The sequence below is a fragment of the Aeromonas sp. 600479 genome, from assembly GCF_049175515.1.
Taxonomy (GTDB): domain Bacteria; phylum Pseudomonadota; class Gammaproteobacteria; order Enterobacterales; family Aeromonadaceae; genus Aeromonas; species Aeromonas veronii_A.
Window position 1 is genome coordinate 345,347 of the sequence record NZ_JAAKVF010000001.1, and the last position, 57,671, is coordinate 403,017.

The window sequence follows — 57,671 nt, forward strand, 5'->3', positions numbered from 1 at the left end:
CATTCGTGATTACATGGATGACACATATCCTATTGAGCTTGATTTTAATGTAGAAGCTGGCTCAACCCCTAGTACAAATATACATGCATTGATTGGCAGGAATGGCTCAGGAAAAACTACCATTCTTAATGGAATGATTGATGCGATAATAAATAAGCAGGACAGTCTTCATCATTTTATTGATAATTTACGACGAAATAAAAGAATATATTCTGACTATTTCAGCAGCCTAATATCAGTTTCATTTAGTGCATTTGACCCTTTCTCTCCACCTAAAGAGCAACCAGACCCAAGCAAAGGAACATGTTATTTTTACATTGGACTCAAGGACCAAAAAAAACCTGATAAACTTCTAACTCTTGCAGAGTTGAGGAGTGATTTTGTCAAATCACTTATTGATTGCTATCGATTAAGTAAGAAGAGAAAGCTGTGGTTCAATGCCATTGAACAATTAGAAACAGATATAAATTTTGAGTCAATGTATTTGTCAGATTTATATGCGGTATTTTTTACCCTAAAGAAATCTCTGAATAACCGCAAACAAGTTGACTCTATCGAATTTAGAGAGCAGTTTCATGACAAAATAATGAACACACTAGAGCATCTAAGTTCTGGTCATGCCATTGTTCTTTTTACTATAACGAAAATAATTTCAAAAATTGAAGAAAAAACGCTTATCATACTCGATGAACCTGAAGGCCATCTCCATCCACCATTACTATCAGCATTTATTCGAACTTTAAGTGAATTACTTTTCGAACAAAATGGTGTGGCAATAATAGCAACTCATTCACCTGTTGTTCTTCAAGAAATACCCAGCACATGCGTATGGAATATTAACCGTGTTGAAGACATTATTGAACCATACCGCCTTGAAATAGAGACGTTTGGGGAAAATGTTGGCGTATTAACTAAAGAGGTTTTTGGTTTAGAAGTCAACAATTCTGGCTATCACTGATTGTTATCTAAATCAGTTTCTCAGAATATGAGCTATCAAGATATACTGACACAGTATAACAATCAACTAGGTATGGAGGCACGATCTGTTTTAAAGTCTATGATAATAAATAAAAGCAAGGCGATTAAAAGATGAAAAAGCTTTCTGAGCCACCATACTGTTTTAAAGATGTTTTAAACAAATGTCTCGATGGCATGAGACGAGAAAAAGATAAGACTGATCTTTTAAAAGCCACAAAGACCCTCATACCTATGGAGAGTCAATATCGTGAGTCTGGAAAAGAAGGAAGTTTATTTGAATTTCCTACATTTGATGACCTTGACATAGATACATCTATAAATCCAGAACTTAACAGGGAAAGACTTGCATATTTATATGCAGGAAATTTAAGGAGCATGAAAAAACCTGCTAGAGAGGTATATAACAAAATAATTTCTTCAGCAAGAAAGCAACGCTGTCCATTTTGTGGAGGACTTGGCACACCAAAAAATATTGATCACTTTTTACCGATAGCTCATTTCCCACAACTGTCTGTGTTACCATTAAATTTAATTCCATCTTGTCGAGATTGCAACATGGGGGAGAAGGGTGATGGTTACGCCACAGAGCATGGTGAGCAGATCCTTCATCCTTATTTAGATAAGGATATTTTTTATACTCGGCAATGGGTTTTTGCCCAGTATTTAATTAGTGATATTTCAGACCCTATAGAGCCCGCAGCAATCATATATATCGCAGCACCTCCACTCGACGGATGGTCCTTAGTAGATGCACAGCGAGCAATTAAGCACTTCTCTGATTTCGATTTGGCTAGCCGATACAGTGATAGAGCTAGTGACCATTTACCAGAGATTATAAGTCAAAGAAACAGCTTCTATAATGATAATAGAACGCTTTTGACTAGGGATGAATTAGAAAAAGAATTTGTAAAAACATTCTTAACACCTGTCATAAATAGTGATTTATTTGAGAACCACTGGAAGAAGGTTATGTATAGATGTTTATCTAAATCACGCTCCTTTTTACAGGGGATAACTGTTGATGTATACACTACGACTTGAAATTGATCCTCTTCAAGTACAGTTTATACATCCACTATGCTACTTACAAATAAGCAGAACACTACAATCTCCCCCCTCATTGAGGGGGACATTCCTAAACGCTTTATATCCTGCTTTATTTCTCCAACAAAATTAGGCCTTACCATTGATAGATTTGTGCTGAAAAACAGCCTATATCCAGCTATGAAGCTACACATTGCTACGTCCACTAAGTCCTCGCAATACCAACTGCCGCCCCTCTGGCGTCAGTGACCCCATCAGACTTAGCACCAGCTGGTTGATGGTCTTTGCTGAGGGGCTTAGGGTATGGGCGAACGACAGTGTGGCCACCCAGCTGTGGCCACACTCAGCGTCGGTGCACTGACAATAGAGATCCGAGACATCATCGCTCAGTCGGTTGGTCTTGGTAATGCGGCCCCGCTGGCCACACACTTTGCAATAAACCCGTATTACGCCCCCTTTTCTATCCAAATCAACAGCCTATCTTGCCACAGCAAACACTGTTTGTTTATACAGTTGAACCGATATTCTCCCGAAAATCGGCCCGCAGGGAGACGGGAGTCCCGCACTGTTGATGGCATCCTGGATAAGCTCACAGAGCAGCAGCACCTCGTTGCGGGCATAAGTGGCATCGTACTTCTCGGGATCCCCGAGCCCTCCCCCGCCATTGGTCGGAATAATGCCGGCCAGCGCCGCCGGAAAGCGGTGGCTGGTCAATACATCCTGGGCGGTGATCCCTTTGATCGCCGCGAACTCGTCCTTGGTGGCGATATCCCCCACCGGAATCAACTTGATGCCATCAGGCTTGCCGTCCGGGATGTTGACGAACATGGAGCGGAAGTTCCCCACCCCCTTGCTGCTCGCAATCATCTCCTTCATCTCCTCCTCGGTGTCATCGTCCATGTTCGGGTCGGTGGCATAGAAGATGAAGCCCATGTGGGCGCCGTTGAGGAAGTATTTGCGCCGAAACAGTGTGGCGTCCTGATTGAGCAGCGCCGACTGCAGGCAACCCAGATAATCGGGCATGCCGTAGATCGCTCGTGCAGCTCGCAGTCAGAGCGGATTGCGGCGCGGCCCGAAGGGCAGTCGCCAGCGAAACAGGCTGTTAAGGGTGGCCCGCCACTGATTGGGTCGCCCCAGGATCTGCTTTTGCAGCCGGGTCTCCTCTTTGAGCATCGCCTCGTCACTGCGGGCCCAGGCCTGGCTGTAGAGCTGCTTGATCCCCGCCAGTGCATCCGGCGACTTGGTGATAAGGGTGCGGGCAAACTCTCGCGCCTCCACCAGCGGATCGGCGCAGACCCGGCTCACCATCCCTAGAGCTTTGGCCTCGATGGCATCGAGCTCGCGCCCGCTCATGGCCAGCTCCATGGCTGTATCCAGCCCCATCAGGTTACGCATGGTGACGCTACCGCTCATGTCGGGGATGATCCCCCACTTGATTTCCATCACCGAGAAGCGGCAATCGGGGGTGCTGAAGCGAAAATCGGCGCCGAGCGCAATCTGCAAGCCACCGCCAAAACAGACTCCCTGGGTCACTGCAATCACCGGCACCGGCAGCTGGTGCCAACCATAGGCAACACGCTGGGCCAGATTGGTCGCCTCGTCCGCCTCGCGCTTGAGAATATCGAGCGCCGCCACTGGCTGCTTGAGCATGGACTTCACATCCAGCCCGGCGCAGAAGGCCCGCCCCTCGCCGTGCAGGATCACCGCCCGCAGCCCCTTGTGCCGGGCGAGCTGCGTCAGCGTCTCGTCGATGGCACTGAACATGGTGCGGTCCAGCGCATTGAGTTTGTCCCCCCGCGTCAGCATCACTTCGGCAATCCCGTCGTGGATCTCGCACTTGACCCTTGGTTTTTCCATCTTCCTTGTCCTCTCCTTGATCCCTGAAACTGACTCACTGGTCATACCACCACGTTATCAGAGTGTGAACAGGCGGTACAGCTGAGACTAAAGTCGGCTGGTCGCCTCCCCCTCCCTTTGTCACACTGGGAGCTGCATGAGTGCCGCAAGCCAGCAGAGGACGCTGTCATGTCAACCCTGTTCAATTTTGCCAGACCACCGTTCGACCGACTGGATGAGGAGGCGCGCGAGCGGCTCTCCCGCCACCTCTCGCTCTGCTATTTTCGGGCCGGGGATCTGCTGCTCAAGGAGGGGGACGAGCCTCCCGGCCTCTATCTCATTATCAAGGGGGCGGTGGAAGAGTCGGCCCCTCACCACCAGTTTGGTGATTACGGGGTCGATGACCTGTTCGATGTGCGCGCCCAGTTTGACGGCCGCTGCCGCCACCGCTTCACCGCGCTGGAAGATAGCCTCTGCCAACTCATTCCTCGCCACACATTTCTGACGCTCTGTGAGCAGGATCCGCAGTTTGCCAGCTACTTCACCGCCAATCTGGCCGAGCGCCAACGCCAGCAGGAACAACGCGAACAACTGGGGCAGAAGAATCTGGCGGAGTTTATCCTGACACGCATCGAACCGGGCCACCTGCAGGCACCGCTTATCGTCGACAGCAAGTTGTCACTGCTGGCGGCGACCGAAGCCATGGTGAGCAAGGGGACCGATTGCCTGCTCTACCCGGCCCACGATGGCTCCCTCACGCTGGCAACCCGCAAGACCTTGCTCCATGCCCTGACCCTCAAGGGATTGCCGCTGACGGCCCCCCTCTCGGTGCTGACCCCCACGCCGCTCATCGGTCTGCCGCTGGAGAGCTATCTGTTTGATGCCCTGCTGCTGATGACCCGCCATCGCATCAAGCGACTGGTGGTGTGGCGCGGCAACGAAGTGGCGGGCATCTTGCAACTGACCCAGGTGCTGGGGCTCTTCTCGACCCACTCCCACGTGCTGACGTTGCGCATCGCCCGTGCCGACAGCCTGCCGGCGCTGGAGGCGGTGGCCCGCGAACAGCAACAATTGACCCGCTCGCTGTTTGCCCAGGGGATCCACACCGCCTTTTTGATGAAGCTCATCGCCACCATCAACGAGCAGCTGATCGCCAAAACCTTTGCGCTGGTGATCCCCCCCGAGGTGCAGGATAAGGTCTGCCTGCTGATGCTGGGTTCGGAGGGGCGCGGCGAGCAGATCCTCAAAACCGATCAGGACAACGCCCTGATCCTGCCAGAAGGGCTGGCATGGCCCACCCAGGCAGCCGATCTGGCCGAATTTAGCGCCCTGCTGGAGCGCCTCGGCTACCCGCTGTGCCCCGGGCTGGTGATGGTGAACAATCCGGCCTGGGTGAAAACAGGTAGCGAGTGGCAAAGCGCCATTGCCAGTGCCTGCACCACGGCAAAAGAGGATGAGCTGCTCTGGCTCGCCACCCTGGCCGATGCTCACCCCATCGCGGGGGATCGACAGCTCCATCTGCCGGTTGCCAGAGCGCTGCGCGAGCAGTTGGCGGACAGGCGGGATCTGCTGGCAGAGATGGTGCGACCGGCGGTGGCCTTTCACGCCCCGCTCACCCTCTTTGGCCGGCTTGAGCAGCGTCCCGAAGGGCTTGATCTCAAGCGGGGCGGCCTGTTCCCGCTGGTGCACGGTATCCGCATGTTGGCCCTTGAGGCAGGCATTCTGGAGACTTCAACCCTGGGGCGTATCGACGCACTGGTGGCCGCCGATCGGCTCAGTGCCGACTATGGCAGCAATCTGGCAGAGGCGTTTCGGCTCTTTATCCGGCTGAGGCTGCGCAGCCAGCTCAAGGGGGGCAATAGTCGGGTGCAGACAAGCGAGCTGAGCCACAGCGAGCGGGATCTGTTGCGTCAGGCGCTGCATCAGGTGAAGAAATTCCAGCAGTGGCTCACCTTGCACTTTCGTCTGAGACAATAGTCATGTTGAGCCGCGCTCGACGCTACTGGTATGGCCGCACGTTCCGAACGGGCGAGTTCGCGCCGCTCTTTGCCACCCCACCGAAAGATGAACAGGTCGCCCTCGATTTCGAGACCACCAGTCTCGATCCCGAGCAGGCCGAGATCGTCTCCATCGGGGCGGTGCGCATTCAGGGCAACCGGCTGCTGACCGGCGAGGCCCTCGCCATCAAAGTACAGCCACCGGCCAGCCTGACCAGCCAATCTGTGGTGATCCACGGTCTGCGCCATCAGGATCTGCAACAGGGGATGGAGCTGGAAGCCGCGCTGCGCCTGCTGCTTCACTTTATCGGCCCCCGTGAACTGGTGGGCTATCACGTAGCCTACGATCTGCGTATTCTCAATCTCGCCTGCCAGAAATTGTGGGGATTGACCCTGCCCCAGCGAGGGATCGAGGTGAGCCAGCTCTATCACGACCACCTCTATCGCCGCTATCCCGATGCGGCTATTGACCTCCATTTGAGTGCCATCTGCAGCCACCTTGAACTCCCATCCCTGCCCGCCCACGATGCCCTTGCCGATGCCACCACGGCCGCGCTTATCTACCTGCGCCTGACCTGCGGCTCGCCGCTCACTTATCCCAAAGTCTAATTGTCGAGAAATAACATTTAATTCACATTTTGCTTACATGAGCAGATTGCCTGCTCGTCGAGGTTACCCCATCCACCGCTGACACTCATGTCATGGAGAACTGCAATGGAACAGCAAAGCTATCTGAGGATCCAGCAAGATCCCAACTTCCAGGAGCTGGTCGCCAAGCGCCAGCGTTTTGCCTGGGCCCTCTCGGCTCTGATGCTGGGACTCTACCTGGCGTTTATTCTGCTCATCGCCTTTGCCCCCGGTTGGCTGGGCACCCCCTTGAGCGAAGGGTCGACCATTACTCGCGGCATTCCTGTCGGGGTAGGATTGATCCTCTCCTCCTTCGTGTTGACCGGCGTCTATGTCTTTCGCGCCAACGGCGAGTTTGATGAACTGAACCAGAAGATCCTCAAAGGGGTGCAATCATGAAAGGCAAGTTGCTGCTGTTGACCTCACTGGCCTCCTCTCCCCTGCTGGCGGCCGATGCAATCTCTGGCGCCGTGGAGCGTCAGCCCCTTAATGTCGCCGCCATCGTGATGTTTCTGGTGTTTGTGGCCGCTACCCTGTTCATCACCTACTGGGCCTCCAAGCGCAACCGCTCGGCTTCCGACTACTATGCGGCCGGTGGCCGTATCACCGGCTTCCAGAACGGTCTGGCCATCGCCGGTGACTATATGTCCGCCGCCTCCTTCCTCGGGATCTCCGCGCTGGTCTACACCTCCGGCTATGACGGCCTCATCTACTCCATCGGCTTTCTGGTGGGCTGGCCCATCATTCTGTTCCTGATCGCCGAACGGCTGCGCAATCTCGGCAAATACACCTTCGCCGATGTCGCCTCATATCGTCTCAAACAGACTGAAGTGCGCACCCTCTCCGCCTGCGGTTCGCTGGTGGTAGTCGCCCTCTACCTGATCGCCCAGATGGTCGGTGCCGGCAAACTGATCGAGCTGCTGTTTGGCCTGCAATACCATGTGGCCGTGGTGCTGGTTGGTATCCTGATGGTGCTCTACGTGCTGTTTGGCGGCATGCTGGCCACCACCTGGGTGCAGATCATCAAGGCAGTGATGCTGCTCTCCGGTGCTAGCTTCATGGCCATCATGGTCATGAAATCGGTCAACTTCGACATCGGCGCCCTGTTTAGTGAAGCGGTCAAAGTGCACGAGAAAGGCTCCGCCATCATGAGCCCGGGCGGGCTGGTCTCCGACCCCATCTCCGCCATCTCGCTCGGTCTGGCATTGATGTTCGGTACCGCCGGCCTGCCCCATATCCTGATGCGCTTCTTCACCGTGAGCGATGCCAAAGAGGCGCGTAAATCGGTGTTCTACGCCACTGGCTTTATCGGTTACTTCTACATTCTCACCTTCATCATCGGTTTTGGCGCCATCCTGCTGGTAAGCACCAATCCGGCCTTCAAGGATGCCACCGGCGCCCTGTTGGGCGGCACCAACATGGCAGCCGTCCACTTGGCTGATGCAGTGGGTGGAAGTCTGTTCCTCGGCTTCATCTCTGCCGTGGCATTTGCCACTATTTTGGCGGTAGTTGCCGGATTGACCCTGGCCGGTGCCTCTGCGGTCTCCCATGACCTCTATGCCAGCGTGTTGAAGAAGGGCAAGGCCAACGAGACCGATGAACTGCGCGTCTCCAAGATGACGACTCTGGTGCTCGGTGTGGTTGCCATTGGTCTGGGGATCCTGTTCGAGAAGCAGAACATCGCCTTCATGGTCGGTCTGGCCTTCTCCATCGCCGCCAGCTGCAACTTCCCGGTGCTGTTCCTCTCCATGTTCTGGTCACGCCTGACCACCCGTGGCGCCGTCTACGGTGGCTGGCTGGGACTGGCGAGCGCAGTGACCCTGATGATCCTGGGTCCGACCGTGTGGGTGAAAGTGCTGGGCCATGCCCAGGCCATCTTCCCCTACGAGTACCCTGCCCTCTTCTCCATGGGGTTGGCCTTCATCGGGATCTGGTTCTTCTCCATCACCGACAGCTCCCAGAACGCCGCCGACGAGCATGCCAAGTTCCTGCCGCAGTTCGTTCGCTCCCAAACCGGGCTGGGGGCCTCTGGCGCTACCTCCCACTAACAGTTCAAATTCATCCTTCCAAGCCGGCTTCGCGCCGGCTTTTTTTATTGCCCATCAATCGGCTGCATGCCCCGCTTGCCCCGATCAAGATCACACTTCTCGCTAAAACTTTCGGGGGATCTGTGCCATAATGCGCGCCATTTGACAGACCAATCGGGACACATACCTTGTTAAGTAGCAACAACATCACCATGCAGTTCGGCGCCAAGCCGCTGTTTGAGAACATCAACGTCAAGTTTGGCGGCGGCAACCGCTATGGCCTTATCGGCGCCAACGGCTGTGGCAAGTCCACCTTTATGAAGATCCTCGGTGGTGATCTGGAGCCCACTGGCGGTAATGTGAGCCTGGATGTCAACGAGCGCATCGGTAAGCTGCGTCAGGATCAGTTCGCCTACGAAGATATGCGCGTACTGGACGTGGTCATGATGGGTCACACCGAGCTGTGGGCGGCTATCGCCGAGCGCGATGCCATCTACGCCAACCTCGAAGCCACCGACGAAGACTATATGAAGGCCGCCGAGCTGGAAGGTCTGGTTGCCGAGTATGACGGCTACACCGCCGAAGCGCGCGCAGGCGAGCTGCTGCTGGGTGTCGGCATTCCCCTTGAGCAGCACAACGGCCCAATGAGCGAAGTGGCCCCAGGCTGGAAACTGCGGGTGCTGCTGGCACAGGCCCTCTTCTCCAACCCTGACATCCTGCTGCTGGACGAACCGACCAACAACCTGGATATCAACACCATTCGCTGGCTGGAGCAGGTGCTCAACGAACGTGAAAGCACCATGATCATCATCTCTCACGACCGTCACTTCCTGAACTCCGTCTGTACCCACATGGCGGATCTGGACTACGGCGAGCTGCGCGTCTACCCGGGCAACTACGACGACTACATGCTTGCCGCCACCCAGGCGCGCGAGCGTCTGCTGGCCGACAACGCCAAGAAGAAGGCCCAGATCGCCGATCTGCAATCCTTCGTCTCCCGTTTCAGCGCCAACGCCTCCAAGTCCCGTCAGGCGACCTCCCGTCTCAAGCAGATCGACAAGATCAAGATTGAGGACGTCAAGGTCTCCAGCCGCCAGAACCCCTTCATCCGCTTCGAGCAGGACAAAAAGCTCTATCGCAACATCCTGGAAGTGGAAGGTGTATCCAAGGGTTATGGCGACGGTCCCCTGTTCAAGGGCCTCAACATGATGATGGAAGTGGGCGAGAAGGTCGCCATTCTGGGTACCAACGGTATCGGTAAATCCACTCTGATCAAGACCCTGGTCGGCGCACTGGCACCGGATACCGGCACCATCAAGTGGTCCGAGAACGCCCAGATCGGTTACTACGCTCAGGATCACGCCGAAGACTTCGACACTGATCTCAACGTGTTCGACTGGATGGCCCAGTGGAAACAGGAGAACGAAGACGAGCAGGCTGTACGCTCCATACTGGGCCGTCTGCTCTTCTCTCAGGACGACATCAAGAAGCCGGTCAAGGTGCTCTCCGGTGGTGAACAGGGTCGCATGCTGTTCGGCAAGCTGATGATGCAGCGCCCCAATATCCTGATCATGGATGAGCCGACCAACCACCTGGACATGGAATCCATCGAATCCTTGAACATGGCACTGGAGCTCTACCAGGGGACCCTGATCTTCGTCTCCCACGACCGCGAGTTCGTCTCCTCTCTGGCGACCCGTATCCTGGAACTGACCGAAGATGGTATCCGCGACTTCGGCGGCACCTACGAGGATTACCTGCGCACTCAGGGTGTGGTGTAACCCCCGCCCTGCAAGCTCGCTATGAAAAACCGGCACTTATTGTGCCGGTTTTTTTATATCTCATGTTTATGGCGACTGATATGGCTTACGGCTGCGCAGCGATCACTGGGAGCAGGGCTTGATTATTCCCCTCGCCCACAGATAAAAAAACGGCTCCATCAAGGAGCCGTTTTCAATGGATTGCGCAGTGCCGATTACTCGACGGTCGCTTCCACACTGGTGAAGTACTCGATCTTGGCTGTTTTGCGCAACTCGTCGATCAGCGACTTGTAATCCACCTGAGCTTTGCCCTGACCCAGCTGAGCTTGCAGCATGGCAGCCATACCGGATGCGGCGGCAGGGACGTTGACCTTGTCCAGCGCAACTACAACGCGGTCACCATTGGTCTCGGCAACCAGAGCCACGCTCGGCTTGCCGTCGACCGGATGAGGCAGTGTGAACGCCTGGGCAATCAGGTTCTGATCCAGCTCGCGATCGAAGCGGGCAACCCCTTTGTGGGTCTCCACTTTCAGACCGAGTGCAGTCAGATCGGCGGTGATGCTCTCACCGACTTTCAGCTTGTCCAGCAGGCCCTGGGCCTTGCCACGGGCTACTTCGCTAGCCTTGTCATGCTTGATGGCGGCAATCACCTGCTCTTTCACCTCGGCCAGCGGCTTGACCGCTTTGGGCTTGTGACCAGTGATGTGCAGCACCAGCGCCTTGCCGTCAGCCAGCTCGATCACGTCGGAGTTGGTGTTGTCATCGCGCAGCTGTTCGGAAAACGCCACGGAGAGCACCTTGGGATCGTTCAGCGGAGCCGGAGCAGTCGCCTGGGTGAAGAAATCGGAAGATTGAACCTTCATCCCCATGGCATCAGCGGTCAGATCCAGCGAGTCCGGGTTTTCGAAGCTGTTGTCAGCCATCTTCTGCTGCTCGGCGAAGAACTTCTCCTTGGCCTTGTCAGCTTGCAGACGAGTGATGGTCTCTTCTTTCACATCGGCAAACGGCTTGGTCTGGGCTGCTTCAACCCCCAGCAGCTTGATGATGTGGAAACCGAACGGGCTCTTCACTACGGTGGAGAGATCACCAGCCTTGTTCAGGGCAAAGGCCGCCTTCTCGAAAGCCGGATCCATCACCCCTTTCTCGAACCAGTCCAGCTCGCCGCCTTTTTTGGCAGAGAAGGTATCGGAGGAGTCAGCCTTGGCCAATGCAGCAAAATCATCTCCAGCTTTGGCTTTGGCCAATACGGCCTCGGCCTTCTGCTCAGCCGCTTTCTCATCCTTGCCAAACGGGATCAGAATATGAGCCACGTGGCGACGCTCGGCACGCTGGAACAGATCCTGGTGCTGATCGTAGTAATCCTGGGCATCCTGCTCGGTGACCTTGATATCTTTGGTGAGGTTGGCGGCGTCCAGCAGCAGATAGTCGACCTTGACCTGCTCGTCGTTCATGAAACGGGCACCATTGGTCTTGTAGTACTGCTCCAGCTCGTTGTCGGAGACCTGAACGTCAGCCATGTAGTTGGCGGCAGCCAGACGAACCAGGCGCAGATCGCGAGTCTGGTTGTAGAGCTTGTCGAGCTGCTCCGCTTCACCCTTGAGAGAGAATTCGGTGCCCAGCAGGGCGCTCATCAGCTGTTGACGCACCATATCCTGACGCAGGGAGTCACGGAACATTTCGGGAGTCATACCAGCACGACGGATCAACTGAAGATAGCGGTCATTGTTGAACTTGCCGTTCTCAGCAAACTCCGGCATCGCTACGATGGCCTGCTTGATCTGTTCATCGCTGATGCGCAGACCCAGTTCACGGGCCTTGCTGTCCAGCAGCGCCTGATCGATCAGCCGATCCAGCACGCCACGGCGGAACTGTTTCATGTAATCGGGGTTCGCGGCCAGCTGGCTGAATGCCTCTCCCATCTGGGATTCCATGCGGGCGCGCTCGTTACGGTAGGCATTTTCCAGTGCCGCAGCACTGATCTCGGTGCCATTGACGGTGGCGGGGGCGGTACGGGCCGGGCCGTTCAGGTAACTACCTACACCAGCCAAGGCAAAGGAGAGGATGATCAGGCCCAAGATAACCTTGGCTACCTTGCCCTGCGCCCCTTCGCGTAGTTTATCCAACATCATGTTTGTACTTATGCTCCCGAACTCGATGGGCGTAAACAATAAAAAGGCGCACCGATTGCGATGCGCCTTGGTCAATCAGTATGAGAGAAGACTCTCTAACTTGTCTGGTCTGCGACCAAGGACGGTAGCCGACGGATATCAGCGACCGACTTAGTTAACAGCGTCTTTCAGGGCCTTACCGGCTTTGAAGGCAGGAACTTTACCAGCAGCGATTTCGATGGTCGCGCCAGTCTGCGGGTTACGGCCTGAACGGGCAGCACGCTCGCGTACAGCGAAAGTACCAAAACCGACCAGAGCAACCTGGTCACCCTCTTTCAGCGCTTCACCAACAGCATCAATGAAGGCATCCAATGCACGGCCAGCGGCAGCTTTGGAGATATCGGCACCGTCTGCAATCTTGTCAATCAGTTGAGATTTATTCACTCTTATATTCCCCTTTTATCGAACACCGCTGCGGCGCTGATTTCCTTGGCCACAACAAGTGGAGGTTTTATAGCAAGCCTCCTGATCAGTTGCAAGTGACAACCTGGCGCAAACCCGCGCCACACAACGCATTGCGACTCATCACGAGTACCCGATCGGTGGTCAAGGCTACTTCCGTTATCGGGCGCATGCAAGCCTTAACCACCCGCCGAATGCGCCAAATTTGCGGCGCATCAACATTTACACGACAGAAACGCGCTCAAACCCCTGCGGATTGTCCTGCAACGCCAATTCCAGCACCTCGTCAATCCAGCGAACAGGATAAATTTCAAGGTCTTGTTTGACGTTTGCCGGGATCTCCTCAAGGTCACGCTCGTTCTCTTTCGGAATAAGCACTCGCTTGATGCCGCCACGGTGGGCTGCCAGCAACTTCTCCTTCAGACCACCAATGGGTAGTACTTCGCCGCGCAAGGTGATCTCTCCTGTCATCGCCACATCAGCACGAACCGGATTACCGGTCAAGCTGGAGACCAGTGCGGTACACATGGCGATACCGGCGCTCGGACCATCTTTCGGGGTGGCCCCTTCCGGCACGTGCACGTGGATATCACGCTTCTCGTAGAAGTCGGCGTTGATGCGCAGCTTCTCGGCACGGGTGCGCACCACCGTCATCGCCGCTTGAATGGACTCCTGCATCACTTCACCGAGGGAACCGGTATAAGTGAGCTTGCCCTTGCCCGGCATGTTGGTGGTCTCGATGGTGAGCAGATCGCCCCCCACTTCGGTCCACGCCAGACCACACACCTGACCCACCTGATTCTGGTCGGTGGCCTTGCCGTAATCGAAACGCTGCACCCCGAGGAACTCCTTGAGGTTCTCCTGATTGACCTGAACATGCTTGATGCTCTTGTCCAGCAGGATGCGTTTGACCGCCTTGCGACAAATCTTGGAGATCTCGCGCTCCAGACTCCGCACCCCCGCCTCGCGGGTGTAGTAGCGGATCACCCCGACCAGGGCAGAATCTTCGATGGTGATCTCGGACTCTTTCAGGCCGTTGCGCTGGATCTGCTTGGCAACCAGATGCTGCTTGGCAATGTTGAGCTTCTCATCTTCGGTGTAACCGGAGAGACGGATCACTTCCATCCGGTCCAGCAACGGGCCCGGGATGTTCATGGAGTTGGAGGTGGCCACGAACATCACGTCCGACAGGTCATAATCCACTTCCAGGTAGTGATCGTTGAAGCTGTTGTTCTGTTCCGGATCCAGCACTTCCAGCAAGGCGGATGCGGGATCGCCGCGCATGTCCGAGCTCATCTTGTCGATCTCGTCGAGCAGGAACAGCGGGTTCTTCACACCGACTTTCGCCATCTTCTGGATGAGTTTGCCAGGCATGGAACCGATATAGGTACGGCGGTGACCGCGGATCTCCGCTTCGTCACGCACCCCACCGAGGGCCATCCGCACATATTTGCGGCCCGTCGCCTTGGCGATAGATTGGCCAAGGGAGGTCTTGCCCACACCGGGAGGCCCAACCAGACAGAGGATGGGGCCCTTGAGCTTGTTCACCCGTGCCTGTACCGCCAGATATTCAAGGATGCGATCCTTGACCTTCTCCAGGCCATAGTGATCGGCATCCAGCACCTCTTGCGCCTTGCCAAGGTCTTTCTTGACCTTGGAGCGCGCTTTCCACGGCACCTGAACCATCCAGTCCACATAGCTGCGCACCACGGTAGCCTCGGCGGACATGGGTGACATCATTTTCAACTTGGCAAGCTCGGCCTGCGCCTTTTCACGGGCATCTTCCGGCATGCCAGCCTCTTCAATCTTGCGATTGAGGGCTTCAAACTCATCCGGGCTATCTTCCAGCTCACCCAGCTCTTTCTGGATGGCCTTCATCTGCTCGTTGAGGTAATACTCGCGCTGGCTCTTTTCCATCTGCTTCTTGACGCGAGTACGGATGCGCTTCTCGACCTGCAGCAGGTCAATTTCCGACTCCATCATCGCCATCAGGAATTCGATACGCTCGGAGACAGAGACAATCTCCAGCACCTTCTGCTTGTCTTCCAGCTTGAGCGGCATGTGGGCCGCCATGGTGTCAGCCAGACGCGCAGCATCGTCGATCGCCGAGATCGAGGTCAGTACCTCGGGCGGGATCTTCTTGTTGAGCTTGATATAGCCTTCAAACTGGCCGATGGCGGAGCGAACCAGCACTTCCTGATCCTTCTCCTCAATGGCTTGGGAGGGGATGTACTGGGCCTCGCAGACAAAGAAATCCTTGTCGTCGATCATCCGCTCCAGGCGAGCACGCTGCCCCCCCTCTACCAGCACCTTGACGGTGCCATCCGGCAGTTTGAGCATCTGCAGAATATTGGCCACTGTCCCGACGGAGAAGATCTCCTCCACCGTCGGCTCGTCGGTTGACGCATCCTTCTGGGCCACCAGCAGAACTTTCTTGTCCTGCTCCATGGCCGCTTCCAGACAGCGAATGGATTTTTCCCGCCCCACAAAGAGTGGAATGACCATGTGGGGGTAAACCACCACGTCACGAAGAGGCAGGACGGGAATCTCGATGCGTTCTGAACGCTCTAGGTTCATATATGTCCTCTCGGCTTGTTATACCGTTGGCAAAGCGCTTGGCTGAGTATATGGGGGCGCAGAGATGAGATTCAATCGCCGAAACCGCAAAAAGCATGAAAGGGGCAAAAAGCCCCTTCCATTTGATTAAAAATCAGACATTTACTCTGATGCAGCAGCCTGGGTCTCGGGATTTTCGTAGATCATCAAGGGCGCAGAGTCCCCTTTGATCACGGTCTCGTCGATCACCACCTTGCTGACCCCTTCCAGAGAAGGCAGGTCATACATGGTATCCAGCAGCACGGCTTCCACGATGGAACGCAGACCACGAGCACCGGTTTTACGCTCCATCGCCTTGCGGGCTATGGCGTTGAGTGCGTCGTCACGGAACTCGAGCTCAACCCCTTCCAGATCGAACAACGCAGCGTACTGTTTGGTCAGCGCGTTTTTTGGCTCTTTCAGGATCTGGATAAGGGCAGCCTCGTCCAGTTCGGTCAGGGTCGCGACCACCGGCAGACGGCCGATAAACTCGGGGATCAGACCATACTTGATCAGATCTTCCGGCTCTACCTTGGCGAAGGTCTCGCTCAGGGTGGCCTTGGCATCCTTGGATTTTACCTCGGCGCCAAAACCGATACCGGTCCCCTTCACGGAACGCTGCTCGATCACCTTGTCCAGACCGGCAAAGGCACCACCACAGATGAACAGGATCTTGGAGGTATCAACCTGCAAAAACTCCTGCTGCGGGTGCTTGCGACCACCTTGCGGCGGCACGGAAGCAATGGTCCCTTCGATCAGCTTGAGCAGTGCCTGCTGTACCCCTTCCCCGGAGACATCGCGGGTGATGGAGGGATTGTCCGACTTGCGGGAGATCTTGTCGATCTCGTCGATGTAGACGATGCCACGCTGGGCCTTTTCTACGTCGTAGTCGCACTTTTGCAGCAGCTTCTGGATGATGTTCTCCACGTCCTCGCCCACGTAACCTGCTTCGGTCAGGGTGGTCGCATCGGCCATGGTGAACGGCACATCCAGCAGGCGAGCCAGAGTCTCGGCCAGCAGGGTCTTGCCGCTGCCGGTCGGGCCAATCAGCAGGATGTTGGATTTGCCAAGCTCCACACCACTGTTTTCGCCGCTGTTGCGCAGACGCTTGTAGTGGTTGTAGACGGCAACGGCCAACACCTTCTTGGCATACTCCTGCCCGATCACATAGTCATCGAGATGAGCGCGGATCTGATGAGGGGTCGGCAGCTCGTTACCATCGCGCTTGGGCGAGATCTCGCGGATCTCTTCGCGGATGATGTCGTTGCACAGCTCGACACACTCATCGCATATGTAGACGGAAGGGCCAGCGATCAGCTTGCGCACTTCATGCTGGCTTTTGCCGCAAAAAGAGCAGTAGAGCAGCTTATCACCCTCACCCTTGCGTTTCTCTGTCATTCAGCAACCTCGTTTTATCAATAGAGGATGGATCGGCCTGTTGAGTTTACAACAGACCGGGACACCCTGCTCAGCTACGCTGGCTCAGGACACCATCTACCAGACCATAGGCCACGGCCTGCTCGGCGGACATGAAGTTGTCACGATCGGTGTCACGCTCGATGGTAGCCATGTCCTGACCGGTGTGGAACGCCAGGCGCTCGTTCAGGGTATTTTTAATCTTCAGGATCTCCTGGGCGTGGATCTGGATATCAGATGCCTGACCCTGGAAGCCACCCAGTGGCTGGTGGATCATCACGCGGGCGTTAGGCAGGCAGAAACGCTTGCCCTTGGCGCCACCAGCCAGCAGGAAGGCCCCCATGGAGCAGGCCTGCCCCATGCAGACGGTGCTGACATCCGGCTTGATGAACTGCATGGTGTCATAGATGGACATGCCCGCAGTCACCGAACCACCCGGCGAGTTGATGTAGATATAGATGTCCTTGTCCGGATTCTCGGACTCGAGGAACAGCAGTTGGGCAACCACCAGATTGGCCATGTGATCTTCAACCTGACCGGTCAGGAAGATCACCCGCTCTTTCAGCAGACGGGAGTAAATATCGTAGGAACGTTCACCCTTGGCAGTCTGTTCGACCACGATGGGGACCAGCGCATTGCTGGGAGAATCGGTCATATCGTTATAGTTCTTGTACATAAGGCATTGTCCCTAAAATAAAATGGCCCGAGTGGAGATCACACGAGCCATTATACTTAACAGTCTTGACCTTAAGTCAAATGTTCTTAGGCAGCGGCGCCAGACTTGTTGATCACTTCGTCAAATGCAACTTCTTTTTCGGTCACTTGCGCTTTGGACAGGATCAGGTCGATGGCTTGATCTTCTACTGCCAGGTTACGAACGCCGTTCAGCATCTGTTCGTTCTTCTGGTAGTACTCGATCACTTCCTTCGGATCTTCGTAGGCAGTCGCCATGGACTCGATGATGCTGTTTACACGGGCATCGTCAGCCTTGATCTCGTTGGTGCGGATCACGTCACCCAGCAGCAGGCCTACGCGTACACGACGCTCGGCTTGAGCCTGGAACAGTTCAGCCGGCAGCTCGGGAGCGTTGCCGCCCTGGAAACCACCGAAGCGCTGCAGAGCCTGCTGACGCAGTGCGTCGATCTCTTGAGCAACAGCTGCTTTCGGCAGGTCGATTTGGTTGGCTTCAACCAGACCGTTCAGAACCTGCTCTTTCACGCTGTTTTTCAGGGCTTGAGCCAGTTCGCGTTCCATGTTCTTGCGCACTTCGGCTTTCAGCTCTTCAACAGAACCGCTTTCGATACCGAAACGCTTCACGAACTCTTCGGTCAGCTCAGGCAGGATCTGCTCTTCAACCTTGATCAGCTTGGAAGCGAACTTGGCCTCTTTGCCTTTCAGGTTTTCAGCGTGGTAGTCAGCCGGGAAGGTCACTTCGATGGTGAACTCGTCGCCCGCTTTCTTGCCCAGGATGGCGTCTTCGAAGCCCGGGATCATACGGCCAGCGCCCAGGACCAGGTTGAAGCCTTCAGCTTTGCCGCCGTCGAACTCTTCACCGTCGATGGAACCGACGAAGTCCATGGTCACACGCATGCCATTGGCAGCAGCAACATCGGCATCAGCCCAAGTAGCGTGCTGCTTGCGCAGGGTGTCGATCATGTTGGCCAGATCTTCATCCTTCACGGTCGCAACCGGCTTCTCGACCTTGATGGTCTCAAGACCTGCAACTTCGAACTCCGGATACACTTCAAAAGTGGCGGTGAATTCGAAATCCTGACCCTCTTTGATCTCTTTCGGATCCATGGTCGGGGCACCGGCCGGGCTCAGTTTGTTTTCGATGATGGCTTTGATGAAGTTGCTCTGCATCATTTCATCAGCAACGCGGGCGTGAGCCATGGCGCCGAACATCTTCTTGATGATGGCAACCGGAGCCTTGCCAGGACGGAAACCGTCGATGCGACGAGTTTTGGCCAGGCCATTCAATTCTTTACGCACAGCGGCGTCTACGGTAGCAGCCGGTACAGTGATGGTAAGACGGCGTTCCAGACCCTGGGTTGTCTCTACAGAAACTTGCATTCTTCTACCTCGTTCAACTCAGCACTGTGTGCTGACCCTTTATTGCCCCTGGGCAAAGCCCGGAGTCTTCCTGTTTATAAAGACAACGATATGTCTTTGTGATGAGAAAATATGACGCGGCATTATAGCGGCGCACTTTGGTCGAGTCGAGCCACACATCCCCCACATTGAGCGGCGTGCAAGCACAATTCGTGCAAAACTGCCCTTTATATGGGGAGAGAGGACCTCTAGTTCAACCATCCAGTGAGGATAATTTTGCGTTTGCTCACCTTTTTTCATCCGAACGCCGCTTTATTACCCATTTTTCGCCGATAAACAGGTCACCGTTGCGGACGACGACTCAATTTGACCAGCCAAATGGCGATTGGGCCAATCAACCATTGCGTCCCTACCCCTCCCTCGTTATGGTGGCAACCAAATTGATGATCTGGAGTCACTCACATGGCCTTTTTCCGCTTCTTGTTCAATCTGCTCTGGTTTGTACTGGGAGGTGTCTTTATGGGCCTGGCCTGGTGGCTGGCCGGTCTTATCTGCTTTATCTCGCTGATCGGCATTCCCTGGGGACGAGCCTGCTTCGTGATCGGCACCTTTACCTTCTTCCCGTTTGGCAAGCAGGCTGTCAACCGCAAAACCATGACCGGCCAGAGCGATATCGGCACCGGCACTCTGGGGCTGATTGGCAACATCCTCTGGTTCGTGCTGATCGGTGTCTGGCTGGCCATAGGCCACATCGCTTCCGCACTGGCCTGCTTCGTGACCATTATCGGTATTCCGTTCGGTATCCAGCACCTCAAGCTGGCGCTGATCAGCCTAGCGCCCATTGGCCAGATGATTGTGACCAATCAGGAGGCTGAATCGGGCCGCTATATCCGCTAACTGCGGGAAATGCGCGGGCAGACGCTGCCCAACAACGAAAAAAAGGGCAGACTAGGGTCTGCCCTTTTCTATTCTCTTTTGTTGAGGCAATCATGTTACCCAGTCACTTTTTCGCCAATCTCGCCCGCATGAAACTCATCTATCGCTGGCCCCTGATGCGCAACATCCAGCCGGAAAACATTTCCGAGCACAGCCTGCAGGTGGCTATGGTGGCCCATGCCCTCGGCATCATCAAAAACCGGCTGTTTGGCGGCAGCGTGAATGCCGACCGCGCCGCCGTGATGGCCCTCTATCACGACAGCAGTGAGGTGCTGACCGGCGATCTGCCCACCCCGGTCAAATACTTCAATCCCGAGATCGCCCGCGAGTACAAGAAGATAGAACTGGCCGCCGAACAGCGGCTGCTTGGCATGCTGCCGCCGGAACTGGTAGAGGATTTTCGCCCGCTGCTCGATTCGGCAGCCCAAGATGGCGAGCTGGCCAGGCTGGTCAAGGATGCCGATACCCTCTGCGCCTATACCAAGTGCCTCGAAGAGATTAATGCTGGCAATAGGGAGTTTGAACCGGCTCGCAAACGCCTCGAAGCCATGCTGGAAGCGCGGATGAGCGATGAGATGCGCTACTTTATCGACACCTTCGTGGCCAGCTTCTCCCTGCCGCTCGATGAGCTGAACGCACACTAAGACAAGTCACTCGAGCTGAAAACAGAAGGGCCCGCCGGTTTGCACCGGCGGGCCCTTCGTTCTTTATCGTCTGATCAGATGTGGCGCATCAGTGACCCAGCTCGCGGGAGGGTACCAGACCGCTCGCCCGCCAGGCGGGATAGAGGGTCGCCACCAGACTCATCAGAATGGCGGCGCCCGTCACGATAAGCAGATCCTGCATATGCAACTCGGTCGGCAAGAAGTCGATAAAGTAGATATCCGGATTGAGGAAGCGGTGACCGATGAGCTTCTCGATAACCCCCAAGATCTGGGTCAGCTTGCTGGAGAGCAGCCCGCCCAGCAGGGCGCCGAGCAGGGCACCGGCCACGCCGTTGACCATCCCCTGAATGACGAAGGTAAGCCGGATCTGGCCAGGGCTCGCCCCCATGGTTTTCAGGATGGCGATTTCGCTGCGCTTCTCGTTCACCGCCATCACCAGGGTGGAGACAATGTTGAAGCAGGCGACGGCCACAACCATCAGCATCACCACATACATGACGGTACGCACCATCTGGATGTCCTGATAGAGGTAGCCCTGGCTGTTCATCCAGCTACGGATATAGACGTGATGGGGGAACTGCTGCGCGGCGGCAATCGTAATATTTTGTGCATTAAGCACATCGCTCACCCGCAGGCTGAAGCCCTCCACATCGCTGCCCATGCCGGTGATCGCTTGCGCATCGGCCAGATGCATAAAGCCGAGCAGGCCGTCGAGCTGCCCGCCGATCTCCAGCAGCCCCACCACGGTCAGGGCTTCGCGGCGGGGATTCTTGATCCCGGCCTGATCGCCCCCTTGCGGCAGCAGCAGGGCAACAGAATCCCCCACCTTGACGCCCAGTTTGTCGGCGATGGTCTTGCCAAGGATCACCCCACGTTCACCCGGTTGCAGCTCACGCAGACCACGGCCCGTCATGTATTTGCCTGCATCCGACAGATTGGCTTCCAGATCTGGCAGCACGGCGCGCAGTTGTACCCCCTTGAGGGCGGAGCCATGCTCCAGCAGGCCATTGAGGCGAATGACCGGGGCGGCCGCCTCAACGCCCGGCTGGGCCAGCAGGTAGTCACGCAGACGTGGCCAGTCCGGCAGCGGCCGCTCGACGGCGTCCAGCTCACCTTGCGGCACGACCGAGAGCACCCGATCTTTTAGCTCCCGCTCGAAACCGTTCATGGCGGAGAGGCCCAGGATCAGCGCCATCACCCCGAGGGCGATACCGATCAGGGAAGAGGCAGAGATAAAGGCGATAAACCCGTTGCGACGGCGGGAGCGGCTGTAACGCAGGCCCAGAAAGAGGGGCAGCGGTTTGAACATCAGGCAACCTCCGCCATCACGCCGCTCACCAGGGTCACCCGGCGATGGAGCTTGGCCGCCAGGCTCAAGTCGTGGGTCACCACCACAAAGGCGGTACCCAGTTCACGATTCAGTTCACACAGCAATTCGTACACCGCGGTGGCACTGGCGTGATCCAGGTTACCGGTCGGCTCGTCCGCCAGCACCAGACTTGGTTCGTTGACCAGCGCACGGGCAATCGCCACCCGCTGGCGCTCGCCACCGGAGAGCTCGGACGGTCTGTGGTTGAGACGGTGGGAAAGCCCCACCCGTCCCAGCATCTTGGTTGCCTTTTCGGTGGCAACCGCCACCGACTCACCGGCGATCAGCAGCGGCATGGCCGCATTTTCCAGCGCACTGAACTCGGAGAGCAGGTGGTGAAACTGGTAGACAAAGCCCAGCTCGCGGTTGCGAAAACGGGCCTGGGTGCGGCTGTCCCAGTGGTGGATATCCTCACCCTTGAACAGCACGGCGCCGCTGGAGGGGTTGTCGAGGGCCCCCATCAAATGCAGCAGAGTAGTCTTGCCGGAGCCCGAGCTCCCCACCACCGCCAGCATTTCACCGGGCGCGACGCAGAGATCAATCCCCTTGAGCACCTGAGTCTCCAGCTCCCCCTCTTTATAGACATGATTGAGTGCCTGGCAGCGCAGCAGAGGTTCACGGGATACGGCTTCATTCATAACAGGGGCTCCACTTACGCCAGTGACCACAGAGGCACCAGTAACAACGCCGGTACTCGCACCGGAGGTAACAACAGAAGATGTATTATTCACGGCATTACTCATAACGCAGCGCCTCGGCCGGTTTAACCCGCGCAGCGCGGGCCGCCGGATAGAGGGTGGCACTGAAGCTCAGCAGCACGGCGCCCAGCAAGATGGTGATGACCTGAGCAGGCTCGACAATGACCGGTAGACCGCTGCCCCCCGCCGCCATATAGAGGTTGAGCCCCACCGCATTGAGCAGGGGGTTGAGACCCAAGGAGAGCGCAAGGCCCGCCAGTCCGCCAAACAGGGCGCCAATCACCCCGCTGGAGGCGCCGAGCACCATGAAAATTTTAACGATCCCCGATTCACTCATACCCATAGTGCGCAGGATGGCCACTTCGCCCTCCTTGTCCGTCACCACCATCACCAGCGCGGAGAGGATGTTGAAGGTGGCGACGGCGATGATCAGCACCAGCATCAGCCCCATCATCCGCTTTTCCATGGCGACCGCCTGGAACAGCTCGCCCCGCTCGCGGCGCCAATCCTGCCAGACCAATCCGTCGGGCAACGGCGTCTTGATCACCTCATCGGCCGCAAAGGGATCATCGAGCCAGAGGCGAATGCCACCGACGGTTTCTGGCGGCAGACGCAGCAGCCGCTGGGCATCCCCCAGCGCGATCAACGCAATCTGGTTATCCACATCGGCGCCGACCCCGAAGATGCCGGAGACGGTAAAGAGGCGCTGGGCCGGTACCCGACCAAACGGGGTGAAGCGGGTCCCTTCAGTCAGGATCAGACGAACCTGATCGCCGATGGAGACATTGAGGCGGCGTGCCACTCCCTGCCCCAGCACGATGCGGTAGTGGCCGGCCTGCAGGGTATCGAGGCGCCCCCCCAGCATCTGGCTGTGAAGGATGTCATCCTTGGGCCACTTAGCAGGGTCGATCCCCTGCACGCTCACCCCGGTCAGCTGGCCGGGGCTTTGCAGCATCCCTTCGCTGTCGAGCATGGGAGCCGAGGCAACCACATGGGGTAAGTTGGCCAGATCCGGCAAGCCTTGCGGGTCTGCATCAATACGGCCAGCCTGGTTGGTCACCACCACATGGGGGATCACCCCGAGGATGCGCCCTTTGAGCTGCCCTTCGAAACCGTTCATCACCGAAATGACCACCATCAGGGCGGCAACCCCGATGGCGATGCCAAAGGTAGAGAACAGGGAGATAAATGAGACGAAGCGATTGCTGCGCTTCGAGCCTGCATAACGCAGGCCGATGGCCAGCGAAAGGGGCTGAAAAAGTCCGGTCTTCAAGGATATGTACGTTGCCAACAAAATAAGATACCGGATAATAAAGGGAAACCGTCCATGACAACAAGGGATAGCCTCCATGCAGGAACAGTTCTTCAGCGTCACTCATGCCACGCCGGTCAATGTGATCCCCATGCCGGCCGACTTCCACCTCCCCTCGCTGGAGGAGCTGGACGCTGAGCTGCCGGAGCCCTTTCGGATCTCTTCGGCCATTACCTCCATCGATCTGGTGACCACCCGCCTGCTGCGCAACCAGAACGAGTCGATGCACGATCTGATCGAGATCGTTAATCAGCAGTCCCGCAAGATCGACATGATCATGGGCTATGTACTCTCCCTGCAGGACCATCCGGAGCAGCGCTTTCACACCCTGCGCTTCGGGGCTGGCCAGCTCACCTACCTCCACCCCTATCATGATCACGGGGATGCACCGCACCTGCACCAGATCGTCCGCCTCAAGATTTTCCTGCGGGAAGAGGCGGCCGCCATCTACTGCTATGGCCAGGTCAAACAGCTCGACGGCGGTGAACATGGCACCCATGTGCAGCTCGACTATGTGCGGATCCGCGAAGATGACCGTGAACTGCTGGTTCGTGCCAGCCTCCACGTGCAATCGAAACAGCTCAAGCTGCGCGCCCAAGAGCGTCAGCGCTAACCAGAGCGAACGTCAGCGATAGATAACGTCAACGTTAAAAGAATCGAACCATGCCAATGACACTCCCCGCCTTGCCCGCCAAAGCGGGCCAAAAGATCACGCTCGGCCAGCTGGTCGGCAGCAGCCTCTCGCTGATTGCAGCCCGTCTCACCAGTGAAGCCAAGGGGCCGGTACTGCTTATCACCGCCGATACCCCGAGCGCCCTGCGCCTGGAGCAGGAGCTTCAGTACTTGCTGGCAGGCAAGCAGCCAGCCGCTCAATCCGTTCCCGTATTGCTGTTCCCCGATTGGGAGACCCTGCCCTACGACACCTTCTCTCCCCATCAGGACATCATCTCCCAGCGGCTCGAGACTCTCTACAAGCTACCGCAGATGAGCAAGGGGGTGCTGATTGTCCCCATCTCCACCCTGATGTTGCGCTGCGCCCCCCGGGTCTATCTCGACAAATACAGCCTGATGGTGAAGGCCGGCCAACGCCTCAATCTGCAACAGTTGCGCGGGCGGCTGGCCGAGGCGGGTTACGTGGCGGTGGATCAGGTGCTGGAACATGGCGAATTTGCCGCCCGCGGCTCCCTGCTCGATCTCTTCCCCATGGGCAGTAGCAGCCCCTATCGCATCGACTTCTTCGACGATGAAGTGGACTCCATCCGCCCGTTCGATCCCGAAACCCAGCGCTCCAGCGAACCGGTCAAGACGGTCAGCCTGCTGCCCGCCCGGGAATACCCTACCGACGAGGCGGCCATCGAACTGTTTCGCGGCCAGTTCCGCGAGCAGTTCGAGCTGTCGCGGGCCGAGGGTTCCGTCTATCAGGAGGTGAGCAAGGGGCGCTGGCCCGCCGGCATCGAGTATTATCTGCCGCTCTTTTTCAACCAGACCGCCAGCCTGTTTGACTACCTGCCGGAAGAGACCCTGCTGCTCACTGTGGGGGATATCTACCCCGCCGCCCAGCGTTTCTGGAACGATATCGGCCAGCGCTATGAAGACAGACGCTGGGACAACACTCGCCCCCTGCTACCCCCGGCCCAGCTCTATCTGCCGGTGGAGCAGCTCTTTGCCTCTCTGGGCCAATATGGTGCGGTGCGGCTGCAAGAGTCCGCTACCGCCGGTGATGCTGGTCAGCACGATCTGCCCATCTCCGCGCTGCCCGACCTGCAACTCGATCACAGCAAAGAGCAACCCCTGCTGGCGCTCAACCAGTTCCTCCAAGGTTTTGCCGGGCGCACCCTGTTTGCGGTGGAATCCGAAGGACGGCGGGAGGTACTCGGCGATCTGCTGGCGCGTATCTCACTGCAACCCAAGGAGTTCCCCTCTCTCGACGCCTTTATGGCGAGCCCGGATCGCCACGGCCTGCTGGTTGCACCGCTTGAGCGTGGCTTCCTGTGGCAGGAGGTCGGTCAGGATCCACTGGCGCTGATCACCGAGACCGAACTGCTGGGCGGCAAGGTGCGCAGCAAGCGGGCGCGGGAGAAGAGCAAGAACCTGAGCTCCGATGCGGTGATCAGAAACCTGGGCGAGCTGACCCAGGGTCAGCCAGTGGTCCATCTGGATCACGGGGTCGGCCGCTATCTGGGGCTCGAAACCATCGATGCCGGTGGCCTGCCCACCGAGTTTTTGACCCTCGAATATGCCGGCGGCGACAAGCTGTTCGTGCCGGTTACCAGTTTGCACCTTATCAGCCGCTACACCGGTTCTGATAACCCGCCCAGCCACAAGCTCGGCGGTGAAGCCTGGAGCAAGGCGCGGCGCAAGGCGGCGGAGAAGGTGCGCGACGTGGCAGCCGAGCTGCTGGATGTCTACGCTCATCGCGCCGCTCGCGCCGGTTTTGCCTTCAAGCACGACAAAGAGGCCTATCGCCAGTTTGCCGCCAGCTTCCCGTTCGAGGAGACCGACGATCAGCTCAACGCTATCAATGCAGTGCTGGGGGACATGTGTCAGGCCAAGAGCATGGATAGACTGGTGTGCGGCGACGTCGGTTTCGGCAAGACCGAAGTGGCGATGCGGGCAGCGTTTGTGGCTGTACACGGCGGCAAGCAGGTTGCCGTGCTGGTGCCCACCACCCTGCTGGCGCAACAGCACTACGACAACTTCCGCGACCGCTTCGCCAACTGGCCGGTGCGGGTCGAGGTGCTGAGCCGCTTCCGCTCCGCTAAAGAGCAGAGCGCAGTGATGAAGGAATTGGCCGAAGGCAAGGTGGACATCATCATCGGCACCCACAAGCTGCTCGGCTCCGAACTCACCTTCAAGGATCTGGGGCTGCTCATCGTCGATGAGGAGCACAGATTCGGGGTACGCCAGAAGGAGAAGATCAAGGCGCTGCGGGCCGATGTGGATATCCTCACCCTCACCGCCACTCCTATTCCACGCACCCTCAATATGGCAATGTCCGGCATGCGGGATCTCTCCATCATCGCCACGCCGCCCGCCAAGCGACTCGCCATCAAGACCTTCGTGCGCCAGCACGAACCGGCGGTGGTGCGCGAGGCTGTGCTGCGGGAACTCAAGCGCGGCGGTCAGGTTTACTACCTGCACAATGACGTGGAGAGCATCGAGAAGTGCGCCGCCGATCTTGCCGAATTAGTGCCCGAGGCCCGCATCGGCATCGCCCACGGCCAGATGCGCGAGCGCGAGCTTGAGCGGATCATGTCCGACTTCTACCACCAGCGCTTTAACCTGCTGGTCTGCACCACCATTATCGAAACCGGCATCGACGTGCCGAGCGCCAACACCATCATCATGGATCGGGCGGATCATCTCGGACTGGCCCAACTGCACCAGCTACGGGGCCGGGTTGGCCGCTCCCACCATCAGGCCTACGCCTATCTGCTCACCCCCCATCCCAAGCTGATGACCAAGGATGCGGCCAAGCGGCTTGAGGCGATCGCCTCGCTTGAAGATCTCGGCGCCGGTTTTGCGCTGGCGACCCACGACCTGGAGATCCGTGGTGCAGGCGAACTACTCGGCGACGATCAGAGCGGCCAGATTGAATCAGTCGGCTTCACCCTCTACATGGAGATGCTGGAGCAGGCGGTCGAGGCGCTGAAAAATGGCAAAGAGCCGTCGCTCGAGCAGCTGATGAGCCAGCACACCGAGGTGGAGCTGCGCCTGCCTGCGCTGCTGCCGGATGACTATATTCCGGACGTCAACATGCGCCTCTCCATGTACAAGCGGATCGCCAGTGCGGCGGACGAGCAGGAGCTGCGCGAGCTGAAAGTGGAGCTGATCGACCGTTTCGGCCTCTTGCCGGAGGCGACCAAAACCCTGCTGGAGCTGGCTGCCTTCCGCCAGCGGGCCACCGCCCTTGGCATTCGCCGGGTGGAGATGAGCGAGCGCGGCGGCTATCTCGACTTCACCCAGGAGACCAAGGTTAATCCGGCCTATCTGGTCAAGCTGCTCTCCAGCCAGCCCCGGGTCTACAAGATGGACGGGCCGACCCGGCTGCGTTTCCAGGTGCCGACCCAGGATCGTGCGATGCGCCTGAAACTGGTCGATGGTTTGCTGGCTGATCTGGCCAACAACAGCCTGTGAATCTCTGCAACGCTGGCGTCGACCCAGACAGATAACGCCAACTAAAACGGGAGCCAAATCGGCTCCCGTTTTTGATTTGCTATCTGACTACTGCGTACGTTCAGTTCTGATTGGCCGGATCCTCATGGGCAGAGAACTCGCGCATAAAGGCCTCGGCGCGCTCCACCATTTTGGTCGAGCCAACGAAGTAAGGGGTACGCTGGTGCAGCGCGGTGGGCTGGATATCCATGATCCGGCCAAAGCCATCGGAGGCCTTGCCACCGGCCTGTTCCACCAGAAACGCCATCGGGTTGCACTCATAGAGCAAGCGCAGCTTGCCATTCGGCGAGTTGGTGCCGGACGGATAGATGTAGATGCCGCCCTTGAGCAGGTTGCGATGGAAATCGGAAACCAGGGATCCGATATAGCGGGAGGTGTAGGGTCTGTGGGTCGCCTCATCGCGCTCCTGACAATATTTCAGGTACTTCTTCACCCCGTCCGGGAACTTGATGTAGTTGCCCTCATTGATGGAATAGATCTTGCCCTCTTCCGGGATGCGGATGTTCTCGTGAGAGAGGCAGAAGCAACCGATGGAAGGATCGTAGGTAAAGCCGTTGACGCCAAAGCCGGTGGTGTAGACCAGCATGGTGGAGGAGCCGTAAACCACATAACCGGCGGCGACCTGACGGTTGCCCGGTTGGAGGAAGTCCTCCAGCGTCACCGGCGATCCCTGCGGGCTCAATCGGCGGTAGATGGAGAAGATGGTCCCGACCGAGACGTTGACGTCGATATTGGAAGATCCATCGAGGGGGTCGATCAGCACCACATACTTGGAGTTTTTGGAGAGTGGTGAGTCAAAGGCCACGAAGTCCTCTTCCTCTTCCGAAGCCATACCACACACTTCGCCACGAGCTTCCAGTGCTGCCTTGAAACGTTCATTGGCGTAGACATCCAGCTTCTGCTGCACCTCACCCTGTACGTTTTCAGCGCCCATGGAGCCGATGATGTCAGCCAGCCCCGCCTTGTTTATCTCCCTGTTCACCACCTTGGCAGCGAGACGAATCGAGCTGAGCAACGAGGTCAACTCGCCGGTCGCAGTAGGATAATCTGCCTGCTTTTTGACGATGAACTCGCCCATGGTGATCATGTTTCGCATTTTTGGTCCTTTAAGATCATTTCCGTTGGCATTGAAAACGTTTGCAAGCATCGACAAAAAAAGCCGATCCTCGGCCGCTTTGTTTTGTAACCTAATGTAACGTCTGTTTTTTATTTTTGCAGCGAATTAAGCAGCCTGATAAATAGCCAATTTCCCCTTGCCCGATGATCATTCATGCTTTTTGCACGGTGTCATTCGATTACTTGCACCCCCTTAATTCGTGGTAATAACCTGCAGCAAGCCATAAGCTGACTGACCTTGAACCATTAAAAATGGAGTCTGATGGGCCTGTGCAGGCCTCAGCCATTGCCTCTTGAGATCCAATCGCCAATCCAGCACACTGATTTCGCTTTGGAAGCAAATAAAACTCAAGGATTATCAATGAACAAGACTCTCATTGCCGGCATGGTAGCCGGACTGTTTGCCCTTCCCGCCTGGGCTGCCCAAGTGCCTGCCGGTACCAAGCTGCTGCCAGATGCCCAACAAATCTATGTGACCAATATCGGCACCGAGCCCACTACCATCGACCCCCAGCTGGTGGAAGAGAGTGCCGGTAGCGAGATCGTCAACGATCTGTTTGAAGGGCTCTATGTACTGGATGGCAAGGGTAAACCCCAACCCGCAGGCGCTCTAAGCTACGACATCGACAACACCGGTACTGTATACACCTTCAAGCTGAGGCCGGAGGCCAAATGGTCAAACGGAGAGCCGGTCACTGCCGCAGATTATGTCTATGGCTGGCAACGGGCGGCCGACCCCAAGACCGCCTCCAACTACGCCTGGTTTATCGAATTGATGGGTATCACCAATGCCGGTGAGGTGATCCAGGGCAAGAAGAGCCCGGATACGCTGGGTGTCAAGGCACTGGATGACCATACTCTGCAGGTCACCCTTAACACTCCGGTCCCCTTCTTCCTGAAGATGCTGGCTCACTACACCACCTTCCCGGCCCCCAGAGCCACCATCGAAAAATTCGGCAAGGAGTGGGTCAAACCGGGCAACATCGTCTCCAACGGCGCCTTTGTGCTCAAGGAGTGGACCCCCAACGAGCGGCTGAGTGCCGAGCGCAATACCCACTACTGGGACAACCAGCACACCGTCCTGAACAAGGTGGTCTATCTGGAGATCGTCTCCGAAACCGCCGCTTACAACCGCTACCGCACCGGCGAGCTGCACTACACCACCTACCCACTGGAGCAGTACAAGCACATCAAGAGCCAGAGCCCTCAAGATCTGGTCAGCGCTCCCATGCTCGCCACCTATTACTATGTGTTCAATGTGAACCGTAAACCGTTCGATGATCCCAAGGTTCGCAAGGCGCTCTCGCTGGCCATCGATCGGGAAACCATTACCGACAAGATCCTGGGACAGGGACAGCTACCCGCCTTCAGCCTGACCCCACCGAGTGTCGATGGCTTCGATTTGAAAAAACCGGCCAGCCAGCAGCAGAGCAAAGAGGAGCGGATCAAGCAGGCCAACGCCCTGTTGGTCGAAGCGGGTTATGGCCCGGACAAACCGCTCAGCGTGGATATCCTCTACAACACCAACGAGAGCCATAAAAAGATCGCGCTGGCTGTCTCCTCCATGTGGAAACACAACCTGGGGGTCACCGCCACCCTCAACAACATGGAGTGGAAAACCATGGTCTCGGCACTGAACGAGGGGGATTTCGGGGTGAGTCGCTACTCCTGGAACGGGGACTATAACGATGCCTCCACCTTCCTCGATATCCTGACCTCCAGCAGCAGTGCCAACAGCGGCAAGTGGTTCAACAAGGAGTACGATGCCCTGCTGGCCAAGGCTCACGACTCGCAGGATGCAGCCGAGCGCAATCAGCTCTACCAGCAGGCAGAAGCACTGATCGAGGCTGACGCCCCTATCGCGCCGCTCTACTTCTACGTCAAATCGCGACTGCTCAAGCCGTTCGTCAAGGGTTATCCCTATGAGAGCCCGCAAGACATCGTCTATAGCCGGGACCTCTATCTGGTCGCCCAGTAACCGGTCTGGCACTACCTGATCATAAAAAAAGCGCCTGCATTGCTGCAGGCGCTTTTTCATTGGCGGCCAGCGGGCCATTGGGCCCACTTACGCGTTCGCGCAAGCTTACTCTTCGGGACAGGGCGCCAACGCCCCCCGGCGACTCCCCGCCACCACCGGACGCACCAGCAGCTGTGCCAGCAAAACACCCAGCAGAGTCAGACCGCCCCCGATCAGGTGATAGCTGGTCAGCCGCTCGCCCAGCAGGGTGATGGCAAGGCCAGCCGTCATCACCGGCAGCAGGTTCATAAAAATGGCGGTACGGTTGGCGCCGAGCAGGGTGATCCCCTGCATCCAGAGCCAGGGACAGAGTGCCGAGGCAGGGATCCCCGCATAGAAGATCAGCCAGAGCGCCCGCCCCTCGGGCAGCTGACCATCCACCAGCAGAAAGAAGGGGGTCAGGATCACCACACTGCAGAGCACCTGACCATAGAGCAGCGACCAGTTGTCGAGCCCCAGCTCCCACTTCTTGAGCAGCACGCTATAGAGGGCATAAGTACCCGCCGAGAGCAGCATGTAGACCGAGCCGATATGAATACCCTGGGTAAACAGCCGGGTAGGATCCCCCTGCCCCAGCAAGATAGACAAGCCGAGGATCGAGAGCAGCGCCCCCAGCACGGCACCCCAAGTGGGCAGCTCGCGCAGCAGCCAGATGCTAAGCAACACCGTCAACAGTGGCGTCAGCCCCATCATCAACCCCATCTCGGTGGCCCCCATGGTTTGCGCCGCGTAGTAACCAAAGGTCTGGTTGAGCACCATGCCCAGCAGCGCCAGCATGGCGATCTGCCAAAGACCAGCACACAGGCGAGCGCGTACACGCCATACCCGACGGGCCAGAAACGGGCTTAATACCAAGGCAGCCACCACCCAACGTGACCAGGCCAAGGCCGCGGGGGACAACATGCCGACCGCCAGTTTGCTGACGATGCCATTGCCAGCCCAGATGGCAATGCAGGAGAAGGGAAACAGAATGGCAAGGGGCATGAAACGATCCAGACCGAAGAGACAACAGCGGGCCAGTATAGGGAGCGACGGAAAATAAACAAAGGTGCGGAGCTGACCAGGCATCGCGCGAAAGCCAGTCGCCAGAAACAAATATGCCCGCAAAGGTGCGGGCATATCAGTGCAGAAACAGGTTCAGAAGCGCATCACGCGGCATCCATGTGCAATCTTGAGATCAGCTCGTTGACCTCGGTGACTGTCTGGCGGTGGGGAATATCCGCCGGATTTGGCATCAGCAACAAACCGGATTGGAAATCAAACCGCCCCCGACCATGAATGTAAATCCGACCTTTAAAGAAGGTTTTGACATGCTTTGCCACCATCAGTGGCAGGTACTTCTTGAACACTCTCATCGTTTGCAACCTCTTGCAGTTGTATCCGTATGACAGCAGCTTCTGCGAATTAATTCCGAAAAACATTTATAAAAATCCGGAAAACTCGCCCATCTCTTCCCAAAAAATTCAATCTATAACTTTTTATTAACTTTTAGCCTATTGTATGCGGCCCTTCGAGCCAGAGCAAGGCTCCTTTGCCATCATGCCACTCGATACAGGCAATCCCCGAAGTGGCGAACATGGGTGCTCCTGCGGCCGGGCAGAGGCTTTGCACCAGATAACCCACCAGAGGCAGATGGCTGACCATCAGGATCTGGTCATGTTGCTCAGCCAGAGTAGTGAGGTAGCTGGCCACGAAAGCGGGATCACCATAGGGAGTAATGTCGCCACTCTCTTCAACGGCTGCGGCGTCAGGTAACTCACTGCATATAGCTTGCCAGGTCTGGCGTGCCCGCAGATAGTTGCTGTGAATCACCCGATCCAGCGGGCCAATCAGCTGAGGCGCCAGCCAGCGAGCCATCTGGATAGACTCTTCAATACCCTGCTCGGTCAATGGACGCTGTTCATCTGTTTTCGCATTCATGCCAGCCTGGCCATGACGCATGATATAGATCTTCATTACAACCTCGCCCAAAGGGCCTGTTTTGATAGCCGGGGGATCTTACCCCGCTACGGGTGTGGAAACAATTGCGCTACCTCTCAGAAAAGGGTTTGCCTGACGGGATAGCGGGGTCGATAATCATGTTTAAATTCAAATAAATCCAACGTGAGTCACACGCCAATGAGCCCATATGCCAGTCCCAATGACCATCGGCAATACCATTTTCTGGAGCTGGCTAACCGGCTCAGGGTCTTGTTGATTTGTGATCCCGACACCGACAAATCCGCCGCCTCGCTAGCGGTCAATACCGGCCATTTTGACGATCCCGCCGACCGGCAGGGAATGGCCCATTTTCTGGAGCACATGCTGTTTCTCGGCACCTGCACCTACCCCAAGCCTGGTGAGTACCAGCAATTTATGAGCCGTCATGGCGGCAGCAACAACGCCTGGACCGGCACCGAGTTCACCAACTTCTTCTTCGAGATCGACAACGGCTTCTTCGAAGCGGGGCTGGATCGCTTCTCCCAGTTTTTTATCTGCCCCACCTTTGATCCGGAGTGGGTGGACAAGGAGCGCAACGCGGTCGACTCCGAGTATCGCCTCAAGCTGCAGGACGACATGCGCCGCAGCTATCAGGTGCATAAAGAGACAGTCAACCCGGCGCACCCCTTCTCCAAGTTCTCGGTGGGCAACCTCGATACCCTGGCCGATCTGCCGGGACGGGATCTGCGCTCCGACCTTATCCGTTTTTACGAAAGCCACTACAGCGCGGATCGCATGGCACTGGTGATGATCTCGCCGGAATCCATCGATACCCAGTTGCAGTGGTGCTGTCGCTACTTTGCTCCCATTTTGAATCACAATTTGGGAACCCCGACCCTCACCATGCCGCTCTACCGGCTCGACGATCTCGGCGTGCGCATCCACATCAATCCGGTCAAGGAGACCCGCAAGCTGTCGCTCAGCTTCCCCTTGCCTAATGTGGACGAGTTTTACGACAAAAAGCCCCTCACCTTCCTGAGCCATCTGATTGGCTACGAGGGGGATGGCAGCCTGCTCTCCCTGCTCAAGGCGAAAGGCTGGGTCAACCAGCTCTCGGCGGGCGGTGGCATCAGTGGCGCCAACTTCAAGGATTTTGGCGTCAACTTCGGCCTCACCCCTCTGGGCCTTGAGCATGTGGACGACATCCTCGCCGCCCTGTTTGGCTATCTGAAACTGATCGGCCGCGAAGGGCTGCAGAGCTGGCGCTATGACGAAAAACGGACCGTGCTCGAATCGGCGTTCCGCTTTCAGGAGCGCGGCCGCCCCCTCGATACAGTGTCGGGGCTGGTGCTCAACCTCTTTAGCTACAAACCTGAGGATCTGCTCTACGGCGACTACATGATGCGCGAATATGACGAGGGGCTGATCCGCCGCTTCCTCGCCAAGCTCACCCCGCACAACCTGCGTATCACCATCACTGCGCCGGAAGTGGCAACCGATCGGCTGGCCCGCTGGTATCAGACCCCCTACAGCGTGGAAACCATTACCGAGGCCGAGAAAATTCGCTGGCAGCAGAGCGAGCCGGATCCGGCGCTGGCGCTGCCCAAACCCAACCCCTTTATCAGCAGCCGACTCGATCCGCGTACGCCAGAGCTTACGGCCGACATGCCCGCCTGCCTTATCGATCGCCCCGGTTTTCGCCTCTGGCACCTCCATGAGCACCTGTTCAGCGTGCCCAAGGGCAATCTCTACATCTCCATCGACAGCGAACATGCGGTCAAAAATCCGCGCAATATCGCCATGGCGCGCCTTGCCGTGGAGCTGTTGGCAGACCACCTCAACGCCCTCACCTATCCGGCGGAGCTGGCGGGGCTGGGCTACCAGATCTATGCCCATCAGGGGGGCTTTACCATCAACCTGAGCGGTTTTGCCGACAAGCAGCCGCTGTTGCTCGACATGATCCTCGGCAACCGCACGCTGGGGTATCCGGATCCGGGCCGCTTCGCCGAGATCAAAGAGCAGCTCATCCGCAACTGGGACAACCAGTCCAAGGCGCGCCCCATCTCCCAGCTCTTTAACCAGCTCACCAGTTTGCTGCAACCGAACAACCCGCCGTTCGAGCAGTTGCTGCGCCACCTGCGCACCGTCGAGCTGGAGGAGATGCCCGGCTTCGTGGCCCAGCTGTTTGGCGAGGTGCATGTCGAGGCGCTGGTACACGGCGACTGGACTGCCGCCGAAGCGCTGGAGCTGGCCGCCCTGATGGAGCGCCACCTGAGCGATATCAATGGCACCAGCAGCAAGCCGAGCGGCGAGACCCGTCGTCCGCTCATCTCCATTCAGGACAGGGGCACCCTTATTCGCGAGCAGGGTTGCGATCACGAAGACTCGGCACTGCTGGTCTACTACCAGTCCCGTACCACCCGGGCGCGGGATCTCGCCTGCTTTACCCTGGCGAACCACATCATGTCCTCTACTTTCTTCCACGAGCTGCGCACCCGCCAGCAACTGGGGTATGTGGTGGGTGCCGGCAACCTGCCCCTCAATCGCCATCCGGGGCTGATCTTCTATATCCAGTCGCCGGTGGCGGGGCCGCAGATCCTGCTCGATGCGGTGGAGGAGTTTATCGACCTCTTCCCGCTGGCCATGCTCGAATTTACCGAGCAGCAGTGGCAAGAGAGCAAGGCGGGGCTGCAAGCCCAGCTGAGCGAGCGGGATGCCAACCTGCGCAGTCGCGGCCAGCGGTTGTGGGTCAGTATTGGCAACAAGGACCTGGGGTTCGATCAGCGGGAACGGGTCTGCGATGAGGTGGGCAAGTTGAGCCGCGCCGATCTGGTGCGCTTTATCACCCAGCTGCGCTCGCGCACCTCCGATCGGCTGATCCTCTGCAGCTATGGTCAGGGGCACGAACATGACGAGCGGATCACCGGCCAGTTTATCGATGATCCACGGGCATTTCGGCTCAATGCCGCCACCTTCGAGGCCTGATCAGGCCTCGACATCCTCCATTTTCCTGCCCGCGGCAAATCACAGACAATAAAAAGCCGACCCATCAGGGTCGGCTGGAAAAACCATAACAATTGCGACCAAAGCCGCCAAAAGTGAACATGAGCGTGAAAATCAGACACTGAGTTGCTGATCAGCAAGCGGGAAAGACCCGATACTCGCTTTGCAATGCCAACAGTGATTGAGAAACAGCCTCATATTAGGCACTCCCCCCGCCAATCACGTTGATCTACGTCAAAGGAGGTAGCGAAGAGCGCATAGCCCGATGATTTGTCGGCGCAGATCACCCTTTGCTCGCCCGTTAGCTGCCCGTTAACCCCGGCGAACCAGCCGGTAGGCTACCTCATCGAAGTAGGAGAGCTGGCCCGACAACACCCGCGGGTGATCCACCTCGGCGGCGCGCCCCAGCACCTCGATACGAAAATCGCGCTCAAACAGGGCTCGCACCTCCATCTCACCCACCGAGAAGGGGGGCTGACTCTGCTGCTCCGGCTGATATTCAAGGGTCACCAGCAGGATCTGGCCGCCGGTCTCGACCAGCGAACTGATCAGGGCTGCATACTGGCGGCGCATCGCGGTCGGCAGGGCGATCAGCGCCGCGCGATCATAGACCAGCCGGTAACAGCGACCCAGACTGGAGGCGGCGAAAAAATCCCCCTGAAAAATGCGCAGGCTGTCCACCTGATGACACTGATAAGGGCCTACTTCGCTCACGGTCGCGGCGAGCTGGTTTTCACTGAAGAACTGGCTGACGGCAAGGCTCGATAGCTCGAAACCGTCGACCGGATGGCCCTGAGCGCTCAGCCAGAGCATGTCACGGGACTTGCCGCACAGGGGAACCAGCACCGGCTCGTCCGCTTGCTGGGCTGACCACCAGGATTGCAGCCAGTGGTTGAAGTCCGCCTGATGAAAGCCAATCCGGTTCTCTTCCCAACGCTGATGCCAAAACGCAGCTTCCATCGTTATTACCCTTCTGTACTAAAGATGCCTCAATATCACAACTTAACCGGCACCGCGCAACCCTCTGCCCTCCCCTTTTTGCCGCGCAGCCTCGGCGTGTTATCGGGAGAATGGCGGGACGTCACCTTGCCGTGCGCCTCGCTGTCGCAATGAGCGCTATTGGCTGCGTTTATAACGTGCCTGCCAACGTCAATTAGATCACGACAGCGTGGCGCGAGCGGCCGCCAGCTGACGCTCGATATAAGCAAAATCGGGGCGTTCGGCGGGGAGTTCCGAGAGGCAGGCCGCTTTGAGCTGATGCAACCCATCAAGCAGTGAGTCTTGCGTATCGCAATGGGCCAGCAGCTCCTCCAGCAGGCAACCAAAGGCGCGCACTTCCAGTCGCTCAAGGCCCATGGCCCGCTCGCGGTCGCAGCGGTCATATAAGGAAGCGGCGCCAAAATCCCCCAGCAGGGCGCGAGCCGGCGCGTCAGAACCGCGGGCAAACAGAATATTGTGGCCGTAGAGATCCCCGTGCATGATGCCCGCGCGATGCAGATGGCCCTCCACCGAGGCGATGCCGTGGGCCATCGCCAGCGCATCCGGCACACTCAGATGCAGCCCCTCTGGATAGACATCCCGGGTGCAGGAGTCCAGGCTCGGCGGCCCGGCCAGATTGACAAAGGCCGGGTCGATCAGCTCCATCACCAGCGCCGGAATACCGGAGGGGTGATCAGCCACCTTGCCTATCACCTTGATAAGGTTGGGATGAGTGCCCGCCGCCAGCGATGCCGCCATCTCGCAGCGGGGCAACCCGTCGCTGGTCACCGCCCCCTTGAACAGCTTGACCGCCACCTGACTGGCATCGGCTCCGCCGCTCGCCTGAGTCACTTCATCAGCAGGATTACCCACAAGGGTGGCGCGATGGATAACGCCGGATGCTCCCTGCCCCAGCAGCTCGCCCAGCGCCAGCGTATCCCAGGCAAGGGGAGCGACATGGGCATCATCGATGGCCCGCGCCTCCGCCCCTTCGCTAAAGGGGTTGCCGGAGTAGGCGAGCCATGCAAGGCGCGGCAGCGAGAGCAGCCACTCGGGGAAGCGTTCGATGCGGTTGGCGGCGATGCGCAGCAGCTCCAGATTGCGGCAGTTGGCAAGACTTGCCGGCAACTCGCGCAGGCGGTTGCCCGCCAGCATCAGCTTTTGCAGGGCGTCGCACTGGCCCAACTCATCGGGCAACTGTTCAATTGCGTTATCGGTCAGGATCAGCCAGCGCAAACCGGCGGGCAGCGCCTTGGCCGACACGGTGGCAATCTGGTTATCCTTAAAGCCCACCATGGTCAGCGCCGGGCAGCGTCCCAGCACCTCGGGCAGCTCGGTAAAGCGGTTCTCGGAGCAGAAGATAATGCGCAGTTTGCCAAACCCGGCCAGCTCGTCGGGGAGCGCGCTTAGCTGGTTGCCGGTGAGATCCAGCACCTCCAGCGTCTCTTTCAGGCTCAAAATCTCGGAGGGGAAAACCGCAAGGTTTTCAGAGAGCTTCAAATGGCGGGCACCGCACAATTCACCCGCGCGCAGCTGTTCCAGAGTATGCATAACCGTTTCTCAATCCTGATGATCTGCCTGATGACGTAGCCAGCCATCAGCGCGCGCCGAACCCGGGTCCGGCGATTTTAAAGGGGGGCATTATAAAGAATCAGAGGGGCAGATCACCCCTTGTAGCTTGAAAGTATGCGGCTTATACGATCGCCAAGACAGCGACATCTATTGCACGTTGGCAGCGCTTTGCTCACGGCCTGCTTGCAATGCCGCTGTAGCATGACCTGAATGCACAGCGTAACGAATCCTTATTTCCGTCCGCACCCCAGCGATTGAATAAATACCAGCGTACGACGATTAAACTGTTCCGGCTGCTCCACATTGCAGACATGGCCGCACCGCTGGATCACCGCCAACGAGGAGCTGGCATCGATGGCCACCTGTTCGCGCACCGGTGCCAGAAACATATGATCCTCCTCCCCCATCACATAGAGGGTGGGAATGGGCAGGGAGCGTTCGCGAAAATAGCGCATCAGCGGGTTGACCTCGGTGGCGAGGCGGAACCAGCGCTTGAACTCTTTCTGGCAGAGCTTGCGGGCCTCGCGCACAAAGAGGTTGCGCGACTCCTGATGGTGCTGGCGCGGCATGATGATGAAGGCAAACAGCCGGTAGAGCCACATATAGGGCAGGAAGTGCTGGCCGAGTCGGCCCAGCTGCACCAGCACCCGCGATCGGATATCGAGCCGCAGGATGGCGCCCCCCAGTACCATGCTCTTGACCCGCTCCGGGCAGAGCTCGGCCAGATGGCGAATCAGGATGGTACCAAGGGAGATGCCGACAAAGTGGGCGCGGCGGATATCGAGATGATCGAGCAGCCGAACGATATCTTCGGTCACTTCCCGAAAGCTGTAGTGGCCCTTGACCACCTGTTGCAGCTGGTGGGACTGGCCGTGGCCGCGCAAGTCCAGCAGCAGCACATTGAAGTGCTCGCGATAGGCGCGCAGCTGCTTGAACCAGATGGAGGAGCTGCCACCGGCGCCGTGGACAAACACCACCCAATCCCGCTCGGGACCCAGTTCGAAAGTCTTGTGATACAACATCCAATAGGCTCCCTTGGTGATGGGGGGTATACTCGGCTGGCGCATATTAACAGAACAGGCCCGCCGATAGATATGCGCCTGACATGACCCGGATCACCCCTTGCGCGAGAACCCACCATGGATTTGACCCGTTTGCGCCACTTTCTGCTCTCCCTGCCGGGCACCACCGAAGATACACCGTTTGGCCCGGAGATCCTGGTCTACCGCATCGCGGGCAAGATGTTCGCGCTGGTGGATTGGCAGGCCGAGCCGCTTACCATCAACCTCAAGTGCGAGCCCGAGCTGGCGTTGCTGCTGCGCGAGATCCACCCCGAGGTCAAACCGGGCTGGCATATGAACAAACAACACTGGAACACAGTGACCCTGAACAGCACCTTGCCGGATGATCTCTGGCAAGGCTGGGTGCTCCACTCCTATGAGCGGGTTGTCGCGGGTTTGCCCAAAGCCAAACGGCCACAGGCGCCGCGCACCCTCTCCCCCACTGACGACCCAACCTTATGACGCCAGCACTGCGTATTATCCCCCTTGACGAGACACATATCCCCGCCCTCGTGACCCTGTTTGAGCAGGCGGTGCGACGCAGCGGCCCCGAGCACTACAGCGCAGAACAGGTGGAGCAGTGGGCCCTCGGTTCACAGCATCCGGGCTTTGTCGGCCAGCTGCGTGAACACCACGGCTGGGTGGCAGAGCAGGCAAATGTGCCCCTCGGTTTTGTCACTCTGAGCTCCGATGGCCACCTCAGTCTGCTCTATGTGAGCGCCGACCATCAGCGCCAGGGACTGGGCAATCTGTTACTCACCACGGCGCTCGCGGGAGCCAGAGGGCTCGGTCTGACGCTCATCACCACCGAGGCCAGCGCCTTCAGTTATGAGCTATTTTTACGACATGGCTTTACGTTGACCGGGCTGGAGTGCGTGGAGCGGGGCGGAGTCAGTTTTACTCGCCATCGCCTGCACTGCAGCTTGCCAAGCTAGAGCAAGCCACTAAAATACGCTCAATTTTCGTATTGTTACTGTATTGAGGCAGCAACCATGGTGGTAGAAAGTGAAGGCTATATCTCGCTGATCGAGTATCTGGTGGAGAGTTTGGGATTGTTTGAATCCCAACAGCAGAGCGATGGTGAAGAGACCATCGAAGACCTGGTCAGTGGCCGTGTTGCCAGCAACCTGATGGCCATTTGCGAACAAAACCCCCAGCTCGATCCCAAGGTGCGTTTCGCCATCATGCAGGAGGCCGACGCCGTGGTCGCCGATCTGGAAGAGGTGCTCTCTGCTGTCTGGCTGCGCGCCCCGACCCCGGAACAAAAAACCTTCCTCATCGAATTTATCGATCTCATCAAGAACCTGTTCGACAGCGCGATCGCCTGACCGATCGCCCCTCCCGAGCGAAAACAAGCAGATATGAAAAGGGCCGCCTTGGTGGGCAGCCCTGCTTGCTATCATTTTCAACCCGCCAGTGCGTTCATTCATCAGGCGGTTATCAAGGCAAGAAATGTGTCTGGACTTTGCATCCGATCCCTGGACGCTACCTAGTTAGTCCCGACTGGTCGCAATAAGTTCCCTCCTCCGACCATTTATTTTCACTTTTATTAAGAAATCGACTACAAACCTGTTCAGCGGTTCAGGCTTGGCGGCAAACAGACTCCAATGCCACCCAATCCGCAGTAGCCATCCGGATTTTTCTCCAGATATTGCTGATGGTAATCCTCGGCGTAGTAGAAGGGCGCCAGCGGCAGAATGCGGGTGGTAATGGCACGACTGTCGCCGCTTGCCGCCATCGCCTGCTGATAGGCCGCCATGCTCTGCTGGGCAATGATCTGCTGGCTCTCATCGCCATAGAAGATCACCGAGCGATACTGGGTACCAATGTCCCCGCCCTGACGCATCCCCTGCGCCGGATCGTGCTGCTCCCAGAACAGTCTGAGCAGATCGCCGTAGCTGATCACCGCCGGATCAAACACCACCTGCACCGTCTCGGCATGACCGGTCAGGCCGCTGCACACCTCTTTGTAGGTGGGGTTCTGGGTCACACCGCCCTGATAACCGGCCGCGGTGGAATAGACGCCCGGCTGCTGCCAGAACAGGCGCTCCACGCCCCAGAAACAGCCCATACCAAACCAGGCGATCTCCATGTTCTCGGGCCAGGGACCCTGGGTCGGGTTGCCATTCACCGCATGCTGCTGACCAATCACCATCGCTTCGCGTCGTCCCGGCAGGGCATCTGCCGGTGAAATAATCTGTTCCATGAATTCTGTCCTTGTATAAAACCCTGTGAAATCACACAGCTGACGAAAAGGAGCATCGAAGATAGCAGTTTATCGCGCTGGATCAACCGGCGGGCCCCTCCCCGCTCGCCCCAACAGCCATCTGCGCTTCCAACCATCCTTTCCCGATCTGCACGGCCAAGCCGCCCCTCGTAGAGACCAGAAACGGCCAAAATCAATATTTAGTCTTGATTTGTGAATTAATTTTCATATATTGAGCCAATCGCTGTTTTTTTATGGAAGAAATATCAAGTGCGTGAACGCGAACCCAGTCTGGTCAATGCCTTCCGGCAATCCACCCCCTATGTCAATGTGCATCGGGGTGCCACCTTTGTGCTGATGATGGGGGGAGAAGCCATCTGCCACCCCAACTTCGCCAATATCGTCAGCGATATCGCCCTGCTGCAGACACTGGGCATACGCCTGGTGCTGGTGTTTGGTTCACGTCCGCAAAACGATGAGGCGCTGGCCCGCGCCGGTATCGAGGCCCAGTATCACAAGCGGATCCGGGTCACCGATGACGAGAGTTTCACCATCATCAAACAGGTGTGTGGCGGCCTGCAATATGACATCACCGCCCAGCTCTCCATGGGGCTCGCGAACACCCCCATGCAGGGGGCGCGGATCAGTGTGGTGAGCGGCAACTTCGTCACTGCCCAGCCACTGGGGGTGGATGATGGCATCGACTTTTGCCACAGCGGCCGGGTGCGCCGCATCGACGTGGAGGGGATCACCCGCCAGCTCGATCAGAAGAGTCTGGTGCTCATCTCCCCCATCGGCTGCTCGGTCACCGGCGAGAGCTTTAACCTGAGCTCCGAAGAGGTGGCCCGCCGGGTGGCGGTCGATCTCAAGGCAGACAAGCTCATCTGCTTTAGCAGCACCCAGGGGGTGATGGACAGGCGCGGCGAAGCCATCTCCGAGCTCTTCCCCGAGCAGGCCGAAGAGCTGCTGGTGGAGCTGGAGCAGGCAGGGGAAGAGATGTCCGGCACAGCACGCTATCTGCGCGCGGCCATTGCCTCCTGCCGCGGCGGGGTGCCCCGCTCCCATCTGGTGAGCTATCAGGATGATGGCGCCATGCTGCAGGAGCTGTTCAGCCGTGACGGCCTCGGCACCCAGATAGTTCGGGAAAGCGCCGAACAGGCCCGCGCCGCCACCATCGAGGATATCGGCGGCATTCTGGATCTGATCCGCCCGCTGGAGGAGGAAGGGATTCTGGTGCGCCGCTCCCGCGAGCAGCTGGAGATGGAGATCGACAAGTTCACCATCATTGAGCGCGATGGCCTCATCATCGGCTGCGCGGCCCTCTACTGCTTTATGGAAGAGGCGATGGCGGAGATGGCCTGCGTCGCCATACACCCCGACTACCGCAACTCCAACCGGGGGGATCAGTTAGTGGCCAAGGTGGCCGAGCGGGCCAAGCGGCTCGGCATCCGCCGCCTGTTCGTGCTTACCACCCGCTCCATCCACTGGTTCCGGGAGCGGGGCTTTGATCCGCTGGAAGTGGAAGATCTGCCGGTGGCGCGCCAGCGTCTCTACAACTGGCAGCGCCGTTCCAAGGTTTTGTCAAAGACCATTGCCTAAGTCATTGATCCTGCGTTGAGTTAGCTGACAATTTGAACTTTTTCACAAACTCGATTGACAGTGCAATCCAACGCAGGGTATTTCTAAATGCACTCCACCACCCTGGTGGAGCCAGAAGAGGAGCGCTGCCCAGGCAGCCCAAGGGAGGACGCCAGCGTCCGGTGAACTTGGGTCAGGGGGAGCAGCGCCGAGACGAGTGAGGAGACTGGTAACCTCAACGTCGGCTGCGGGGGCTGAATCCCCCGGGTTGTCATCGGTAGTGATCATCCCCCACCGCGCCCTGTCAGGGGCGGTACGGGATGGGCTCTGCAGGTGGAGTGCTTCTGGCCGGGATAGCTTCGTTCATTCCTGCCATTTTCAGCCTCCTCCTCTCTTTTTTGCCCGATGGAACCGGAATCTTAAAATAAGACAGGAGTAAGCAATGAGCCCGATCAATGTCGCCAAGTTTGGCGGAACCAGTGTCGCCAACTTCCCGGCCATGAATCACTGCGCCGATATCGTGCTGGCCAATCCCGCCACGCGGGTGGTGGTACTGAGCGCCAGCGCCGGTGTCACCAACCTGCTGGTCGCTCTGGCACAAGGTGAGCTGGACGAAGCGGGCCGCGACGAGCAGCTGGCCAAGCTGTCCGACATTCAACAGGCAATTCTGGCCGACCTTGGCCACCCCGCCGAAGTGACGGCGCTGATCCACGATCAACTCGGCGAGATCCGCACCATGTCGCAGCAGGCCAGCCAGCAGACCGATGCCGAACTGGCTGATCGCCTCATCGCCTGTGGCGAGCTGATGTCTACCCGTCTCTTTACCGAACTGCTGCGCCAGCGCGGCGTCAAGGCCCACTGGCAGGATGTGCGCCAGCTGATGCGCACCGACAGCCGCTTTGGCAAGGCCACCGTCGATCTGGCCACCACCCGTACCCTCTGCCAGCAGACGCTGGGCCCGCAGCTGGGCGACAGCCTCATCATCACCCAGGGCTTTATCGGTGCCGATGGCGATGGCCGCACCACCACGCTGGGTCGTGGCGGCTCCGACTACAGCGCCGCCCTGCTCGCCGAAGCGCTCGATGCCGCCAGTATCGAGATCTGGACCGATGTGCCCGGCATCTACACCACGGATCCGCGCCTCGTCACCCGCGCCCGCCCCATTCCCGAAATCAGCTTTGTCGAAGCGGCCGAGATGGCCACCTTCGGCGCCAAAGTGCTGCACCCTGCCACCCTGCAACCGGCGGTGCGCCAGAATATTCCGGTGTTTGTCGGCTCCGCCAAGGATCCTGCCGCCAGTGGTACCTGGATCCGTGCCAGCACAGATTCAAGCCCGCTGTTTCGCGCCGTCGCCCTGCGCCGCCAGCAGGTGCTGGTGACCCTGCACAGCCTCAATATGTTCCACGCCTACGGCTTTCTGGCCGAAGTGTTCGGCATTCTGGCCCGTCACCGCATCTCGGTGGATCTCATCACTACCTCGGAAGTGAGCGTGTCATTGACGCTGGATCACACCGGCAGCCAGAGCAACGGCGAGCCGATCCTGAGCGACAAGGTACTGGCCGAGCTGGGGCAACTCTGCAAGGTGGAGGTGGAAACCGGTCTGGCACTGGTGGCGCTGATCGGCAACCGGATGAGCGAAGTGAACGGGGTGGGCAGTCAGGTCTTTGACGCCCTGCGCGAGCACAACATCCGGATGATCTGCTACGGCGCCAGCGCCCATAACCTCTGCTTCCTGGTCAAGGAGAGTGAGGCGGGCAATATCGTCAACCGCCTCCATCAGGAGTTGCTGGACTGACCCTCACCGCGATGCGGTTCCTACCATGCAACAGGGCGCCGACAAGGCGCCCTGTTTATTTATGTATCACTGACGTATTGGCTCAGGCAAAGCTGGTGGCGGGCAACTGGCAGGCCACGGCTTCGCGGCGCAGCTGCTGCAAGCGGGCCAGCAGCCCGGTCTGGCCAAGCTCCGTCTGTTGAGATGAGAGATTGTCCACCAGCAGCGGATAGTGATCCGTTACCGCCTGCTCCAGCCAGTCAAGACGACGCAGGGTCAGCGGGCCGCAGCTCTGGCCGCTCAGATCATCGGCCACATCGAGCTGGTGGCTGCGATACATGTCCCGCCACCAGTTGGCGGCCAGCGCCTCGTCACTCGCCAGCGCGGTGCTCCACTCCCCCTGCAGGGCTTGCAAGCGGGCCAGCACAGGGGCACTTGCCCCTTCGCGGATCAGGTGATGGATCTCCCGTTTGACCCATTTCAGACAAAGCTCGCGCCAATAGCGAAATTGCGGCAAGGGATCGGCCTCATCGAGCCAGAGCCCCGAGAGAGTGCGGGTCTCCAGCCGCTCCGGCACATGGAACTGCGAGTCGACCAGACCATTGGAGTTGTATTCAAAGCGGGGGTCAAAGGTCCACATATAGCCAAAGTCGAACACGCAGATCTGCTCGCCATCATCGAGCAGGTTGCCAGGGCTCGGGTCCCAGTCAAACCAGCCCCAGCGGGCCAGCTCACCCTGCACCTCCAGCATCTGGGCCAGATTGCGCTCGTTGAGCTGATGGACCGGCACACCCCGCAACCAGGGGGAAACCAGCACTCCAGCCCGCGCCGAGCCAAAGCTGGTGCAGACCACATGGGAGAGGATGGTGGGATGCAGCTCGCGCAGCGCCTCGATTTCACGCCGCCGTTCCAGCTCGGTGAGGAAAGCGGTCTTGCCATCAAGGTTGGCTACCAGCGAATCCTGACGCCGCCGCTTGAGGCACCAGTGATGCCCCTCTACCTTGAGGTGAAACACCTCGGCGGTAAGACCGTGGCGATAGACCTTGACCACCGCGGGATGAGTATCCTTTAGTTTGGTCAGCTGGGCCAGTGGCAGCGGACAGTCGCGCTCGCGTCCGATCCGGATCTCTTCCTTGCTCTCCAGCATGCGCAGTAATCTGGCCTGACGCGCCATCACCTTAGGATTCATACATGTACCTCCTGTCGCTATTGAGAGCCTAAACAGCACACCCCTCCCAAGCCAGTGGCAAAACCCCATGATGACGCTTTCATCACATATTCCGAACAACCCCTCGATCGGGATCACAATTTGCAAGGTTGAGCTGTAACCAAATATTCATTAAGTGGTCATTAAATTGACAAGTTGGAACAAGGCCCGCACCATCGGGTCAAACTCTATACGGATGAACGATCTCTCCCTTACTCGCTCAAAGGATGAGCTTATATGAATCGCCCCTCCTCAGGCCGCCCCCGTGCCCTGAGTCTGTCCTCCGGGCTACTGGCCCTGCTGGGCGGATTGCTGCTGCTGACGCTGTTATTACCGCTGATCAATCCCGGCAGCTGGCTGGGCCGTGCCCAACCGCTGGTGCTGGGCCCCGCCGACAATCCGCTGGCCACCCTCACCCGCCACGCCCTGCTCTATAAAAGCGACAGCCGCGGCCTCTATCTGGTGGTGCGCAGCCAGTGGCTGTTGCGGGGGCCGCTGCAAGCGGGGGACAAGGTGCGAGTGGAGCTGCTCAACGACAAGGGGGAGCGGATCGACCAGCTCAGTCAGGCGGTGGATAAGCGTCAGGTGTGCCGCAATAACCGCTGCTCGCTGGATCTCAACAGCACCTTGCGCGCCCCGGACGATGCACTGGCCAGCCGCTATCAGCTGCGCATCGGTCTGCTGCTCAAAGATCGCCCCGAGAGCGGCGATTTCAGCCAGATCCTGCAAACCCTGCCGGAGCAGGGCTTCAACCTCACCTATCTGATGGTGAGCCTTACTCTGGTACTGGTTCTGAGCGCCGCCGTGCTCAAAACGGTGCTGCCAACGCTGCGCCGCAGCCTGCGCTGGCGGATCATCGGCAGCCTGCTGCTCGGCAACCTCACCTTCGTGCTGCTGCACGGCTTCGTGGTGTTCAAGCTGGGGGAGTTTCTGCTCTGGTCAGGCTTTCGGCCGGAACACTACTATCTGGCCTGGGGCAGCATGGTGCTGGGCTGGAGCCTCTGCGCGCTCGCGGGCTTCAACCTCTATATGGGGCTGGTCTTTACCGCACTTTCGGGAATAGGCCTGCTGGCCAACTTTATGAAGATCGCCATCTACGGGGTGCCACTCGGGGGTGATGATTTTGGCAACCTGCTGGCGCTGCTGCGGATTCTCCTCGATCAGCACCCCATCCTACCCATCTTCACCCTTTTGCTGGCACTGTTTCTCTGCTGGCGCTTTGCCCTGTCACGCTGGGTGCTGCGCACCGCAGCCGCCACCGTCGCCTTCTTTGCCCTCTGTGTCTTTGCCACCCAGACCGGCAACAAGTTGCTGGGGGCCAACATTCGTTACGTGGATCGCGCAGTCAACTACCACAGGGACATCATCCGCTCCGGCCCCGGCCTCTATCTGTTCAATCTGGTGGACGAGATGCTGCAAAGCGGCAGCGTGTTTCGCTACCCCTTGCAGATCAACGAGCTGACCCCGCAGTTGAGCCATCCGCCCCAAGGCATTGCGCCGCGCTGGGATCTGGTGATCGTGCTGCAATATGAGTCGCTCTGGCTCGACTGGAAGGGGCGTATCTGCGCCCCGGCCCCCACCCTATCCCTGCCCGCCAGCGTGCAGCAGTGGCAAAAGACCATCCACTCCCCCACCACTGGCGGCATGACGGTGCTGGCGGAGTTCGAGATGAATACCGGCCTGCCGGTGGGCTTGCTCAAGCAGGGGGTGGTGCCCTACTACTACCTCTCGGAGCAGGTGCCGGGGCTGGCCCAGAGCGCCAGACAGAGCGGCTATAAGACGCTGTTCGCCCACCCCTACGTAGAAAAATTCTGGGGCCGCGCCAAGGCAATCCCGGCGCTCGGCTATGAGGAGCGTTGGTTCGATACCCGTTTTACCACCCTTGAGTACAAGGGGCTCTATATCTCAGATGATGCGCTGATCGACCACCTGCTCAAGCGCAGCGAACAGGATGATAAGCCGCTGTTTGCCTATGCGGTCACCATGCAGGGGCACGGCCCCTTCGATGGCCCCCGCTATCAGGGGCAGGAGCGCAGCGGCGCCTGCCCGAACCAGAGCGAGAGCGACACCCAGTTGCTCAACACCTACTACACCGGGGTGGTGGATGCCATGGCCTCGCTTGAGCGTCTGCTCAAGACCCTCGACCAGTCGGGCAAGCGCTATCTGGTGGTGGCCTTTGGCGATCACCAGCCGTTTTTGATGTCCGCCGGCAAGGGTATTCACGGCGACAAACCGGCGCGCGATGCCACCTACCAGATCCCCATGATGGCCTTTGCCCGCAGCGATGATCCTCTTATCCTCGGGGAACAATTTGCTCCGGTGCGCCAGCTCTACCAGATGGGTCAGGCCACCCGCCAGCTGCTGGCGGGGGATATCACCCCCATCGAGGACAAGCCTCTGCTCCATCCGGTGCTGGGAGAAGAGAAGGGGTTCGACCCCTCGAGCCTGGTTCCGCAGATCCGCGCCAGCTTCCGGCCCGATGCCCAACCCTGAGCCTTAAGCCCTGCAACACGAATAGATGAGGCCGCAATAGCGGCCTCTGGTTATTACTTTCTCTTTGTCACTGCGACTGCAAAATCCCGTCTTTAGCGGGCGTTGCGGGTTGCAACGGCATCCGCCAGGTTGCGCAGCAGCACTTCGGTATCGGCCCAACCGATGCAGGCATCGGTGATGCTCTGACCGACGGTGAGTTCACGCCCTTCCACCAGATCCTGACGGCCTTCTACCAGATGGCTCTCCACCATCACACCAAACACCGCCTTGCTGCCGGCACGCAGCTGACCGGCTACATCTTCGGCCACCACCATCTGGTTCTTGAACTGCTTGCTACTGTTGGCATGACTAAAGTCGATCATCACCTTCTGGGGCAGACCGGCTTTCTCCAACCCCTTCACAACTTCGCTGACATGGGCCGCGCTGTAGTTCGGCTCACGACCACCACGCAGAATGATGTGACAGTCCGGGTTGCCGCGGGTCGCCACGATGGCGGAGTGACCGTATTTGGTGACCGACAGGAAGTGGTGCGGCGCACTGGCAGCGCCAATGGCATCGATGGCAACCTTGATGGTGCCGTCAGTGCCGTTCTTGAAGCCCACCGGACAGGAGAGGCCGGAGGCCAGCTCGCGGTGTACTTGGGATTCAGTGGTACGGGCACCGATCGCGCCCCAGCTCATCAGATCCGCCACATATTGCGGGGTGATCATGTCGAGGAACTCGGAGGCAGTTGGCAGCCCCATGTCGTTGAGATCCAGCAACAGCTTGCGACCAATGCGCAGACCATCGTTGATCTTGCAGCTATTGTCGAGGTACGGATCGTTGATCAGCCCCTTCCAGCCCACTGTGGTGCGCGGTTTTTCGAAGTAGACCCGCATCACGATCTCCAGCTGACCTTTCAGCTCGTCGCGCAACGCCTTGAGGCGCTTGCCGTACTCCAGCGCGGCAACCGGATCATGGATGGAGCAAGGACCAATCACCACCAGCAGACGATCATCTTCGCCAGCCAGGATATTGTGAATGGCCTGACGGGATTCAAAAACGGTGGACGAGGCCACCTCGGTAGCCGGAAACTTCTCAAGCACCGCAACCGGGGGTAATAACTCTTTGATTTCACTGATACGAACGTCGTCGGTTTGATGCTGCATGACAAGGCTTCCTGCTAGATGACTGCGATTAGGAAATCTCAACATAGCCCGCGACAGGGCATGTGTAAATAGGAAATTACAGCAATCACCAAACTATTTTGCATGGCAATCTTGCAAGTTATTGAAATGATGCTAGGCGAAATGACGATGCTGGTGAGGAAGGCAAGAAGGCCCGCTCAGCGCGGGCCCGAAGCGTCGATGATGACGGGTTTGTCAGTGATCAGCCACGCGAGCTGATACTGGCCAGCTTGTCGAAGTAATCCGGGAAGGTCTTCGAGGTGCACTTGGGATCATTGATGGTGACCGGAGTATCCGACAACGCCACCAGCGAGAAGCACATGGCGATACGGTGATCGTTGTAGGTGTCGATCTCGGCATGTTTGAGCTGGGTCGGCGGGGTCACGGTGATGAAGTCATGCCCCTCCTCCACTTCAACGCCAAGCTTGCGCAGCTCGGTCGCCATGGCGTGCAGACGATCGGTCTCTTTCACCCGCCAGTTGTAGATATTGCGAATGGAGGTCGGCCCCTCGGCAAACAGTGCGGCAACGGCGATGGTCATGGCCGCATCGGGAATATGGTTCATGTCCATATCCACTCCGTGCAGCGGTGCCTGCTCCGCCTCGATAAAATTATCGCCCCAGGTGATGCGCGCGCCCATCTTCTCCAGCACGTCGGCGAAGTGGATATCACCCTGAATGCTGTGCTTGCCGATACCGGTGACCCGCACCTTGCCCTTGATGGCGCCCGCTGCGAGGAAGTAAGAAGCGCTGGAGGCATCTCCTTCCACCAGAAAGTCACCCGGACTAATGTAGGTCTGGTTGCCCTTGATGTAGAACAGCTTGTAGTTGTCGTGCTCGATGACCACCCCGAACTGCTTCATGATGTGCAGGGTGATATCGATATATGGCTTGGAGACCAGCTCTCCCTTGATGTGGATCCGGGTATCACCGGCCGCCATCGGCGCCGCCATCAAAAACGCGGTCAGAAACTGGCTGGAGACGGAGCCATCGACGTGCACATCGCCGCCCCACAGCCCCTTGGCGTCCACCACCAGCGGCGGATAACCATCGTGTTTCAGGTACTGGATATGGGCACCCGCTTCACGCAGGGCATCCACCAGATGGCCGATGGGACGCTCTTCCATACGCGGCTCGCCACCCAAGGTATATTCACCGGAACCGAGGCATAGCGCGGCGCACAGCGGTCGCATGGCAGTACCGGCGTTGCCGAGGAACAGATTGACCGGCTCTTTCACCGCAAAACTGCGACCCAGACCCTGCACGGTACACTCGGTCTTGTCGGCGGAGAGCTTGTACTTGACCCCGAGCTGGGTCAGCGCAGCCAGCATATGACGAATGTCATCGCTGTCGAGCAGGTTGGTCAGACGGGTGGTGCCACGAGCCAGCGCCGCCAGCAGCAGCGCACGGTTAGAGACACTCTTGGAGCCGGGCAGATTGACCTCACCGGCCACACGAGAAATGGGTTCCAAACGCAACGAATTCATAGACTTCCTGTGCTATCTCAAAAATAAACGCCTGTCCGGACGTTAACAGCCTGCGTCCCGCTCGGCAAGGGCACTTTCAGCGGAAATCACACGGCAAACGCCAGCGCGCTGGTTCTGTTGAAAAAAAGACGCCGGGGTATCCCCGGCGTCTTGAATCACTGCAATAGCTGGAAGCGGCTCACGGGTTGTCACGAGAGGCCGCCAGCAAGCACGTATGTACTTTCTTTTCAGCCGTGGCGCTTGGCAAAGCCATCCATAAAGCTCACCAGGGCCTTCACTCCCTCCAGCGGCATGGCGTTGTAGATGCTGGCGCGCATGCCACCGACGATGCGGTGCCCTTTGAGGGCCAGCAGGCCGGCAGCTTCCGATTCTGCCAGGAACTGCTTGTCCAGCTCGGCATTTTTCAGCTGGAACGGGATGTTCATCCGTGAACGGCAGCTGACATCCACCTGATTGCCGTAGAAGGTCGACTGATCGAGATAGTCATAGAGGAAGTCGGCCTTCTCCTTGTTGCGCACTTCCATCGCTTCGAGGCCACCCTGTTCTTTAAGCCACTCGAACACCAGACCGGCCAGATACCAGGCGTAGGTGGGCGGCGTGTTGAACATGGAGTCGTTCTTGGCAGTGAGCTTGTAGTCGAAAATCGAGGGCACATCGGCTCTGGCCTGATCCAGCAGATCATCGCGCACGATGGCGATGGCAAGCCCGGATGGCCCGATATTCTTCTGGGCACCGGCATAGATAATGCCAAAGCGGCTCACGTCGATAGGACGGGAAAGAATGGTGGAGGAGAGATCCGCCACCAGCGGCACCTCGCCGGTGGCCGGGATGTCGAACATCTCGATGCCGTCAATGGTTTCGTTCGGGCAGTAGTGAACATAGGCCGCATCGGCGCGAAACGCCGGCGTCGGCAGCAGGTGGGAGATCCCCTGCTCGTTCTTGGCAACACCCTGGAAGGTCTGGATATCGCCATACTTTTTGGCTTCATCCACCGCGCTCTGGGACCAGACACCGGTCAGCAGAAAGTCCGCTTTCTTGTTGGCCCCGCCCAGCAGGTTCATGGGCACGGCGGAAAACTGACCGCGGCCGCCACCGTGCATGAAGAGCACCTTGTAGTTGTCCGGCACCGCCAACAACTCGCGCAGATCCGCTTCGGCCTTCTCGGCCACCGCCATGTAGGGCTTGCCGCGATGGGAAAGCTCCATGACCGAGGCTCCCAGCCCCTGAAAATTACAAAATTCGCGCTGGGCGCGCTCCATGACTTCAACCGGCAGCATGGCGGGGCCGGCGCAGAAGTTGTAAATCTGTTTGCTCATGACGCTTTCCGTGAGTGGATGAGAGTAATCGATGACTTGTCAGGTTTTACACAAGAGCAGCCAGCGGATCAAAGGCTTTTTGGGAGCTGGCTCAACCTTTTACCGTCACTCTGCATACCCCTTGCAGCAGAAAAAGCCCTGAACGGGTCAGGGCTTGCAGGGAACATGCACAGAAATGGCGGGCAGCGCGCATAAACGACCACAGCTCAGCCATTTCTGACAAATTTACAGTTTGGCGGTGAGCTCCGGCAGCAGGGTGAAGAGATCCCCCACCAGCCCGTAGTCCGCTACCTGAAAGATGGGGGCTTCGCTGTCCTTGTTGATGGCCACAATCACCTTCGACTCCTTCATCCCCGCCAGATGCTGGATGGCACCCGAAATACCGACCGCGATATAGAGCTCGGGCGCCACCACCTTGCCGGTCTGCCCCACTTGCAGATCGTTGGCGACATATCCCGCATCAACGGCGGCTCGCGATGCCCCCACCGCCCCACCCAGCTTGTCGGCCAGCGCCTCAATCAGGGCAAATTGCGCCTTGGAGCCCAGCGCTCGCCCACCAGAGACCACCACCCGGGCGGCGGTCAGTTCGGGCCTGCTGGAGCGCACCGCGCGGCGCTCCACCAGTCGGGTACGACCAGCGAATTCGGGCACGGCCAAGCGTTCGATGAGAGCCTGCCCGCCTGTCGCCGCCTTGGCAAACGCGGTGGCCCGTACCGTCATCACTTTGATGGGTGCCGAGCTTGCCACTCTGGCAATGGCATTGCCCGCATAGATGGGGCGCAGGAAGATGTCGCTGCTCTCGATAGCCGTCACCTCGGAGAGCATCTCCACCCCGAGCCGAGCCGCTACCTGTGGCAGCAGCGCCTTGCCCATGGTGCTCGCCGCCATCAGGCAGTGGCTGTAACCTTCGCACCAGCTGGCCAGCAGCTTGTCGACCCCATCCAGCAGCCCGTCGGCCAAGCGGGGATGTTCGGCAAGCAACACCTTGTCGACACCGCCAATGGCAGCCGCCTGTTCACCCGCCTCGGTCAGCCCCTGCCCGAGCAACAGCAGGTTAACCTGACCGCCGATGGAAGCGGCGGCGGTGACCAGTTGTGCCACGTTGTCGGCCAGATGACCCTGATGATGTTCGGCAATGATCAGCACGCTCATGGCAGCACCTTCGCTTCGTGTTTGAGTTTGTCCACCAGCTCGTCCACCGAGCCCACCTTGATCCCGGCGCTGCGGGCTGGCGGCGCCATCACCTCGAGCAAACGGGTCTGGTTGGCCACCTCAACAGCGAGTATCGAGAATGGAGCACTATCAAGCGGCTTACGCTTGGCCTTCATGATGTTGGGCAGCGAGGCAAAGCGCGGTTCATTCAAACGCAGATCGGCGCTCACCACCGCAGGCAACGGCATGCCGAGGGTCTCGAGGCCACCGTCGATTTCGCGAGTCACCAGCAGCTCTCCCGCTTCCACCTTGAGGGCTGACGCGCAGGTCGCCAGCGGCCAATCATTGAGGGCAGCCAGCATCTGGGCCACCTGATTGTTGTCTGAATCGATGGACTGCTTGCCGAGCAGCACCAGATCCGGCTGCTCCTGCTCACACACCTTGTGCAAGGCGCGGGCAACCGTCAGCGGGGTGAGCGTCTCATCGGTGACATAATGCAGCGCCCGATCCGCCCCCAACGCCAGCCCATGGCGCAGTTGCTCGGCGGCAGCGTCAGGGCCGAAGGTCACCACCACCAGTTCGCTGGCAACCCCGGCTTCCCGCAGCCTGACCCCCTCCTCCACCGCAATTTCACAAAAGGGGTTGATCCCCATCTTCACATTGGCGAGCTCCACGTCGGAGCCGTCTCCCTTCACCCGGATCTTGACGTTGTAGTCGACTACCCGTTTGATTGCGACCAGCAGCTTCATGGGGTCATGCCTCGTCTCTTTGGATTGAATTCATTAGTGTGCCTCTGCGTTTGTTGCAGTACGCTCTTCCCTGATTTTTTGCTTTTTCTTGCCCAGTTTTGCTTACAACTGCTTTACGTTTACGTAAACTACCAGCATTACCCTAGGCCAACCAGAGCGCAGAGGCAAGATGGAACGGGAAGCAATGGAATTTGATGTCGTCATCGTCGGCGGCGGTCCGGCGGGGCTCAGTGCAGCCATCGCCCTGAAACAGCAGGATGCCACTCTCTCGGTCTGTCTTCTGGAGAAAGGGGCGGAAATTGGCGCCCATCTGCTCTCCGGCGCCCTGTTTGATCCCGTCGCCTTGCAAGAGCTGCTGCCGGATGGCTGGCAGCAAGCACCGCTCGGCGTACCGGTCAGCGACGATCAGGTGCATCTGCTGCAAAGCGAGCAACGCTCCCTGCAACTACCCGCCTGGGCCGTGCCACCCCGGATGCACAATCAGGGTTGCCATGTGGTCAGTCTTGGCAATCTCTGCCGCTGGCTTGGCCAACAGGCGGAGCAGCTGGGAGTCGAAATATACCCGGGGTTTACCGCCAGCGAACTTATCATGGAAGCAGGCCGGGTCAAGGGGGTCATCACCGGCGATCTGGGGCTGGATCGGGCTGGGAACCCAAAAGCTGATCATGTGCCCGGCATGGCGCTGCTCGGTCGCTACACCCTCTTTGCCGAAGGGGCCCGCGGCCATCTCGGCAAGCAGCTGATCGCCGAGTTCAATCTGGAAAACCCAGCCCAACCCCAACACTACGCCATCGGCTTCAAGGAGCTGTGGCAACTGCCTGCAGGTCGGGGCAGAGCAGGACGGGTGCTGCACGGTAGTGGCTGGCCCCTTGGCAAGCAGAGGGGTGGCAATAGCCACGGTGGCTTCTATCTCTATCACATGGAGGGGGATCAGGTCGCGGTCGGGCTGATTGTCGATCTTAACTACCAGAACCCCTGGCTCAGCCCGTTCGACGAATTCCAGCGCCTCAAGCATCACCCGCTTATCGCCGGCGTGTTGCAAGGGGGGGAGCGCATCAGTTACGGCGCCCGCGCCATCACCAAGGGGGGTTGGCACGCCCTGCCCCGCATGCATTTTCCCGGCGGCCTGCTGATCGGTTGTGATGCGGGCACCCTCGACTTTTCCCGCATCAAGGGGATCCACACCGCCATGAAATCGGGGATGCTGGCGGCAAAAACCGTCGCAATGGCACTGCGGGGAGGCGATGAGGGGGGCCGAGATCTGGCACAGTATGGCGACGAACTGCACCAGAGCTGGCTGGCCTGCGAACTCAAGGCGGCGCGTAACTTCGGCGCGGCGCTTCACCGCTATGGTCCCTGGTTAGGCGGTGCCTTCAACTGGCTGGAGCAACGGCTGTTTGGCGCAAACTCGCCCTTCAAGCTGCTCGATAAGGCGCACGATTATCGTCAGCTGCGCGTGGCCAGTCGCTGCGAGCCCATCCATTATCCCAAACCCGATGGCAAGCTGAGCTTTGACAAGCTCTCGTCTGTGTATCTGGCCAACACCAGTCACGACGAGGATCAGCCTTGTCACCTCAAGCTGCAGGACGAGCGCATTCCGGTCGAGGTCAATCTGCCCACTTGGGCCGAACCCGCCCAACGCTACTGCCCGGCAGGGGTGTTTGAAGTACTGGAAACGGAAGGTGCGGCCAAGCTGCAGATCAACGCTGCCAACTGTATTCACTGCAAGACCTGTGACATTAAAGATCCCAGTCAAAATATCATCTGGACTCCACCACAGGGGGGCTCCGGGCCCAATTATCCGAATATGTGATGAAGCGGGGCAGCGGCAACAAGCCGCCCCAGCTAGCCCTCCCCCAGCCAAAGGCGGGTTCTACCCCGCATAGCCGCTCAGGCGATCCGACCTCGCTGGTTTTTTGAACAAACAAGCTGAATCCCTGATGAATAGCCACTGACAAGCGCGGCCCGCCCCTGTATAGTTCGCCGCATTCAGGTTTTCCATCGGCCCGATCTGCTTATCCACGGGATCGCCTTCTGCTGCGATCTAAGGCCGCATGACCTGTGCAACCATCCCTGATTACCCATGACTTTTTAAGGGGGGACAGATGATCACCGCCTACATTCTCAACAACAAGGTGCTGGACATAGTCACGCTCGGGCCTGACGACATAGTACCTGACAACACGGTCTGGCTGGATGCCTACAAGCCGGACACGGCAGAGCGAGAATGGTTGACGGGCCTGTTCCTGGAAGAGGTCCCCGACAAAGAAGAGCTCGACGACATCGAAGCATCCGCCCGTTTCTACTGGGATACCGATGGTCTGCACATTCACTCCCTGTTTCCCCAGCGGATCGGTCGTGACACCAAGGGTGTCCACGTCTCCTTTACCCTGCGCAACAATCTGCTGATCAGCATTCGTGAAGATGACATCGGGCTGGTACGCCTGCTGCGCCACTACATGCGCCAGGATCGGCTTGAAGTGGAGGATGCCCTCGATATCCTGCTGGAGGTGCAAAACCTCAAGGTAGAGTACCTTTCCGACCTTATCGAAGATGGTTACAAAACGTTGGAAAACACCGCAGATCAGATCTTCGAGCCGGATCAGATCAACCCCATGCTCAAGGAGCTGTTGGCACAGGAAGAGGCCAACGGTCAGATCCGTCTCTCCCTGCACGATACCCGCCGCGCCCTGCGTTTCCTCAAACGCAGCCTGCGCCAACGCATGAGCCTGGAGCAGAACAAGTGGATCGACGAGATGCTGCACGACGTGGAGTCTCTCTTGCCCCACACCCAGTTCCTGTTTGACAAGATCAACTTC

At 58.3% G+C, this 57,671-nt stretch carries 46 protein-coding genes, 1 pseudogene and 1 riboswitch (2 of these 48 running past the window's edge); of the genes and pseudogenes, 21 read left to right on the top strand and 26 right to left on the bottom strand.

From position 1 onward, the window contains the following. Both G5149_RS01525 and G5149_RS01530 read left to right on the top strand, forming a co-directional pair. Positions 1-958: the 3' portion of an AAA family ATPase gene (locus G5149_RS01525; protein WP_421211273.1), read on the top strand. The gene continues 485 nt to the left of window position 1, outside the view; the window shows 958 of its 1,443 coding nt (coding positions 486-1,443); the start codon falls outside the window, past its left edge; the stop codon is at positions 956-958. A 131-nt stretch (positions 959-1,089) separates the two neighbouring features. Then, positions 1,090-2,019: an HNH endonuclease gene (locus tag G5149_RS01530; protein ID WP_421211275.1), complete on the top strand. Its 930-nt coding sequence runs from the start codon at positions 1,090-1,092 to the stop codon at positions 2,017-2,019. A 189-nt stretch (positions 2,020-2,208) separates the two neighbouring features. Here the strand turns inward: G5149_RS01530 and G5149_RS01535 are convergent, their stop codons facing one another. From G5149_RS01535 to G5149_RS01545, 3 genes and pseudogenes are all read right to left on the bottom strand, one after another. Beyond that, a complete protein-coding gene (locus G5149_RS01535) occupies positions 2,209-2,469 on the bottom strand; it encodes an ogr/Delta-like zinc finger family protein (protein ID WP_421211458.1) in 261 nt (86 codons plus the stop codon). A 58-nt stretch (positions 2,470-2,527) separates the two neighbouring features. Then, positions 2,528-3,054, bottom strand: a pseudogene (locus G5149_RS01540) (phage portal protein); the annotation flags it as partial. Between the two features lie 18 nt (positions 3,055-3,072). Beyond that, positions 3,073-3,879, bottom strand: a complete 807-nt coding sequence (locus tag G5149_RS01545; protein WP_337072130.1) for a crotonase/enoyl-CoA hydratase family protein — start codon at positions 3,877-3,879, stop codon at positions 3,073-3,075. 168 nt (positions 3,880-4,047) lie between these two features. On the opposite strand from G5149_RS01545, the gene G5149_RS01550 reads away from it, so the two are divergent. The 5 genes from G5149_RS01550 (at position 4,048) to G5149_RS01570 (ending at position 10,290) form a co-directional block, all read left to right on the top strand. Then, positions 4,048-5,835, top strand: a complete 1,788-nt coding sequence (locus tag G5149_RS01550; protein WP_421211277.1) for a putative nucleotidyltransferase substrate binding domain-containing protein — start codon at positions 4,048-4,050, stop codon at positions 5,833-5,835. 2 nt (positions 5,836-5,837) lie between these two features. After that, positions 5,838-6,464, top strand: coding sequence for a 3'-5' exonuclease (locus G5149_RS01555; protein ID WP_216978633.1), 627 nt, complete (start codon positions 5,838-5,840; stop codon positions 6,462-6,464). A gap of 105 nt (positions 6,465-6,569) precedes the next feature. Beyond that, complete coding sequence (locus tag G5149_RS01560; RefSeq protein ID WP_040068110.1) at positions 6,570-6,881, top strand: DUF485 domain-containing protein; 312 nt, start codon at positions 6,570-6,572, stop codon at positions 6,879-6,881. Continuing rightward, entirely contained in the window at positions 6,878-8,530 is a 1,653-nt protein-coding gene (locus G5149_RS01565; RefSeq protein ID WP_040068108.1) for a cation acetate symporter, read from the top strand. The genes G5149_RS01560 and G5149_RS01565 overlap by 4 nt, the downstream gene beginning before the upstream one ends. Before the next feature lie 167 nt (positions 8,531-8,697). Further along, positions 8,698-10,290, top strand: coding sequence for an ABC-F family ATPase (locus G5149_RS01570; RefSeq protein WP_040068106.1), 1,593 nt, complete (start codon positions 8,698-8,700; stop codon positions 10,288-10,290). 194 nt (positions 10,291-10,484) lie between these two features. On the opposite strand, the gene ppiD is transcribed toward G5149_RS01570, so the two are convergent. The 6 genes from ppiD to tig all read right to left on the bottom strand — a co-directional run bounded on the left by ppiD (position 10,485) and on the right by tig (position 18,923). Further along, positions 10,485-12,398: a peptidylprolyl isomerase gene (ppiD, locus tag G5149_RS01575; RefSeq protein WP_421211279.1), complete on the bottom strand. Its 1,914-nt coding sequence runs from the start codon at positions 12,396-12,398 to the stop codon at positions 10,485-10,487. Between the two features lie 150 nt (positions 12,399-12,548). Next, positions 12,549-12,821 carry a nucleoid-associated protein HU-beta gene (hupB, locus tag G5149_RS01580; protein ID WP_005315375.1) on the bottom strand — a complete coding sequence of 91 codons (273 nt, stop codon included), beginning with the start codon at positions 12,819-12,821 and terminating at the stop codon, positions 12,549-12,551. 240 nt (positions 12,822-13,061) lie between these two features. Then, the gene (lon, locus tag G5149_RS01585) at positions 13,062-15,416 is read right to left on the bottom strand and encodes an endopeptidase La (protein WP_216978631.1); all 2,355 of its coding nucleotides are present in this window, start codon (positions 15,414-15,416) and stop codon (positions 13,062-13,064) included. Between the two features lie 141 nt (positions 15,417-15,557). After that, positions 15,558-16,832 (bottom strand): ATP-dependent protease ATP-binding subunit ClpX, encoded by a 1,275-nt coding sequence (gene clpX, locus G5149_RS01590; RefSeq protein WP_201938413.1) that lies wholly within the window; start codon positions 16,830-16,832, stop codon positions 15,558-15,560. Between the two features lie 70 nt (positions 16,833-16,902). Further along, a complete protein-coding gene (clpP, locus tag G5149_RS01595) occupies positions 16,903-17,526 on the bottom strand; it encodes an ATP-dependent Clp endopeptidase proteolytic subunit ClpP (protein ID WP_005336979.1) in 624 nt (207 codons plus the stop codon). Between the two features lie 86 nt (positions 17,527-17,612). Continuing rightward, complete coding sequence (gene tig / locus G5149_RS01600; RefSeq protein ID WP_005345092.1) at positions 17,613-18,923, bottom strand: trigger factor; 1,311 nt, start codon at positions 18,921-18,923, stop codon at positions 17,613-17,615. Positions 18,924-19,364: 441 nt separating this feature from the next. Here tig and G5149_RS01605 point away from each other — a divergent pair, with 441 nt between their 5' ends. Continuing rightward, positions 19,365-19,799: a YccF domain-containing protein gene (locus tag G5149_RS01605; protein ID WP_201933346.1), complete on the top strand. Its 435-nt coding sequence runs from the start codon at positions 19,365-19,367 to the stop codon at positions 19,797-19,799. A gap of 92 nt (positions 19,800-19,891) precedes the next feature. Beyond that, complete coding sequence (gene yfbR / locus G5149_RS01610; RefSeq protein ID WP_216978630.1) at positions 19,892-20,482, top strand: 5'-deoxynucleotidase; 591 nt, start codon at positions 19,892-19,894, stop codon at positions 20,480-20,482. 88 nt (positions 20,483-20,570) lie between these two features. On the opposite strand, the gene lolE is transcribed toward yfbR, so the two are convergent. The 3 genes from lolE to G5149_RS01625 form a co-directional block, all read right to left on the bottom strand. After that, complete coding sequence (gene lolE / locus G5149_RS01615) at positions 20,571-21,812, bottom strand: lipoprotein-releasing ABC transporter permease subunit LolE (RefSeq protein ID WP_421211283.1); 1,242 nt, start codon at positions 21,810-21,812, stop codon at positions 20,571-20,573. Then, entirely contained in the window at positions 21,812-22,510 is a 699-nt protein-coding gene (gene lolD / locus G5149_RS01620; RefSeq protein ID WP_005336988.1) for a lipoprotein-releasing ABC transporter ATP-binding protein LolD, read from the bottom strand. Before lolD ends, lolE begins: the two co-directional genes overlap by 1 nt. Positions 22,511-22,607: 97 nt before the next feature. Beyond that, the gene (locus G5149_RS01625; RefSeq protein WP_421211285.1) at positions 22,608-23,843 is read right to left on the bottom strand and encodes a lipoprotein-releasing ABC transporter permease subunit; all 1,236 of its coding nucleotides are present in this window, start codon (positions 23,841-23,843) and stop codon (positions 22,608-22,610) included. Between the two features lie 76 nt (positions 23,844-23,919). On the opposite strand from G5149_RS01625, the gene G5149_RS01630 reads away from it, so the two are divergent. Together G5149_RS01630 and mfd are read left to right on the top strand one after the other, a co-directional pair. Continuing rightward, complete coding sequence (locus G5149_RS01630; RefSeq protein ID WP_005351323.1) at positions 23,920-24,495, top strand: hypothetical protein; 576 nt, start codon at positions 23,920-23,922, stop codon at positions 24,493-24,495. Positions 24,496-24,551: 56 nt separating this feature from the next. Further along, positions 24,552-28,019 carry a transcription-repair coupling factor gene (mfd, locus tag G5149_RS01635; protein WP_216980300.1) on the top strand — a complete coding sequence of 1,156 codons (3,468 nt, stop codon included), beginning with the start codon at positions 24,552-24,554 and terminating at the stop codon, positions 28,017-28,019. Between the two features lie 100 nt (positions 28,020-28,119). Here the strand turns inward: mfd and fbp are convergent, their stop codons facing one another. Next, positions 28,120-29,154 (bottom strand): class 1 fructose-bisphosphatase, encoded by a 1,035-nt coding sequence (gene fbp, locus G5149_RS01640; protein ID WP_216963118.1) that lies wholly within the window; start codon positions 29,152-29,154, stop codon positions 28,120-28,122. Between the two features lie 381 nt (positions 29,155-29,535). Between fbp and G5149_RS01645 the strand changes: the two genes are divergently transcribed. Next, positions 29,536-31,152, top strand: a complete 1,617-nt coding sequence (locus tag G5149_RS01645) for a peptide ABC transporter substrate-binding protein (protein WP_421211287.1) — start codon at positions 29,536-29,538, stop codon at positions 31,150-31,152. 105 nt (positions 31,153-31,257) lie between these two features. On the opposite strand, the gene G5149_RS01650 is transcribed toward G5149_RS01645, so the two are convergent. The 3 genes from G5149_RS01650 to sixA form a co-directional block, all read right to left on the bottom strand. After that, a complete protein-coding gene (locus G5149_RS01650) occupies positions 31,258-32,175 on the bottom strand; it encodes a DMT family transporter (RefSeq protein ID WP_421211289.1) in 918 nt (305 codons plus the stop codon). Positions 32,176-32,339: 164 nt separating this feature from the next. Next, positions 32,340-32,546, bottom strand: coding sequence for a DUF1107 domain-containing protein (locus G5149_RS01655; RefSeq protein ID WP_005336998.1), 207 nt, complete (start codon positions 32,544-32,546; stop codon positions 32,340-32,342). A gap of 133 nt (positions 32,547-32,679) precedes the next feature. Beyond that, entirely contained in the window at positions 32,680-33,147 is a 468-nt protein-coding gene (gene sixA / locus G5149_RS01660; RefSeq protein ID WP_021230584.1) for a phosphohistidine phosphatase SixA, read from the bottom strand. Between the two features lie 162 nt (positions 33,148-33,309). Between sixA and G5149_RS01665 the strand changes: the two genes are divergently transcribed. Beyond that, positions 33,310-36,096, top strand: coding sequence for an insulinase family protein (locus tag G5149_RS01665; protein ID WP_421211291.1), 2,787 nt, complete (start codon positions 33,310-33,312; stop codon positions 36,094-36,096). A gap of 330 nt (positions 36,097-36,426) precedes the next feature. Here G5149_RS01665 and G5149_RS01670 read toward each other — a convergent pair whose 3' ends face one another. The 3 genes from G5149_RS01670 to G5149_RS01680 form a co-directional block, all read right to left on the bottom strand. Further along, complete coding sequence (locus G5149_RS01670; RefSeq protein WP_421211293.1) at positions 36,427-37,074, bottom strand: thiopurine S-methyltransferase; 648 nt, start codon at positions 37,072-37,074, stop codon at positions 36,427-36,429. Positions 37,075-37,272: 198 nt separating this feature from the next. Next, entirely contained in the window at positions 37,273-38,643 is a 1,371-nt protein-coding gene (locus G5149_RS01675; RefSeq protein WP_337072122.1) for a leucine-rich repeat-containing protein kinase family protein, read from the bottom strand. A 251-nt stretch (positions 38,644-38,894) separates the two neighbouring features. Then, complete coding sequence (locus G5149_RS01680; protein WP_421211295.1) at positions 38,895-39,686, bottom strand: alpha/beta fold hydrolase; 792 nt, start codon at positions 39,684-39,686, stop codon at positions 38,895-38,897. Positions 39,687-39,803: 117 nt separating this feature from the next. Between G5149_RS01680 and G5149_RS01685 the strand changes: the two genes are divergently transcribed. From G5149_RS01685 to G5149_RS01695, 3 genes are read left to right on the top strand one after another with little or no spacing between them, the layout of a single operon-like run. Next, positions 39,804-40,187, top strand: coding sequence for an MmcQ/YjbR family DNA-binding protein (locus G5149_RS01685; protein WP_216978622.1), 384 nt, complete (start codon positions 39,804-39,806; stop codon positions 40,185-40,187). After that, a complete protein-coding gene (locus G5149_RS01690) occupies positions 40,184-40,660 on the top strand; it encodes a GNAT family N-acetyltransferase (protein WP_337072121.1) in 477 nt (158 codons plus the stop codon). Before G5149_RS01685 ends, G5149_RS01690 begins: the two co-directional genes overlap by 4 nt. Positions 40,661-40,717: 57 nt before the next feature. After that, positions 40,718-41,053 carry a DUF3802 family protein gene (locus tag G5149_RS01695; RefSeq protein ID WP_216978620.1) on the top strand — a complete coding sequence of 112 codons (336 nt, stop codon included), beginning with the start codon at positions 40,718-40,720 and terminating at the stop codon, positions 41,051-41,053. 245 nt (positions 41,054-41,298) lie between these two features. Here G5149_RS01695 and msrA read toward each other — a convergent pair whose 3' ends face one another. Continuing rightward, complete coding sequence (gene msrA / locus G5149_RS01700) at positions 41,299-41,931, bottom strand: peptide-methionine (S)-S-oxide reductase MsrA (protein ID WP_005352745.1); 633 nt, start codon at positions 41,929-41,931, stop codon at positions 41,299-41,301. Positions 41,932-42,201: 270 nt separating this feature from the next. Between msrA and argA the strand changes: the two genes are divergently transcribed. Together argA and lysC are read left to right on the top strand one after the other, a co-directional pair. Further along, positions 42,202-43,530 (top strand): amino-acid N-acetyltransferase, encoded by a 1,329-nt coding sequence (gene argA, locus G5149_RS01705; protein ID WP_005345063.1) that lies wholly within the window; start codon positions 42,202-42,204, stop codon positions 43,528-43,530. 107 nt (positions 43,531-43,637) lie between these two features. Then, positions 43,638-43,861, top strand: a riboswitch (Lysine riboswitch). A 90-nt stretch (positions 43,862-43,951) separates the two neighbouring features. Then, a complete protein-coding gene (gene lysC / locus G5149_RS01710; protein WP_337072120.1) occupies positions 43,952-45,304 on the top strand; it encodes a lysine-sensitive aspartokinase 3 in 1,353 nt (450 codons plus the stop codon). Positions 45,305-45,386: 82 nt separating this feature from the next. Here the strand turns inward: lysC and G5149_RS01715 are convergent, their stop codons facing one another. Continuing rightward, positions 45,387-46,472: a hypothetical protein gene (locus G5149_RS01715; RefSeq protein ID WP_216978618.1), complete on the bottom strand. Its 1,086-nt coding sequence runs from the start codon at positions 46,470-46,472 to the stop codon at positions 45,387-45,389. Positions 46,473-46,727: 255 nt separating this feature from the next. On the opposite strand from G5149_RS01715, the gene G5149_RS01720 reads away from it, so the two are divergent. After that, complete coding sequence (locus G5149_RS01720) at positions 46,728-48,983, top strand: LTA synthase family protein (protein WP_337072119.1); 2,256 nt, start codon at positions 46,728-46,730, stop codon at positions 48,981-48,983. A 92-nt stretch (positions 48,984-49,075) separates the two neighbouring features. Here G5149_RS01720 and aroG read toward each other — a convergent pair whose 3' ends face one another. The 5 genes from aroG to G5149_RS01745 all read right to left on the bottom strand — a co-directional run bounded on the left by aroG (position 49,076) and on the right by G5149_RS01745 (position 54,852). Continuing rightward, positions 49,076-50,131, bottom strand: coding sequence for a 3-deoxy-7-phosphoheptulonate synthase AroG (gene aroG, locus G5149_RS01725; protein WP_337072118.1), 1,056 nt, complete (start codon positions 50,129-50,131; stop codon positions 49,076-49,078). Between the two features lie 220 nt (positions 50,132-50,351). Beyond that, the gene (aroA, locus tag G5149_RS01730; protein ID WP_421211298.1) at positions 50,352-51,635 is read right to left on the bottom strand and encodes a 3-phosphoshikimate 1-carboxyvinyltransferase; all 1,284 of its coding nucleotides are present in this window, start codon (positions 51,633-51,635) and stop codon (positions 50,352-50,354) included. A gap of 227 nt (positions 51,636-51,862) precedes the next feature. Continuing rightward, positions 51,863-52,951 (bottom strand): 3-phosphoserine/phosphohydroxythreonine transaminase, encoded by a 1,089-nt coding sequence (gene serC / locus G5149_RS01735; RefSeq protein ID WP_197930412.1) that lies wholly within the window; start codon positions 52,949-52,951, stop codon positions 51,863-51,865. 225 nt (positions 52,952-53,176) lie between these two features. Beyond that, positions 53,177-54,103, bottom strand: coding sequence for an electron transfer flavoprotein subunit alpha/FixB family protein (locus G5149_RS01740; protein ID WP_421211300.1), 927 nt, complete (start codon positions 54,101-54,103; stop codon positions 53,177-53,179). Further along, positions 54,100-54,852 (bottom strand): electron transfer flavoprotein subunit beta/FixA family protein, encoded by a 753-nt coding sequence (locus G5149_RS01745; RefSeq protein ID WP_421211302.1) that lies wholly within the window; start codon positions 54,850-54,852, stop codon positions 54,100-54,102. The genes G5149_RS01740 and G5149_RS01745 overlap by 4 nt, the downstream gene beginning before the upstream one ends. Positions 54,853-55,021: 169 nt before the next feature. On the opposite strand from G5149_RS01745, the gene G5149_RS01750 reads away from it, so the two are divergent. Then, entirely contained in the window at positions 55,022-56,665 is a 1,644-nt protein-coding gene (locus tag G5149_RS01750) for an electron transfer flavoprotein-ubiquinone oxidoreductase (protein ID WP_421211304.1), read from the top strand. A gap of 292 nt (positions 56,666-56,957) precedes the next feature. Continuing rightward, on the top strand, positions 56,958-57,671 hold the 5' portion of the coding sequence (corA, locus tag G5149_RS01755; RefSeq protein ID WP_005345036.1) for a magnesium/cobalt transporter CorA. Its footprint extends 234 nt past the window's final position; the window shows 714 of its 948 coding nt (coding positions 1-714); the start codon lies at positions 56,958-56,960; the stop codon falls past the right edge of the window.

Bases quoted from the DNA above. Each gene is read 5' to 3' on its own strand.
- G5149_RS01530 (WP_421211275.1), top strand. From the start codon at position 1,090: ATGAAAAAGCTTTCTGAGCCACCATACTGTTTTAAAGATGTTTTAAAC.
- G5149_RS01545 (WP_337072130.1), bottom strand. From the start codon at position 3,879: ATGGAAAAACCAAGGGTCAAGTGCGAGATCCACGACGGGATTGCCGAA.
- G5149_RS01550 (WP_421211277.1), top strand. From the start codon at position 4,048: ATGTCAACCCTGTTCAATTTTGCCAGACCACCGTTCGACCGACTGGAT.
- G5149_RS01555 (WP_216978633.1), top strand. From the start codon at position 5,838: ATGTTGAGCCGCGCTCGACGCTACTGGTATGGCCGCACGTTCCGAACG.
- G5149_RS01560 (WP_040068110.1), top strand. From the start codon at position 6,570: ATGGAACAGCAAAGCTATCTGAGGATCCAGCAAGATCCCAACTTCCAG.
- G5149_RS01565 (WP_040068108.1), top strand. From the start codon at position 6,878: ATGAAAGGCAAGTTGCTGCTGTTGACCTCACTGGCCTCCTCTCCCCTG.
- ppiD (WP_421211279.1), bottom strand. From the start codon at position 12,398: ATGATGTTGGATAAACTACGCGAAGGGGCGCAGGGCAAGGTAGCCAAG.
- lon (WP_216978631.1), bottom strand. From the start codon at position 15,416: ATGAACCTAGAGCGTTCAGAACGCATCGAGATTCCCGTCCTGCCTCTT.
- clpX (WP_201938413.1), bottom strand. From the start codon at position 16,832: ATGACAGAGAAACGCAAGGGTGAGGGTGATAAGCTGCTCTACTGCTCT.
- clpP (WP_005336979.1), bottom strand. From the start codon at position 17,526: ATGTACAAGAACTATAACGATATGACCGATTCTCCCAGCAATGCGCTG.
- tig (WP_005345092.1), bottom strand. From the start codon at position 18,923: ATGCAAGTTTCTGTAGAGACAACCCAGGGTCTGGAACGCCGTCTTACC.
- G5149_RS01605 (WP_201933346.1), top strand. From the start codon at position 19,365: ATGGCCTTTTTCCGCTTCTTGTTCAATCTGCTCTGGTTTGTACTGGGA.
- yfbR (WP_216978630.1), top strand. From the start codon at position 19,892: ATGTTACCCAGTCACTTTTTCGCCAATCTCGCCCGCATGAAACTCATC.
- lolE (WP_421211283.1), bottom strand. From the start codon at position 21,812: ATGTTCAAACCGCTGCCCCTCTTTCTGGGCCTGCGTTACAGCCGCTCC.
- lolD (WP_005336988.1), bottom strand. From the start codon at position 22,510: ATGAATGAAGCCGTATCCCGTGAACCTCTGCTGCGCTGCCAGGCACTC.
- G5149_RS01630 (WP_005351323.1), top strand. From the start codon at position 23,920: ATGCAGGAACAGTTCTTCAGCGTCACTCATGCCACGCCGGTCAATGTG.
- mfd (WP_216980300.1), top strand. From the start codon at position 24,552: ATGACACTCCCCGCCTTGCCCGCCAAAGCGGGCCAAAAGATCACGCTC.
- fbp (WP_216963118.1), bottom strand. From the start codon at position 29,154: ATGCGAAACATGATCACCATGGGCGAGTTCATCGTCAAAAAGCAGGCA.
- G5149_RS01645 (WP_421211287.1), top strand. From the start codon at position 29,536: ATGAACAAGACTCTCATTGCCGGCATGGTAGCCGGACTGTTTGCCCTT.
- G5149_RS01650 (WP_421211289.1), bottom strand. From the start codon at position 32,175: ATGCCCCTTGCCATTCTGTTTCCCTTCTCCTGCATTGCCATCTGGGCT.
- G5149_RS01655 (WP_005336998.1), bottom strand. From the start codon at position 32,546: ATGAGAGTGTTCAAGAAGTACCTGCCACTGATGGTGGCAAAGCATGTC.
- sixA (WP_021230584.1), bottom strand. From the start codon at position 33,147: ATGAAGATCTATATCATGCGTCATGGCCAGGCTGGCATGAATGCGAAA.
- G5149_RS01665 (WP_421211291.1), top strand. From the start codon at position 33,310: ATGAGCCCATATGCCAGTCCCAATGACCATCGGCAATACCATTTTCTG.
- G5149_RS01670 (WP_421211293.1), bottom strand. From the start codon at position 37,074: ATGGAAGCTGCGTTTTGGCATCAGCGTTGGGAAGAGAACCGGATTGGC.
- G5149_RS01675 (WP_337072122.1), bottom strand. From the start codon at position 38,643: ATGCATACTCTGGAACAGCTGCGCGCGGGTGAATTGTGCGGTGCCCGC.
- G5149_RS01680 (WP_421211295.1), bottom strand. From the start codon at position 39,686: ATGTTGTATCACAAGACTTTCGAACTGGGTCCCGAGCGGGATTGGGTG.
- G5149_RS01685 (WP_216978622.1), top strand. From the start codon at position 39,804: ATGGATTTGACCCGTTTGCGCCACTTTCTGCTCTCCCTGCCGGGCACC.
- G5149_RS01690 (WP_337072121.1), top strand. From the start codon at position 40,184: ATGACGCCAGCACTGCGTATTATCCCCCTTGACGAGACACATATCCCC.
- G5149_RS01695 (WP_216978620.1), top strand. From the start codon at position 40,718: ATGGTGGTAGAAAGTGAAGGCTATATCTCGCTGATCGAGTATCTGGTG.
- msrA (WP_005352745.1), bottom strand. From the start codon at position 41,931: ATGGAACAGATTATTTCACCGGCAGATGCCCTGCCGGGACGACGCGAA.
- lysC (WP_337072120.1), top strand. From the start codon at position 43,952: ATGAGCCCGATCAATGTCGCCAAGTTTGGCGGAACCAGTGTCGCCAAC.
- G5149_RS01715 (WP_216978618.1), bottom strand. From the start codon at position 46,472: ATGAATCCTAAGGTGATGGCGCGTCAGGCCAGATTACTGCGCATGCTG.
- G5149_RS01720 (WP_337072119.1), top strand. From the start codon at position 46,728: ATGAATCGCCCCTCCTCAGGCCGCCCCCGTGCCCTGAGTCTGTCCTCC.
- aroG (WP_337072118.1), bottom strand. From the start codon at position 50,131: ATGCAGCATCAAACCGACGACGTTCGTATCAGTGAAATCAAAGAGTTA.
- aroA (WP_421211298.1), bottom strand. From the start codon at position 51,635: ATGAATTCGTTGCGTTTGGAACCCATTTCTCGTGTGGCCGGTGAGGTC.
- serC (WP_197930412.1), bottom strand. From the start codon at position 52,951: ATGAGCAAACAGATTTACAACTTCTGCGCCGGCCCCGCCATGCTGCCG.
- G5149_RS01740 (WP_421211300.1), bottom strand. From the start codon at position 54,103: ATGAGCGTGCTGATCATTGCCGAACATCATCAGGGTCATCTGGCCGAC.
- G5149_RS01745 (WP_421211302.1), bottom strand. From the start codon at position 54,852: ATGAAGCTGCTGGTCGCAATCAAACGGGTAGTCGACTACAACGTCAAG.
- G5149_RS01750 (WP_421211304.1), top strand. From the start codon at position 55,022: ATGGAACGGGAAGCAATGGAATTTGATGTCGTCATCGTCGGCGGCGGT.